Source organism: Ruania suaedae (assembly GCF_021049265.1).
Taxonomy (GTDB): domain Bacteria; phylum Actinomycetota; class Actinomycetes; order Actinomycetales; family Beutenbergiaceae; genus Ruania; species Ruania suaedae.
In genome coordinates, this window is the sequence record NZ_CP088018.1 from 1308897 (window position 1) to 1365796 (window position 56900).

General features: G+C 71.9%; 56 protein-coding genes and 1 pseudogene (2 of these 57 cut by a window edge). 51 read left to right on the forward strand and 6 right to left on the reverse strand.

What is annotated here, in order from left to right:
- The 26 genes and pseudogenes from LQF12_RS05985 to dprA form a co-directional block, all read left to right on the forward strand.
- Window positions 1–22 carry the final stretch of a hypothetical protein gene (locus LQF12_RS05985; RefSeq protein ID WP_231055063.1) on the forward strand. 221 nt of this gene lie to the left of the window's left edge, so only the last 22 of its 243 coding nucleotides appear in the window; its start codon lies beyond the left edge, outside the window; the stop codon is at window positions 20–22.
- Window positions 23–46: 24 nt separating this feature from the next.
- The gene (smc, locus tag LQF12_RS05990; RefSeq protein WP_231055064.1) at window positions 47–3625 is read left to right on the forward strand and encodes a chromosome segregation protein SMC; all 3579 of its coding nucleotides are present in this window, start codon (window positions 47–49) and stop codon (window positions 3623–3625) included.
- Between the two features lie 106 nt (window positions 3626–3731).
- A complete protein-coding gene (locus LQF12_RS05995; RefSeq protein WP_231055065.1) occupies window positions 3732–4010 on the forward strand; it encodes a hypothetical protein in 279 nt (92 codons plus the stop codon).
- Between the two features lie 46 nt (window positions 4011–4056).
- Window positions 4057–5244: a signal recognition particle-docking protein FtsY gene (gene ftsY, locus LQF12_RS06000; protein WP_435531220.1), complete on the forward strand. Its 1188-nt coding sequence runs from the start codon at window positions 4057–4059 to the stop codon at window positions 5242–5244.
- A 207-nt stretch (window positions 5245–5451) separates the two neighbouring features.
- The gene (locus LQF12_RS06005) at window positions 5452–6669 is read left to right on the forward strand and encodes an ammonium transporter (protein ID WP_435531221.1); all 1218 of its coding nucleotides are present in this window, start codon (window positions 5452–5454) and stop codon (window positions 6667–6669) included.
- On the forward strand, window positions 6666–7004 hold the full coding sequence (locus LQF12_RS06010) for a P-II family nitrogen regulator (RefSeq protein ID WP_231055067.1): 339 nt from the start codon (window positions 6666–6668) through the stop codon (window positions 7002–7004). Before LQF12_RS06005 ends, LQF12_RS06010 begins: the two co-directional genes overlap by 4 nt.
- Window positions 7005–7009: 5 nt before the next feature.
- A complete protein-coding gene (locus LQF12_RS06015) occupies window positions 7010–8770 on the forward strand; it encodes a [protein-PII] uridylyltransferase (RefSeq protein WP_231055068.1) in 1761 nt (586 codons plus the stop codon).
- A 63-nt stretch (window positions 8771–8833) separates the two neighbouring features.
- The gene (gene ffh / locus LQF12_RS06020) at window positions 8834–10426 is read left to right on the forward strand and encodes a signal recognition particle protein (protein WP_231055069.1); all 1593 of its coding nucleotides are present in this window, start codon (window positions 8834–8836) and stop codon (window positions 10424–10426) included.
- A 14-nt stretch (window positions 10427–10440) separates the two neighbouring features.
- The gene (locus LQF12_RS06025; protein WP_231055070.1) at window positions 10441–11535 is read left to right on the forward strand and encodes an amidohydrolase family protein; all 1095 of its coding nucleotides are present in this window, start codon (window positions 10441–10443) and stop codon (window positions 11533–11535) included.
- An 87-nt stretch (window positions 11536–11622) separates the two neighbouring features.
- On the forward strand, window positions 11623–12003 hold the full coding sequence (locus LQF12_RS06030) for a GntR family transcriptional regulator (RefSeq protein ID WP_231055071.1): 381 nt from the start codon (window positions 11623–11625) through the stop codon (window positions 12001–12003).
- Window positions 12000–12878, forward strand: coding sequence for an ATP-binding cassette domain-containing protein (locus tag LQF12_RS06035; protein WP_231055072.1), 879 nt, complete (start codon window positions 12000–12002; stop codon window positions 12876–12878). Before LQF12_RS06030 ends, LQF12_RS06035 begins: the two co-directional genes overlap by 4 nt.
- Entirely contained in the window at window positions 12875–13558 is a 684-nt protein-coding gene (locus LQF12_RS06040) for a hypothetical protein (RefSeq protein ID WP_231055073.1), read from the forward strand. The genes LQF12_RS06035 and LQF12_RS06040 overlap by 4 nt, the downstream gene beginning before the upstream one ends.
- A 10-nt stretch (window positions 13559–13568) precedes the next feature.
- A complete protein-coding gene (locus LQF12_RS06045) occupies window positions 13569–14504 on the forward strand; it encodes an ABC transporter ATP-binding protein (RefSeq protein ID WP_231055074.1) in 936 nt (311 codons plus the stop codon).
- On the forward strand, window positions 14501–15292 hold the full coding sequence (locus tag LQF12_RS06050; RefSeq protein WP_231055075.1) for an ABC transporter permease: 792 nt from the start codon (window positions 14501–14503) through the stop codon (window positions 15290–15292). The genes LQF12_RS06045 and LQF12_RS06050 overlap by 4 nt, the downstream gene beginning before the upstream one ends.
- Window positions 15293–15488: 196 nt before the next feature.
- Window positions 15489–16007, forward strand: a complete 519-nt coding sequence (gene rpsP, locus LQF12_RS06055) for a 30S ribosomal protein S16 (RefSeq protein ID WP_231055534.1) — start codon at window positions 15489–15491, stop codon at window positions 16005–16007.
- A 2-nt stretch (window positions 16008–16009) separates the two neighbouring features.
- Window positions 16010–16249, forward strand: a complete 240-nt coding sequence (locus LQF12_RS06060; RefSeq protein ID WP_231055076.1) for an RNA-binding protein — start codon at window positions 16010–16012, stop codon at window positions 16247–16249.
- Between the two features lie 118 nt (window positions 16250–16367).
- Entirely contained in the window at window positions 16368–16940 is a 573-nt protein-coding gene (gene rimM, locus LQF12_RS06065) for a ribosome maturation factor RimM (RefSeq protein WP_231055077.1), read from the forward strand.
- Window positions 16937–17710 (forward strand): annotated as a pseudogene (trmD, locus tag LQF12_RS06070) (tRNA (guanosine(37)-N1)-methyltransferase TrmD); the annotation flags it as partial. The gene rimM and the pseudogene trmD, both read left to right, overlap by 4 nt.
- Window positions 17708–18199, forward strand: a complete 492-nt coding sequence (locus LQF12_RS06075; RefSeq protein WP_290370752.1) for a GNAT family N-acetyltransferase — start codon at window positions 17708–17710, stop codon at window positions 18197–18199. The pseudogene trmD and the gene LQF12_RS06075, both read left to right, overlap by 3 nt.
- A gap of 183 nt (window positions 18200–18382) precedes the next feature.
- Window positions 18383–18739 carry a 50S ribosomal protein L19 gene (gene rplS / locus LQF12_RS06080; RefSeq protein ID WP_231055078.1) on the forward strand — a complete coding sequence of 119 codons (357 nt, stop codon included), beginning with the start codon at window positions 18383–18385 and terminating at the stop codon, window positions 18737–18739.
- Window positions 18740–18806: 67 nt separating this feature from the next.
- Window positions 18807–19598 carry a signal peptidase I gene (lepB, locus tag LQF12_RS06085; RefSeq protein WP_231055079.1) on the forward strand — a complete coding sequence of 264 codons (792 nt, stop codon included), beginning with the start codon at window positions 18807–18809 and terminating at the stop codon, window positions 19596–19598.
- On the forward strand, window positions 19595–20338 hold the full coding sequence (rnhB, locus tag LQF12_RS06090; protein WP_231055080.1) for a ribonuclease HII: 744 nt from the start codon (window positions 19595–19597) through the stop codon (window positions 20336–20338). Before lepB ends, rnhB begins: the two co-directional genes overlap by 4 nt.
- Before the next feature lie 7 nt (window positions 20339–20345).
- Window positions 20346–20651, forward strand: a complete 306-nt coding sequence (locus LQF12_RS06095) for a DUF2469 domain-containing protein (protein WP_231055081.1) — start codon at window positions 20346–20348, stop codon at window positions 20649–20651.
- An 80-nt stretch (window positions 20652–20731) separates the two neighbouring features.
- Complete coding sequence (locus tag LQF12_RS06100) at window positions 20732–21097, forward strand: YraN family protein (RefSeq protein WP_231055082.1); 366 nt, start codon at window positions 20732–20734, stop codon at window positions 21095–21097.
- Window positions 21097–22635 (forward strand): YifB family Mg chelatase-like AAA ATPase, encoded by a 1539-nt coding sequence (locus LQF12_RS06105; RefSeq protein ID WP_231055083.1) that lies wholly within the window; start codon window positions 21097–21099, stop codon window positions 22633–22635. The genes LQF12_RS06100 and LQF12_RS06105 overlap by 1 nt, the downstream gene beginning before the upstream one ends.
- Window positions 22628–23785 (forward strand): DNA-processing protein DprA, encoded by a 1158-nt coding sequence (gene dprA / locus LQF12_RS06110; RefSeq protein WP_231055084.1) that lies wholly within the window; start codon window positions 22628–22630, stop codon window positions 23783–23785. Before LQF12_RS06105 ends, dprA begins: the two co-directional genes overlap by 8 nt.
- A gap of 5 nt (window positions 23786–23790) precedes the next feature.
- Here dprA and LQF12_RS06115 read toward each other — a convergent pair whose 3' ends face one another.
- Genes LQF12_RS06115 through LQF12_RS06125 form a run of 3 tightly spaced genes read right to left on the reverse strand, consistent with a single transcriptional unit; the run spans window position 23791 to window position 27012 of the window.
- A complete protein-coding gene (locus LQF12_RS06115) occupies window positions 23791–24708 on the reverse strand; it encodes a carbohydrate ABC transporter permease (protein WP_435531222.1) in 918 nt (305 codons plus the stop codon).
- Window positions 24708–25652 carry a carbohydrate ABC transporter permease gene (locus LQF12_RS06120; protein ID WP_435531223.1) on the reverse strand — a complete coding sequence of 315 codons (945 nt, stop codon included), beginning with the start codon at window positions 25650–25652 and terminating at the stop codon, window positions 24708–24710. The genes LQF12_RS06115 and LQF12_RS06120 overlap by 1 nt, the downstream gene beginning before the upstream one ends.
- Before the next feature lie 13 nt (window positions 25653–25665).
- Entirely contained in the window at window positions 25666–27012 is a 1347-nt protein-coding gene (locus LQF12_RS06125) for an extracellular solute-binding protein (protein WP_231055085.1), read from the reverse strand.
- A 175-nt stretch (window positions 27013–27187) separates the two neighbouring features.
- On the opposite strand from LQF12_RS06125, the gene LQF12_RS06130 reads away from it, so the two are divergent.
- The gene (locus tag LQF12_RS06130) at window positions 27188–28150 is read left to right on the forward strand and encodes a tyrosine-type recombinase/integrase (RefSeq protein ID WP_231055086.1); all 963 of its coding nucleotides are present in this window, start codon (window positions 27188–27190) and stop codon (window positions 28148–28150) included.
- 4 nt (window positions 28151–28154) lie between these two features.
- Here LQF12_RS06130 and LQF12_RS06135 read toward each other — a convergent pair whose 3' ends face one another.
- A complete protein-coding gene (locus tag LQF12_RS06135; protein WP_231055087.1) occupies window positions 28155–28709 on the reverse strand; it encodes a M23 family metallopeptidase in 555 nt (184 codons plus the stop codon).
- Between the two features lie 345 nt (window positions 28710–29054).
- Here LQF12_RS06135 and rpsB point away from each other — a divergent pair, with 345 nt between their 5' ends.
- From rpsB to LQF12_RS06190, 11 genes are all read left to right on the forward strand, one after another.
- Window positions 29055–30128 carry a 30S ribosomal protein S2 gene (gene rpsB, locus LQF12_RS06140; RefSeq protein WP_231055088.1) on the forward strand — a complete coding sequence of 358 codons (1074 nt, stop codon included), beginning with the start codon at window positions 29055–29057 and terminating at the stop codon, window positions 30126–30128.
- Window positions 30129–30160: 32 nt separating this feature from the next.
- Window positions 30161–31000: a translation elongation factor Ts gene (tsf, locus tag LQF12_RS06145; protein WP_231055089.1), complete on the forward strand. Its 840-nt coding sequence runs from the start codon at window positions 30161–30163 to the stop codon at window positions 30998–31000.
- A 136-nt stretch (window positions 31001–31136) separates the two neighbouring features.
- Window positions 31137–31907 (forward strand): UMP kinase, encoded by a 771-nt coding sequence (pyrH, locus tag LQF12_RS06150; protein ID WP_231055090.1) that lies wholly within the window; start codon window positions 31137–31139, stop codon window positions 31905–31907.
- Window positions 31904–32461: a ribosome recycling factor gene (gene frr, locus LQF12_RS06155; RefSeq protein ID WP_231055091.1), complete on the forward strand. Its 558-nt coding sequence runs from the start codon at window positions 31904–31906 to the stop codon at window positions 32459–32461. Before pyrH ends, frr begins: the two co-directional genes overlap by 4 nt.
- A 6-nt stretch (window positions 32462–32467) precedes the next feature.
- Window positions 32468–33532: a phosphatidate cytidylyltransferase gene (locus LQF12_RS06160; RefSeq protein ID WP_354004702.1), complete on the forward strand. Its 1065-nt coding sequence runs from the start codon at window positions 32468–32470 to the stop codon at window positions 33530–33532.
- Between the two features lie 58 nt (window positions 33533–33590).
- Window positions 33591–34748, forward strand: coding sequence for a dual-specificity RNA methyltransferase RlmN (gene rlmN, locus LQF12_RS06165; RefSeq protein ID WP_231055092.1), 1158 nt, complete (start codon window positions 33591–33593; stop codon window positions 34746–34748).
- A gap of 40 nt (window positions 34749–34788) precedes the next feature.
- Window positions 34789–35337: a DivIVA domain-containing protein gene (locus LQF12_RS06170; protein WP_231055093.1), complete on the forward strand. Its 549-nt coding sequence runs from the start codon at window positions 34789–34791 to the stop codon at window positions 35335–35337.
- Between the two features lie 20 nt (window positions 35338–35357).
- Entirely contained in the window at window positions 35358–36530 is a 1173-nt protein-coding gene (gene dxr / locus LQF12_RS06175; RefSeq protein WP_231055094.1) for a 1-deoxy-D-xylulose-5-phosphate reductoisomerase, read from the forward strand.
- A 39-nt stretch (window positions 36531–36569) separates the two neighbouring features.
- Complete coding sequence (locus LQF12_RS06180) at window positions 36570–37916, forward strand: M50 family metallopeptidase (protein ID WP_231055095.1); 1347 nt, start codon at window positions 36570–36572, stop codon at window positions 37914–37916.
- Window positions 37917–38019: 103 nt separating this feature from the next.
- On the forward strand, window positions 38020–39159 hold the full coding sequence (gene ispG, locus LQF12_RS06185) for a flavodoxin-dependent (E)-4-hydroxy-3-methylbut-2-enyl-diphosphate synthase (RefSeq protein WP_231055539.1): 1140 nt from the start codon (window positions 38020–38022) through the stop codon (window positions 39157–39159).
- A gap of 14 nt (window positions 39160–39173) precedes the next feature.
- Window positions 39174–40076 (forward strand): GNAT family N-acetyltransferase, encoded by a 903-nt coding sequence (locus LQF12_RS06190; protein ID WP_231055096.1) that lies wholly within the window; start codon window positions 39174–39176, stop codon window positions 40074–40076.
- A 19-nt stretch (window positions 40077–40095) separates the two neighbouring features.
- On the opposite strand, the gene LQF12_RS06195 is transcribed toward LQF12_RS06190, so the two are convergent.
- The gene (locus LQF12_RS06195) at window positions 40096–40980 is read right to left on the reverse strand and encodes an Fpg/Nei family DNA glycosylase (RefSeq protein ID WP_231055097.1); all 885 of its coding nucleotides are present in this window, start codon (window positions 40978–40980) and stop codon (window positions 40096–40098) included.
- Between the two features lie 84 nt (window positions 40981–41064).
- Here LQF12_RS06195 and LQF12_RS06200 point away from each other — a divergent pair, with 84 nt between their 5' ends.
- Window positions 41065–42867, forward strand: a complete 1803-nt coding sequence (locus tag LQF12_RS06200; protein ID WP_231055098.1) for a proline--tRNA ligase — start codon at window positions 41065–41067, stop codon at window positions 42865–42867.
- Here LQF12_RS06200 and LQF12_RS06205 read toward each other — a convergent pair.
- On the reverse strand, window positions 42864–43763 hold the full coding sequence (locus tag LQF12_RS06205; RefSeq protein ID WP_231055099.1) for a hypothetical protein: 900 nt from the start codon (window positions 43761–43763) through the stop codon (window positions 42864–42866). The genes LQF12_RS06200 and LQF12_RS06205 overlap by 4 nt on opposite strands.
- A 177-nt stretch (window positions 43764–43940) precedes the next feature.
- On the opposite strand from LQF12_RS06205, the gene rimP reads away from it, so the two are divergent.
- From rimP to dapB, 12 genes are all read left to right on the forward strand, one after another.
- Window positions 43941–44435, forward strand: a complete 495-nt coding sequence (gene rimP / locus LQF12_RS06210) for a ribosome maturation factor RimP (protein ID WP_231055100.1) — start codon at window positions 43941–43943, stop codon at window positions 44433–44435.
- Window positions 44436–44446: 11 nt separating this feature from the next.
- The gene (nusA, locus tag LQF12_RS06215) at window positions 44447–45526 is read left to right on the forward strand and encodes a transcription termination factor NusA (RefSeq protein WP_231055101.1); all 1080 of its coding nucleotides are present in this window, start codon (window positions 44447–44449) and stop codon (window positions 45524–45526) included.
- A gap of 91 nt (window positions 45527–45617) precedes the next feature.
- Window positions 45618–45932, forward strand: coding sequence for a YlxR family protein (locus tag LQF12_RS06220; protein ID WP_231055102.1), 315 nt, complete (start codon window positions 45618–45620; stop codon window positions 45930–45932).
- A gap of 93 nt (window positions 45933–46025) precedes the next feature.
- Window positions 46026–48887: a translation initiation factor IF-2 gene (gene infB / locus LQF12_RS06225; protein WP_231055103.1), complete on the forward strand. Its 2862-nt coding sequence runs from the start codon at window positions 46026–46028 to the stop codon at window positions 48885–48887.
- 107 nt (window positions 48888–48994) lie between these two features.
- Entirely contained in the window at window positions 48995–49477 is a 483-nt protein-coding gene (rbfA, locus tag LQF12_RS06230) for a 30S ribosome-binding factor RbfA (protein ID WP_231055104.1), read from the forward strand.
- The gene (gene truB / locus LQF12_RS06235; protein ID WP_231055105.1) at window positions 49474–50370 is read left to right on the forward strand and encodes a tRNA pseudouridine(55) synthase TruB; all 897 of its coding nucleotides are present in this window, start codon (window positions 49474–49476) and stop codon (window positions 50368–50370) included. Before rbfA ends, truB begins: the two co-directional genes overlap by 4 nt.
- Before the next feature lie 51 nt (window positions 50371–50421).
- A complete protein-coding gene (locus LQF12_RS06240; protein ID WP_231055106.1) occupies window positions 50422–51372 on the forward strand; it encodes an aldo/keto reductase in 951 nt (316 codons plus the stop codon).
- Window positions 51373–51420: 48 nt separating this feature from the next.
- Window positions 51421–52413: a bifunctional riboflavin kinase/FAD synthetase gene (locus LQF12_RS06245; RefSeq protein WP_231055107.1), complete on the forward strand. Its 993-nt coding sequence runs from the start codon at window positions 51421–51423 to the stop codon at window positions 52411–52413.
- Between the two features lie 93 nt (window positions 52414–52506).
- Entirely contained in the window at window positions 52507–52776 is a 270-nt protein-coding gene (rpsO, locus tag LQF12_RS06250) for a 30S ribosomal protein S15 (protein WP_231055108.1), read from the forward strand.
- Between the two features lie 188 nt (window positions 52777–52964).
- Window positions 52965–55217 (forward strand): polyribonucleotide nucleotidyltransferase, encoded by a 2253-nt coding sequence (locus tag LQF12_RS06255; RefSeq protein WP_231055109.1) that lies wholly within the window; start codon window positions 52965–52967, stop codon window positions 55215–55217.
- Window positions 55218–55233: 16 nt separating this feature from the next.
- Window positions 55234–56610, forward strand: coding sequence for a M16 family metallopeptidase (locus LQF12_RS06260; RefSeq protein WP_231055110.1), 1377 nt, complete (start codon window positions 55234–55236; stop codon window positions 56608–56610).
- Window positions 56607–56900, forward strand: the start of a protein-coding gene (gene dapB / locus LQF12_RS06265) for a 4-hydroxy-tetrahydrodipicolinate reductase (protein WP_231055111.1). The gene runs 483 nt beyond the window's last position; 294 of the gene's 777 nt are visible here — the first part of the coding sequence; it begins with the start codon at window positions 56607–56609; its stop codon lies beyond the right edge, outside the window. The genes LQF12_RS06260 and dapB overlap by 4 nt, the downstream gene beginning before the upstream one ends.

Consider the following 56900-nt stretch of genomic DNA (forward strand, 5'->3'; position numbering starts at 1 on the left):
GCCCGCCGACGACGAGGACTGAGCAGGCACCCTCTAGGCTGTCGGCGTGCACCTGAAGACGCTGACGCTGCGAGGATTCAAGTCCTTCGCGTCTGCGACGACGCTCTCCCTCGAGCCCGGTATCACCTGTGTGGTGGGGCCCAACGGGTCCGGGAAGTCCAACGTGGTCGACGCCCTCGCCTGGGTGATGGGCGAGCAGGGGGCGAAATCGTTGCGCGGCGGGGCCATGGCCGATGTCATCTTCGCCGGGACGTCCTCGCGGCCGCCGCTGGGCCGGGCCGAGGTCTCGCTGACCATCGACAACGCCGACGGCGCCCTCCCGATCGAGTACAGCGAGGTCACCATCTCGCGCACCCTGTTCCAGGGCGGGGGCTCCGAGTACGCGATCAACGGCAACGCGTGCCGGCTGCTCGACATCCAGGATCTGCTCTCCGACTCCGGTCTGGGCCGGGAGATGCACGTGATCGTCGGGCAGGGGCGCCTGGACGCGGTCCTGCAGGCCACCGCGGAGGAGCGGCGCGGGTTCATCGAGGAGGCCGCCGGTGTGCTCAAGCACCGCAAGCGCAAGGACAAGGCGCTGCGCAAGCTCGAGGCGATGGCGGCGAACCTGGCACGGGTCAGCGATCTCACCGGCGAGATCCGCCGTCAGCTCGGCCCTCTCGCCAAGCAGGCCGACGTCGCCCGGCGCGCCCAGGTGGTCCAGGTGGACCTGCGCGATGCCCGGGCCAGGCTGCTCGCCGACGACCTCGTGCAGCTGACCTCCTCCCTCGCCCAGGAGATCGAGGACGAGACGGCGTTGCGCCAGGAGCGGGACGCCGTCGAGAAGGCGCAGCAGGACGCGCGTGCGGAACTGACACGACTGGAGGGCGAGGCCGCAGCCGCGGCGCCCGCCCTGAGCGAGGCGACCGAGATGTGGTACCGGCTCTCCTCGCTGCGCGAGCGCCTGCGCGGCACCGAGACCCTGGCCGCCGAGCGGTGCCGCCTCCTCGGAGCACCGGTGGCCGCCGAGGAGAACCGGCGTGACCCCGACGACCTCGAGGCCCAGGCCGCGCGGGCACGGGAGGCCGAGGCCGAGCTCGCCACCGAGGCGCAGCAAGCGCGGGAGGCGCTGGAGGCGGCGGTCGGCGAGCGCTCGCGCGCCGAGCAGCGTTCCGCCGAGGCCGAGAAGGCGCTGGCCGCCGTGCACCGGGGCGTCGCCGACCGGCGTGAGGGACTTGCGCGCCTGACCGGTCAGGTGGCGGCCACCCGCGGGAAGGTCGAGGCCGCCGAGGCCGAGCTGGAGCGGCTGCGCCACGACCTCGCCGCAGCGACCGAGCGCGCGCGCGCAGCCGGGCAGGAGTTCGCCGCGCTCGAACAGCAGGCCGTGGGTCAGGCCGAGGGTGAGGAAGACCTCGATGCCGCCCATGAGCGCGCGGTCGAGGCGCTTGAGCGGGCGCAGGAGGACGTCCGCGCGCTCACCGAGTCCGAGCGGGAGGCGGACGGTGCGCGCGCCACCGCGACGGCACGCCGCGATGCGCTCGCTCTCTCCCTCACCCGCAAGGACGCCACCGCCACGGTGCTCGAGGCGGACGGACTCATCGGGGTGCTCGGGCCGGTGGCCGAGCTGCTCACCGTGGAACCGGGATACGAGGCGGCCGTCACCGCGGCGCTCGGACCGCTCGCCGACGCGGCTGCGCTGGACTCGGTCGACGCCGCCGTCGACGCCCTGCGGCACGTCCGCGCCGAGGACGCCGGCCAGGCCAGACTGCTGCTCGCGCGGTCGCACGAGTCCGAGAGCGCATCCGAGCCGGCCCCGGAACCGAGCCCGGCGCCGCCGGCCGGCCGGTGGGCCGTCGAGGTGGTCCGCGGAGCCGAGTCGATCCGCGGCGCCCTGGCGCTGCTGCTGCGCGACGTCGTGGTGGTCGAGGATCTGGCGAGTGCGCGCCGGGTCTGCGCCGAGTCCGGCCGGCTCGTGGCCGTCACCCTCGACGGCGACGTGATCGGCCCTGCGCACGCCCGGGGCGGCAGCACCGCCGGACCCAGCGTGCTGGAGCTGCACGCCGCCCGGGAGGAGGCCGAGAAGCAGATCGCCGCGGCCGCCGCGCAGACCGAGCAGGCGCGGTTCGCGCTGGGCCCGGCGCGCGAGGCCGTCGCCTCCGCCCAGGCCGAGGTGGACCGTACCCTGACGGCGCTGCACGACTCCGATGCCGAGCTGGCGGCCGTAGCCGAGCGACTCGGTCAGCACGGGTCGGCCATGCGCGCGGCCAACGCCGAGGCCGAGCGGATCGCGCCGGCGATCGAGAAGGCCGAGCACGCCCGCACCGAGCACGCCGAGGCGCTCGCCGAGATCGCCGACCGGCTCGCCCGGGCCCAGCAGGAACCGGTCGAGAGCGAGAACGAGCTGGCCGCGGCGACCGAGGAGCGCGATCGGTGGTCCGAGGCCGCCACCACGGCCCGCGCCCAGGAGACCGATGCGCGGCTGGTGCTGCGCACGGTCGAGGAGCGCGTCCGGGCCCTGAGCGGGCGCGCGGAGTCCTTGGAGCGGGCCGCGAAGGCGGAGCGAGAGGCGCGCGAGGCCGCCGAGCGCCGCGCCCGCCGCCGCGCGGCGCAGGCGGAGGTGGCAGCCACCGTCCGGGAGGGTGCCACCCGGGCCCTGGCCGCGATCGAGCATTCGCTGCAGCTCGCGGCCGGACGTCGTCAGGGCGCCGAGGACGAACGCGCCCGCCGGGACGAGGCGCTGACCGAGGTGCGTGGCCGCCTCGACGAACTCTCCGCCCGCCACTCCCGGCTCACCGACGTGGTCCACCGGGACGAGGTCGCGCGCGCGGAACAGAAACTGCGTATCGATCAGCTCGAGCAGCGCGCCGTGGACGAGCTGGGCCTCGATCCCGAGGTGCTGGTCGCGGAGTACGGCCCCGACCAGCTCGTCCCACCGGTGCCCGCGCCGGGGCAGGAGGCCGCCGAGGAGCCCAGGCCGTACGTGCGGGCCGAGCAGGAGAAGCGGCTGCGAGCCGCCGAACGGGCGCTCACGCTGCTCGGCAAGGTGAACCCGCTGGCACTGGAGGAGCACGCGGCGCTGGAGGAGCGCCACAAGTTCCTCACCGACCAGTTGGCCGACCTGAAGAAGTCCCGAGCCGACCTGCTCGACATCGTCGCCCAGATCGACGCCCGGGTCGAGGAGGTCTTCACCTCCGCCTACGCCGACACCGCCGCCCAGTTCGAGCAGGTCTTCTCCCGACTCTTCCCCGGCGGCGAGGGTCGACTGGTCCTCACCGAACCCGGCGACATGCTGACCACCGGCATCGAGGTCGAGGCCCGGCCGCCCGGTAAGAAGGTGAAGCGGCTCTCGCTGCTCTCCGGCGGCGAACGATCGCTGACCGCTGTGGCGCTGCTGGTCGCGATCTTCAAGGCGCGGCCGAGTCCGTTCTACGTCATGGACGAGGTGGAGGCGGCGCTCGACGACGTCAACCTCGGCCGGTTGCTGGAGATCTTCCGCGAGCTGCGCTCGGACTCCCAGCTCATCGTGGTCACGCACCAGAAGCGTACGATGGAGATCGCGGACGCGCTCTACGGCGTCACGATGCGAGGCGACGGCGTCACCACCCTCATCAGCCAGCGCCTCGCCGAGCGTGAGGACGCCGGCTGAGCACCAGAGGCTGAGTCCTGACGGCTGTGTCCGAGGTCACCGGCCGGCACCGGCGCGACGCGGCGCGTCGCACAGCCGCGGCGCCGAACCGGCGCATACTCGCCCTGTGACCGGAGTGCTGCTCGTCCTGTTCGCCGCCATCAGTGCCGCGTTCGTCCTGTTGATCGCCCTGCTCCTACGCCGGCTCCCGGAGGAGGGCCTGCGCGTGTGGCTGCGCGAGTCGGTCGCCGGCCTCCGCCGCGAGACCGGGGCCTCCGCGCCCGCAGACCTCGATCGCGGCCGCGACCTCCTGGTCGCGGATCTGATGGCGATGGCCGAGGACGGCGAGGCCTACCACCGTCCGGTCGATCTCGGCTCGGTGGTCAAGCAGCGCTCGCCCAGCTGAGCATCCGGATTCGCACCATCGCTGCGGTGTGAGCGAGACTGGGCCGGTGGAGATCTTGGGTGATATCTGGCTGTATCTGGTTCTCGGCGTCCTGGTCGTCGTCGGCGGTGGCCTCGGGCTGCTACGCGGGCGCTCGGGCCGCCGCGCCGAGGGGACGCCGGAGGAGAGGACGCAGCAGCGGCCCGACTCCGACGTCGATTCCGACTCCGGCACCGCCACCCAGGCGCCGCCCGTCGGCACCGGTGACGCGCCGACGACGACGGCCACCGTCGAGCCGGCCCCGGCACTCGAGCGCCCTGAGCCGGTCGCCGGCCGGATGGTCAGGCTGCGCGAACGCCTGGCCCGTTCGGGCGGGCTCGGCAGCACGCTGCTCTCGCTGCTCTCCCGTGGTGACCTCGATGAGTCCGACTGGGAGGAGATCGAGGAGACGCTCCTGCTCGCCGACCTCGGCTCGGGCCCGACCGATGAACTGATGACGGCGCTACGCACCCGCGTCAAGGTGCTCGGCACCACCGACCCCGACCAGGTGCGCGCCCTGTTGCGGGAGGAGTTGCTCGCCCTGGTCGACCCCGGTATGGATCGCCGGCTGGCCGTCAGTCCGGTCACCGGCGATGACGGCCGGCCGCACCCGGCCACGGTGCTGGTGGTCGGCGTCAACGGCACCGGCAAGACCACCACGGTGGGCAAGCTGGCCCGTGTGCTGGTGGCCGAGGACAAGGACGTCCTGCTCGGTGCGGCCGACACCTTCCGGGCCGCCGCCGCCGAGCAGTTGGGCACCTGGGGCGAACGCGTCGGGGTCGGTGTCGTGCGCGCCGACCGGGAGGGTGCCGATCCCGCGTCGGTGGCCTTCGACGCCGTCAAGGCGGGCCGCGAGGCGGGCGTCGACACCGTGCTGGTCGACACGGCCGGGCGGTTGCAGAACAAGGCGGGCCTGATGGATGAGCTGGGCAAGATCCGCCGTGTCATCTCCCGCCACGCCCCGGTCAGTGAGGTGCTGCTCGTGCTCGATGCCACCACCGGTCAGAACGGGATGCGGCAGGCCCAGGTCTTCTCCGAGGCGGTGGACGTCACCGGCATCGTGCTGACCAAGCTCGACGGCACCGCCAAGGGGGGGATCGTCGTCGCCGTCCAGCGCGAGCTCGGGGTGCCGGTGAAGTTCGTCGGACTGGGGGAGGGGCCGGACGACCTCGCCCCGTTCGACCCGGCCGGGTTCGTGGACGCGCTGCTCTCCTGACGACGAGGCGCGTCCCAGCACCCGAGACATCCCCGGCGGTGAAACACGGTGTTCACATGAACGGGCGATCGGTCACCGTGCCGTAACACCAGCGGGTCACCCGGGAAACACCCGCCCTGCAGAGTCATCTCCCGAGACCGGCCGCCCGAGCCGGTGCTGGGAGAGATCTGCATGGAACCCTTTATCGACACGGGTATCACCGCCTGGATGCTGGTATCAGCCTCCCTGGTGCTGCTGATGACACCCGGTCTCGCCTTGTTCTACGGCGGGATGACCCGAGCCAAGTCCATCCTGAACATGATGATGATGTGCTTCGGGGCGATCGCCCTGATCGGCGTCATCTACCCCCTCTGGGGCTGGTCGATGTCCTACGGCGCCTCGATCGGCGGGATCGTCGGCAACCCCTTCGACCAGTTCGGACTGGGTGGCTCCTTCGACCCGATCGCCGTCCTGAACGAGGAGACCGGCGCGTCGATGCCCACGATGGTCGACGTCGGCTTCCAGGCGACCTTCGCCATCATCACCGTCGCCCTGATCGCCGGGGCGATCGCCGACCGCGTGAAGTTCTCCACCTGGATGGTCTTCGCGGGCCTGTGGACCACCATCGCCTTCTTCCCGATGGCCCACATGGTCTGGAGCGGTGGTTTCCTCTCCGACGACGGCCCCTTCGCCGGCATCGCCGCCCCCGTCGACTTCGCGGGGGGCACGGTCGTGCACATCAACGCCGGTGTCGCCGGCCTGGTCCTGGCCCTGATCGTCGGCAAGCGCAAGGGCTTCGGCACCGAGGCGCTCAAGCCCCACAACATGCCGCTGGTGATGCTGGGTGCCGCCCTGCTCTGGTTCGGCTGGTTCGGCTTCAACGCCGGATCCGCCTACGGCGCCGACGAGGTGGCGGGTCTGGCCTGGGTCAACACCACCACCGCGGCCGCAGCGGCCGTGCTGGGCTGGCTGCTCGTGGAGAAGATCAAGTACGGCAAGGCCACCTCACTCGGGGCCGCCTCGGGCATCGTGGCCGGTCTGGTGGCCATCACCCCGGCCGCGGGTGCGCTGACCCCCGTCACCTCGATCGCCCTGGGCGCCGTCGCGGGCGTGCTGTGTGCCCTGGCCGTGGGACTCAAGCACAAGCTCGGCTACGACGACTCCCTCGACGTGGTCGGGGTGCACCTGGTCGGTGGCCTGGTCGGCACCGTGCTGATCGGCTTCCTGGCCACCGACGGTGGTCTGTTCTTCGGCGACGGCGTCAACCTGCTCGTCGTGCAGGTCCTGATCGCGTTGGTCGCCGTGCTCTTCTCTGGCATCGTCACCCTGGTGATCGGCCTGATCCTCAAGGCCGCCATGGGATGGCGCGTCGCCGAGGAGGACGAGGTGCGCGGGATCGACCTGGCCGAGCACGCTGAGACCGCCTACGAGGGGATCAACTCATGAAGCTCATCACCGCAGTGATCCAGCCCCACAAGCTGGACGAGGTCAAGGCGGCCCTGTCCGCCGCCGGAGTCCGGGGCCTGACCGTCAGCGAGGCCTCCGGGTACGGACGCCAGAAGGGCCACACCGAGGTCTACCGCGGTGCGGAGTACACGGTGGACCTGGTCCCCAAGGTCCGGGTGGAGGTGCTCGTCGACGACGCTGATGCCGCCAACCTGGCGCAGGTCGTGGTCGGCGCGGCACAGTCCGGCAAGATCGGCGACGGGAAGGTCTGGATCTCGCCGGTGGAGGACGTCATCCGCGTCCGCACCGGTGCCAACGGTCCCGACGCGCTCTGACCGCGATGTCACTTCCGTCCCACGACGGGCGCCCGGAGGCCCCGCAGCCGTTGCTGCGGGGCCTCCGGTCCGCTCGCCTCGAGGTCCCGCCCGGCGGCGGCCATGCCTACCGGGAGCGGCTGGCGGTCCTGACCGACGCGGCGCTCGCCCAGCTGTGGCTGGAGGCGACCTCGAGCACCGGGATCGACCCGTCCTCCGGGATCGCCCTGACCGCCGTCGGGTCCCATGGCCGCCGCGACGCCGGACCGGCCAGCGATCTGGACCTCATGCTCGTCCACGACGGCCGGACGCACTCCCACGACGCGGTCGCCGCGCTCGCCGAGAGCCTGTGGTACCCGATCTGGGACAGCGGGATCGACCTCGACCACTCGGTCCGCACCCTGGCCGAGTGCCGGCATGTGGCCTCCGCCGACCTGCCGGCCGCCGTCGGACTGCTGGACGTGCGCTGCGTCGCCGGTGACATGGCGGTGCTCCATCATGCGCGCTCGGCCGTGCTGGCTGACTGGCGCTCCTCCGCCCGCCGCCGCCTGCCGGAGCTGACGGGCTCGACCGCTGAGCGGGGTGAACGCCATGGCGAGCTCGCCTACCTCATCGAGCCGGACCTGAAGGAGGCCCGTGGAGGGCTGCGCGACGCCGTCGTCCTGCGGGCCCTGGCGGCCACATGGCTCACCGACCGTCCGCACGGGGGAGTGGACCGGGCCTACGAGCACCTCCTCGACGTGCGGGACGCCCTGGCGCGGGTGACCGGCAGGCCGGTCAACCGGCTGCTGCGGGTCTACGCCGACGACGTCGCGCACCTGCTGGGCCACGAGCACCCCGACGATCTGCTGGCCGCCATCGCTCAGTCCGGCCGGGTCATCTCCTACGCGCTCGACACGACCGTGCGGCACGCGCGGCAGGCCCTGCGCAAGCCCTCGCTGAGCCTGCGGCCCACCGTCGTCCGGGGCCGGCGCCGGCCCCCGCGGTTGCGCCCGGTGGCCCCGGGCCTCGTCGAGCACGACGGCGAGCTCGTCCTGGGCATCGATGCGCGCCCCCAGATCGATGCCGAGCTGCCGCTGCGGGCGGCGGCGACGGCGGCGCGCAGCAAGCTGCCGCTCTCACCGGTGACGATCACCTCGCTGCAGCAGGCACCCGCGCTGGCGACACCGTGGCCGGAGTCCACCCGTGAGCACCTGCTGGCCCTGCTGGGCTCAGGGGAGGCCCAGGTCCCGCTCTGGGAGGCGCTGGACCTCGCCGGGCTGGTCACCCGCTGGTTCCCGGAGTGGGCGGCCGTACGCAACCGGCCCCAGCGCAGCCCCGTGCACGTGTACACGGTGGACCGCCACCTGGTGCAGACGGCCGCCAACGTGCGCGTCGCCGCGACCGCAACCGGCCGGGACGTGCTGCTCTGGGCGGCGATCTTCCACGACATCGGCAAGGTCGCCGGAGCCGACGACCACAGCCTCGCCGGGGCGCACATCGTGGCGGGCCTGCTCGAGCGGATCGGGGTGCCAGAGCCCCACCGTGCCGACGTGGTGACCCTGGTACGCCATCACCTGCTGCTGGCGGAGACCGCGACCAGCCAGGACGTCGACGAGCCCCGTGTGGCCCAGGACGTGGCCCGGGCCCTCGCGTGGCGCGGCAAGATGGTCGAACTGCTGCGGATCCTGACCGAGGCCGACGCCCGGGCAGCCGGCCCCAAGGCGTGGACCGCATGGCGCGCACAGCTCGTGGATACCCTGACGGCGAACGTGCTCCGCGCTTGCGCCGAGGGCCCACGAGACTGACCCCGGGCTCGCGCGGGATATCCTGCGCACAGTCAGTACTGCACCCGCCCGAAGGAATCCCACGTGTTCGCCAGCCTCTCCGACCGGCTCTCCGCCACGTTCAAGTCGCTCCGCGGCAAGGGACGGCTCTCCGAGGCGGATATCTCCACCACCGTCGCGGAGATCCGCCGGGCGCTGCTGGACGCCGATGTGGCCGTGCCGGCGGTGCGTTCGTTCACCGCCGCTGTGCGCGAACGCGCGGGATCGGCCGAGGTCTCCCAGTCCCTCAACCCCGCGCAGCAGATCGTCAAGATCGTCCACGAGCAGCTCATCGAGATCCTCGGCGGCGATGCCCGCGAGCTGACCTTCGCCAAGCGGCCGCCGACAGTGATCATGCTGGCGGGTCTGCAGGGTGCCGGGAAGACGACCCTGGCCGGAAAGCTCGGCGCCTGGCTGAAGGAGCAGGGGCACACGCCCCTGCTGGTCGCCTCGGACCTGCAGCGGCCCAACGCCGTCAATCAGCTCGAGGTGGTCGGTGAGCGTGCCGGCGTGCACGTGTGGGCCCCCGAGCGGGGCAACGGCTTCGGCGACCCGGTCCAGGTGGCGCGCTCTGGTCTCGAGCACGCGCGGGAGAAGTTCTACGACGTGGTCGTCGTCGACACGGCCGGCCGGCTCGGTGTCGACGCGGAGATGATGCAGCAGGCCGCGGACATCCGCGACGCCGTCAGCCCCGACGAGACCCTGTTCGTCCTGGACGCGATGATCGGTCAGGACGCCGTCACCACAGCGCAGGCGTTCGCCGACGGTGTCGGCTTCACCGGTGTGGTGCTCTCCAAGCTCGACGGCGACGCGCGCGGTGGCGCGGCCCTGTCGGTGCGGACCGTGACCGGGGCTCCGGTGCTGTTCGCCTCCACCGGTGAGAAGCTCGGTGACTTCGAGCGGTTCCACCCCGACCGGATGGCCTCCCGCATCCTCGACATGGGTGACATGCTCACCCTGATCGAGCAGGCCGAGAAGGCTTTCGACGCCGAGCAGGCCGAGGACCTGGCGAACAAGATCTCCGGTGACGGGGACTTCACGCTCCAGGACTTCCTGCAGCAGATGCAGCAGCTGAAGAAGCTCGGCCCGATGAAGAAGATGCTCGAGATGCTGCCCGGGATGGGGCAGATGCGCGAGCAGCTGGAGAACTTCGACGAGTCCGAGGTCACCCGCATCGAGGCCATGGTGCAGTCGATGACCCCGGCTGAGCGGTCCAACCCGAAGATCATCAACGGCTCGCGACGCTCGCGGATCGCCAAGGGTTCGGGCACGACCGTGAGTGAGATCAACGGGCTGCTGGAGCGTTTCGAGCAGGCCAAGACGATGATGCGCTCGATGGCGGCAAGCGGCGGCCGCGGCATGCCCGGGATGCCTGGTGGGATGCCGGGCATGGGCGGTCTGCCCGGCGGCGGCAAGAAGTCCAAGGGCAAGATGGCGCCCCCGCCGAAGCGGAAGAAGGGTAAGTCCGGCAACCCGGCCAAGCGCGCCCAGCAGGAGCGCGAGCTGGCTCAGCGCACGTCCAAGCCCGCGCCGAGCGGGTCCTCGTTCGGCGTCGGCGGGACGGGCGCGTCCGCCGACGACGTCGACCCCTCGTCACTGGATCTGCCGCCCGGCTTCGACAAGTTCCTGCGCCGCTGAATCTGCTCGAGCCCGTGGAGGAGACCTGGCGCCTGACCGGTCCGGTCCTCGCCGGCCGGGACACCGGGCCGTCGACGGCCCGATGGTGGGTGCACCGGGGCCGGATCACGTCCACCGACCCGGGGCCGGCTCAGGACCTGGGCGGGTGGGTCCTGCCCGGCCTGGTGGACGTGCACTGCCACATCGGCCTCGGCCCGGACGGCCCCGTCGACCCCACGACCGCCCGGGAGCAGGCGGCGAGTGATCTGCGGGCCGGCACGACCCTGGTCCGCGACGCCGGCTCCCCGGCCGACACCCGCTGGCTCGACGACGAGCCGCTCGCCCCCAGGATCATCCGTGCCGGCCGGCACCTCGCCCGGCCCAAGCGCTACCTGCGCCACTACGCCAGGGAGCTGGACGCCGTCGAGGAGCTCCCGGAGGCCATGGCCGAGGAGGCGGAGCGTGGCGACGGCTGGGTGAAGCTGGTGGGGGACTGGATCGACCGGGCCGCCGGTGCCGAGGCCGATCTCGCGCCGCTCTGGCCGGCCGAGCAGCTGCGCCTGGGCGTCGCGGCGGCCCACGCCGCCGGCGCGCGGGTGACGGTGCACACCTTCGCCACCGAGTCCGTGGACGACCTCCTCGACGCCGGCGTCGACTGCATCGAGCACGGCACCGGGATGACCGCCGCGCAGATCGAGCGGGCCGCGGCAGCCGGGGTCCCGGTGGTCCCGACCATGCTCCAGGTGGACAACTTCGCGGCCATCGCGGTGCAGGGGGAGGCGAAGTATCCGCGCTTCGCCGCCCGGATGCGAGCGATGCACGCCCGCCGCCACCAGCAGGTCCGTACCCTCCACGCGGCTGGGGTGCGGCTGCTGCTCGGCACCGACGCCGGCGGCGCGATCGGGCACGGCCGGATCGCGGAGGAGGCTGCCGCACTCGTGGCGGCTGGTATTCCCGCCGTCGACGTGATCGCCGCCGCCACCTGGTCGGCTCGGGAGTTCCTCGGCGCACCGGGACTCAGCGAGGGCGCACCGGCCGACCTCGTGGTCTACCCCACCGATCCGCGGGAGGACATCGGCGTGCTCGCGCGGCCCGCCGCGGTGGTGCGCGCCGGGCGGCGTATCCGCTGACCCCACGCCCGCGGTGCGGGCGACCTTGACACGCTGTCGGTTCTCTGGTTCATTAGTCGAGTAATGAACCAGAGAACGGGGGTCGGCATGTTCGACGGACGCGATCCGATCTACCTGCAGATCGCCGACCAGATCCGCGGCGACATCCTCGCCGGACGCCTTCGGGACGGAGACCAGGTGATGTCCACCACCCAGTACGCCCAGACCTATCGGATCAACCCGGCCACCGCGGCCAAGGCATTCTCCGAGCTCGTCGAGGACGGGGTGCTCCACAAGCAGCGAGGCGTCGGCATGTTCGTCGTCGACGGGGCCAGGGAGCGGATGCGCAAGGAGCGCCGGGAGGCGTTCTTCGCCGATCGCCTCGACCCCGTGCTGGAGGAGGCCCGGCACCTGGGCCTGACCACCCACGACCTCGTCCGCCACCTCACCGACCACAGCGATCGTCCGACCGAAGGGCAGCCATCATGACCGGCTTCTCCGTCTCCGTCCGCAACCTGAGCATGCGGTACGGACGCACCCATGCCCTCACCGGCGCCACCTTCGATCTCGAGGCCGGCGGCATCTACGGCCTGCTGGGGCGCAACGGCTCGGGCAAGACCACGCTGCTGTCCGCCCTCGCCTCGCTCCGGCCCCCCGCCTCCGGCGAGGTCCTGATCGAGGGGGAGGACCCGTTCGAGAACGAGCGCGTGATGGCCGGCGTCTGCCTCGTCCGCGAGGCGGGCGACGTCAGCCCCGACATCAAGGTCCGCGCCAACCTCGACTACTTCGCCCGCACCTGGCCCACCTGGGATGCCGACTACGCCCAGAGCCTGGTCGACCTGTTCGATCTGGATCGCGGGAAGGCGCCACGACAGCTCTCCCGCGGGCAGCAGTCCGCCCTGGGGGCGGTGGTCGGACTCGCCAGCCGGGCACCGCTGACGATGTTCGACGAGGTCCATCTCGGGATGGACGCGCCCACGCGGTACGCGTTCTACGACACCCTCCTGGCCGACGTCATCGAGCACCCGCGCACGATCGTCATCTCCAGCCACCTGATCAGCGAGGTGGAGAAGCTCTTCGGTGGCGTCGTGATCCTGGACCGGGGCACGGTGCTGCTCGCCGAGGATGCCGAGCGGGTGCGCGCCCGCGGGGTCACCATCACCGGCGATCGGGAGGCGGTCGACGCCGTCACCACCTCGCTGACCGTCCTGGCCACCCGCGAGCTGGGTCGCGTGCGCGAGGCCACCGTCTACGGCGATCTCGACGCCGACACCCTGAACGCTGCCCGGGCGGCCGACCTGACCGTCGGCGGCGTGGGCCTGCAGGACCTCTTCGTCCACCTCACCCGGAAGGAATCCTCGTGACCGAGACCCAAGCCCGTCGGGCCCCGCAATGGCTCCGTGTGGCCGGGCACATGTCGCGCGGCCTCGTGCCGAACACTCTGTGGTTCTGGGGCCTCTGCCTCGTCCTGGGGGCGGCGGCGATCTGGATTCTCCAGCGTTTCGCCGACGGACCGCCCTTCTCCATCATGTCGCTGCTGCGCTACGGACTCATCTGGTATCCGTTCTCCGCCGCCCTGATCCTCATCACCTTGATGCTGGGGATCCACGTCGCTGCGGGTCAGACGCGACGCTCCTTCCTCATCGCCTCCCTGCTCTCCTGGGCCGGGTACGCGATCGTCAACGGCCTGGTGCTGGCCGTGGTGACGGCGATCGAGCGACAGGTCTACGACGACTTCGGGTGGGCGCACCGCTCGACCAGCGAAGGAGACCTCCCGGCTCTGGTGCCGAGTCTGGGCATCTACCCGCTGATCGTGATCGCGGGTGCGGTGTCCGGGATGCTCGTCGGCCTCGCCTACTACCGGTTCGGCCCGTGGATCACGCTGGCGCTGCCGCTCACCAGCGCCCCCGCCGTGATGGCGACCGCCCTGGCGACCTCGCCGGTCCCGCTGGCGGGCATCGCCGTGGCCACGGTTCTCGCTGCGGTCGCGGTCGTCCTGCTGGGGCGGCGGGCGCCCATCCGGACCACCACGGCCTGGGCCTGAGGAGGGCAGCATGGACGAGAACATCATCGAGATCGCGGGCCTGCACAAGAGCTACGGAACCACCCGCGCGGTGGCCGACGTCAGCCTGACGGTGCGCCGAGGCGAGATTTTCGGCATCCTCGGCCCCAACGGTGCGGGCAAGACCACCACGGTGGAGCTGCTCGCCGGCCTCCGGCAGGCCGACGGCGGATCCATCCGGGTCCTCGGCGTCGACAGTCAGCTGCACCCGGAGCAGGTCCGGGAGCGTCTTGGGATCCAGCTCCAGGCCTCTCGGTTGCCGGCGAAGATCCGCGTCGCCGAGGCGCTCGGGCTGTACGCGTCCTTCTACGCGGATCCGGCCGACCCGGCCGATCTGATGGCCCGGCTCGGGCTGACCGCCAAGGCGAACACCGCGTTCGCGGATCTCTCGGGCGGTCAGCAGCAACGTCTGTCCATCGCGCTTGCCCTCGTCGGCAATCCCGAGGTGGCGGTGCTGGACGAGCTCACCACCGGGCTGGACCCGCAGGCCCGGCGCGACACCTGGGCGCTGATCGAGCAGGTGCGCGAGCGCGGCGTGAGCATCGTGCTCGTCACGCACTTCATGGACGAGGCGGAGCGCCTGGCCGATCGGCTGGCCATCATCGACGAGGGCCGGGTGGTCGCCCAGGGAAGCCCAGCGGAGCTGGTGGCGGCCGGCGAGGGCGAACGCGCCTTCCGGATGCGGCTGCCCGCGGACGTCGCCGTGCCTGTGCTGCTCGAGGAGCTCACGGCCCTGCCTGCTGTCCGCACGGTGGCCCAGGTGGCCGAGGAGATCGAGGTGACCGGTAGCCGCCGGGCATTGCCCGCCGTCGTCCTCCACCTCGCCGAGCGCGACATCGTCCCGGACGAGATCCGGACCCTGACCCGCACGCTCGAGGACGTGTTCGTCGAGCTGACCCGGGTCCACCCCGAAGGAGTGCGCGCATGAGCATCTCGGCACCGGCCACGAACCGTCGTCCGATCCCGCGCGGGTTCGGGCACCTGCTGGGTACCGAGGCCCGGCTGTTCGCCCGCGACCGCGGCTCGGTCTTCTTCACCCTCGCCTTCCCCGCGCTGGTGATGCTCGGGGTCGGACTCGCGATCCCCGGGATGAACACCCCGATCGCCGAGCCCGGCCCGCTGCAGGGCTACCGGACGATCGTCGTCCTGGTGCCGGCTGTCCTGGCCACCGCGATGGCGACCCCGGCGCTCACAGCGGTGCCCGTCTTCCTCGCGAACTACCGGGAGCAGGGTATCCTCACCCGGCTCTCCACCACGCCGATGCCGGCGGCGGGGGTGCTGGTGGTGCATCTGATCATCGGCGTGAGCGCGTTCGTCGTCGCGGCGGTGCTCGCCCTGACCCTGGCGGCGGTGGTCTTCGGCCTCCCGATGCCGCTGTCGACCGTGGTGACGGCGCTCGGTGTGGTGCTCGGCGCCGTGGCGACCTTCGCCGTCGGGCTCGTGCTGGCCGCACGGGTGGGCAAGGGCAGCACCGCGCAGGGGCTGGGCATGCTGCTGTACTTCCCGATGCTGTTCTTCGCCGGCCTCTGGACACCCGGCCCGATCATGCCCGACGGCGTCGCTGCCGTGGCCGCGTGGACCCCGCTCGGTGCGGCGAGCCAGGCGATCGAGGCAGGCTGGTTCACCACCGACACCCCCTGGCAGCAGCTCGCCGTCCTGGCCGCGTACGCCGCCGCAGCGACGGTTCTGGCCGCCCGGCTCTTCCGCTGGCGCTGAGAGCCGACGGTCGTGTCGCAGGGCACATGCGGACCATGTAGTGCGCGGGCCGCGGCATCTGGCAGAATGATCCGCTGTACTCGTAGGTGCCCGGCCCTCTCACCGGACAGCCCGCGTGTCCCGAGTTCCGCAGACCGCCTGCCCCACGGGTCGGTCGACGTGCTCACCACCAGACGAACCAGGAGTGACCACCACAGTGGCCGTCAAGATCCGACTCAAGCGCCTCGGCAAGATCCGGGCGCCGTACTACCGTGTTGTCGTGGCCGATTCGCGCAAGAAGCGCGACGGACGCGTCATCGAGGAGATCGGCAAGTACCACCCGACCGAGCACCCCTCGCTCATCGACATCGACGGCGAGCGCGCCCAGTACTGGCTCGGAGTCGGCGCCCAGCCGACCGAGCAGGTCCTCGCGCTGCTCAAGGTGACCGGCGACTGGCAGACCGCCAAGGGCCTGCCGGGCGGCGAAGGCACCCTGCAGACGAAGGCGGCCTCGGCCGAGGACACCGCCGAGGCTGTCAAGGCCGCCGAGGCGGACGCCGAGCTGCGCAAGGCCAAGGCCGCCGAGGCCAAGGCTGCTGCGACCAAGGCTGCCGAGGCCGAGAAGGCTGCGGAGTCCGAGCCGTCCGAGCAGGCAGAGCAGTCCGACGCAGCGCCGTCGGAGGCTCCCGCCGAGGACGCGCCGGCCGACACCGACACCGACAAGGCTGACGCCTGATCATGCTCGCTGATGCGCTCGAACACCTCGTCCGCGGCATCGTGGACAATCCGGACGACGTCCGCGTCACCTCCAAGTCGCTCCGCCGCGGCGAGCTGCTCGAGGTGCGGGTCAATCCGGGCGACCTCGGTCGCGTGATCGGGCGCTCCGGCCGCACCGCCGGCGCCCTGCGGACCGTCGTCGGGGCTCTGTCCACCGACGGACCGGTCCGGGTGGACGTCGTGGACGTGGACCGCCGGTGACCGTGGCCTCAGGCCCGTTCGCGCCCCCGTGGCGTGAGCGGGCCTGAGGCATGTCCGCCCAGGCCGTCGGCGCCACCGCCCCGGACGCCCGTGCGGCGCTGCCCACCACCATGGAGAGATGGCTGACCCCGTGAGCACCGGCAATGATTCAGGCACCGACGCAGGCACCGATCCCGGCCCCCGCCTCCTGCGCGTGGCCACCGTGGGCGCGCCTCACGGTCTGCGCGGTGAGGTGCGCGTCATCGCCCGTACCGACGATCCCGACTCCCGCCTGGGCATGGGCAGCGAGCTGATCACCGATCCGGTCCATCACGGCCCCGTGCGGGTGGCGGCCTTCCGCCGGCAGCAGCAGCACCTCCACCTGAGGTTCGAGGGCATCGACGACAGGACTGCCGCCGAGGGCCTGCGCGGGGTCGAGCTGTACGCGGAGCCCGGCGGCGTCGAGGACGAGGCCTGGTACCCCTTCCAGCTCCAGGGATTGCGTGCGGTGCGCCCCGACGGCAGCGAGCTGGGCGTGATCGCCGGCATCGAGCACTCGCCGGCGCACGATCTGCTCGTCCTGGCCGAGCCACGAGGAGCCCGCACCCTCGTGCCGTTCGTCGCGCAGATCGTCCCCGAAGTGGACGTCGCCGGCGGCCGGATCGTCATCGACCCCCCGCCGGGGCTGCTCGCGGGTGAGGAGGAGCGATGAACGGGCGGATCGACATCGTCTCGATCTTCCCGGGCTACCTCGCCCCGCTGGAGCTCTCCCTCGTGGGACGGGCGCGGGCGGACGGTCTGCTGGACGTCGGCGTGCACGACCTGCGGCAGTGGACCTCCGACCGTCATCGCACGGTGGACGACACGCCTTTCGGCGGCGGTGCGGGCATGGTGATGCGACCCGACGTCTGGGGTACGGCGCTGGACGAGGTGCTGCGGACCGGTGCCGACTCGCGCACCGTGCTGGTGCCCACACCGGCGGGGGAGCGGTTCACCCAGACGATGGCCGAGGAGCTGGCGCTGCTGGTGTGCGCGGGTGGTCAGGTGGCCATCGCCTGCGGGCGCTACGAGGGCATCGACGCCCGGGTCGCCGAGCACTATGCCCAGCACGGGGACGCCACCGTGCGGGAGGTCTCCATCGGTGACTACGTGCTCAACGGCGGCGAGGTCGCGGCGCTGGTCATCACCGAGGCGGTGGCCCGGCTGCTGCCCGGGGTGATCGGCAACCCGCAGTCGCTGGTGGAGGAGTCCCACGGCTCCGCCGGGTTGCTCGAGTACCCGGTCTACACCAAGCCGGCCTCGTGGCGCGGCCTCGAGGTGCCCGACGTGCTGCTCTCCGGGGACCACGGGCGCATCGCCACCTGGCGCCGGGCGCGAGCCGTCGAACGGACCGCACGACGGCGTCCGGACCTCCTCGCCCGTCACGCCCCGCCGCGCGCGAGGCTTGCCACGGGGGTCGACGCCGACGCGATCGCCGACGTGGCCGCGCAGACCTTCCCGCTCGCGTGCCCGGCTCACCTGGCCGCCGCCGACGCCGACGCCTTCGTCGCCGATCACCTCGACGCCGCCACCTTCCGCCGCCACGTGCGCGCGCGGGACCGGGACGTGCTCGTGGTCGAGGTCGCCGGCGCGATCGTCGGCTACTCGATGCTCGTGTACGGGCGCCCGGCCGCCGAGGATGTCCTCGCCGCGGTCTCCGAGCAGGCCGGCGCCGAACTGAGCAAGTGCTACGTCCTGCCCGAGCACCACGGCACGCCCGCGGCGGTCGAGCTCATGAGCGCAACGCTGCAGGCGGCCGGGCGGCGCGGTGTCGGCGCGGTGTGGCTCGGCGTGAACCAGGGCAACGAGCGCGCGCAGCGGTTCTACCGCAAGCACGGCTTCGCGCGGGCCGGAGTACGTCAGTTCCTCGTCGGGGCCAGCCGGGAGTCGGACTACGTGATGGAGCGCACGTTGACCGGTGCTGCGGGCTGAGGAGTTTCTCCTGCCCCTCGTGCTGTGGCACACTGGGGCCGTCGCGCGTGGGCTCGCGGGGGTTCTGCCACAGGGGAGCCACCGGTCTTCTGCCCACTGAGCGCGCCCCCATCAGACTCGGCGGCCCAGAGCCGCCCGGACGAGCGCGGGTGACCTGTGGCAGTCGCGGAGAGGCACACGATCATGAACACCCTGGACGCCGTCGACGCCGCATCGCTGCGCAGCGACATCCCCCAGTTCCGCGCCGGTGACACCCTCAAGGTGCACGTCAAGGTCGTGGAGGGCAACCGCTCCCGTATCCAGGTCTTCCAGGGCGTGGTGATCGGCCGTTCCGGAGCCGGTGTGCGCGAGACCTTCACCATCCGGAAGGTCTCCTTCGGCGTCGGCGTGGAGCGCACGTTCCCGCTGCACTCCCCGACGATCGACCACATCGAGGTCGCCAGCCGCGGCGTGGTGCGCCGCGCCAAGCTGTACTACCTGCGTGACCGCCACGGCAAGGCCGCCCGGATCCGCGAGCGTCGCGAGACCCCCTCCTCCTGACCTTCGACCGGGCACCGATGTGCCCAAGGTTCGCGGGGGAGGCCCCGCTCGAGGAGAACGGCGGAAGATGGCGAGCGAGCACGGCTCCGAGGATTCGCGCGAGCGGGACGAGGGGGACGAGCAGGCGGAGGCGTCCACACCCGATTCCGGCGAGGACTCCCCGTCGTCGCAGCGCGAGCGGTCGCGCCGGCGCCGCCATCACCCGGTGGTGGCCTTCCTGCGGGAGACCGTCGTGGTGCTCGTCGCGGCGCTGGTGCTCTCCGTGGTCATCAAGACCTTCCTGGCGCAGGCGTTCTACATCCCGAGCGAGTCGATGGAGCACACCCTCGAGATCGGGGACCGGCTCGTCGTCAACAAGCTCACGCCCGGGCCGTTCGACCTCGAGCGCGGTGACGTGGTGGTCTTCCTCGATCCGGGCGGGTGGCTGGCCTCGGCGCCGCCGGAGGACCCGCACGCCCTCGAGCAGGTCCTGACCTGGGTCGGGGTCCTGCCCCAGCACGCCGACGAGCACGTCATCAAGCGGGTGGTCGGTCTGCCCGGTGATCACGTGGTCTGCTGCTCCGAGGAGGGGCAGATCGTCGTCAACGGCCAGCCGATCGACGAACCCTACGTGGCCGACGGCGCCGCCCCCAGCGATGTCGAGTTCGACGTGGTCGTACCCGCCGGCCACCTGTACGTGCTCGGCGACAACCGGCCCCGCTCGAAGGACTCCCGTTTCAACGGCGGGTCCGTCGGCGGCGGGTTCGTGCCGGTGCGTAACGTGGTGGGTACTGCCTTCGTCATCACCTGGCCCTTGGATCGCATCACATGGCTGACCGACCCCGACGAGACGTTCGCCGACGTACCCGACCCCTCGTGAGCACGCGGCCACCCGGGCGTGAGCTGGAGCGGGAACTGCTCGCGCAGACACCGCTGGTGGCGGGCATGGACGAGGTCGGCCGCGGGGCACTGGCCGGACCGGTCTCGGTCGGTGTCGCGGTCGTGGATGTCACCACCGGCCGCATCCCGTCCGGCCTGCGCGACTCCAAGCTGCTGGCCGTGCCGGTGCGCGAGCGACTGGTGAGACCGATCCGGCGCTGGGCCGTGGCCTGCGCGGTCGGGCACGCGAGCCCGGAGGAGATCGACCGCGTCGGGATCATCGCCGCACTCCGCCTGGCTGGGTCTCGAGCGCTGGTCCGGTTGGCCGCCGATGGCGTCGAGCCCGGTGCGATCATCCTGGACGGCTCCCACGACTGGCTCACCACGCCGGCCCACCTGCCGCCTCCCGAGCGCGCCACGCCGCCGGTGCGCACGCAGGTCAAGGCCGATCTGCGCTGCGCCGCCGTGGCTGCGGCGAGCGTGCTGGCGAAGGTCGAGAGAGACGCGATGCTCGTGGCCGCGCACGCCGAGTACCCGGACTACGGCTGGGCCGCGAACAAGGGCTACTCGGCGCCGGAGCATCTCCGGGCGCTGGGCCGGGTAGGTGCCTGCGACTGGCACCGGCGCAGCTGGTCGCTGCCCACCGGGCCTCGCCCTGTCGCCGCACCCCTGCCGCTGGAGCTGCCGGACCTCGCCGGCGACCACCCGCCGGGAGCGCCGGATCCGGCGGAGAGTGCATGATGGTCCTGTGAGCAGCGAAGACCTGGAGAACTACGAGACCGACATGGAGCTCGCGCTCTACCGCGAGTACCGGGACGTCGTCGGGCTCTTCTCCTATGTCGTGGAGACGGAGCGGCGCTTCTACCTGGCCAACCATGTCGATCTGCAGGTGCGCTCGGCAGGCGGGGAGGTGTTCTTCGAGCTCACACTCGGCGACGCCTGGGTCTGGGACGTGTATCGCTCCGCCCGGTTCGTGAAGTCCGTGCGCGTCGTGACGTTCAAGGACGTCAACGTGGAGGAGCTGGCGAAGCAGGACCTCGAGCTGCCCGGCTGAGGCCCGCGGTCGCTGCGTCCACAACCCCGCGCCCGGCCCCCGACGCCGCAGGCCGTTCAGGATCACCCTGACGGCAGGAGGTGGTCGCGATGGCGACGAAGGACGAGATCGGACGCGCGGGTGAACAGCTGGCTGCGCAGTGGCTGGCACGCGAAGGTATGGAGGTGCTCGACCGCAACTGGCGCTGCCGGTTCGGTGAGATCGATCTGGTGGCCAGGGACGGCGAGGATCTCGTCGTCGTCGAGGTCAAGACCCGCCGCACCCTGACGTTCGGCCATCCGGCCGAAGCCGTCACGACGGCGAAACTGACGCGCCTGCGCCGCCTCGCCGCGCACTGGGTGGCCGATCACGAGGTCCACGCGGCCGGGCTGCGCGTCGACGTCCTGGCGATCTGGTGCCCGGCGGGCGCGCCCGTGCGGGTCCAGCACCTGCGCGGTGTGGGCTGATGGCGATCGGGATCACCACCTCGGTCGCGCTCGTCGGGCTGACGGGACACCTGGTCGAGGTGGAATCGATGCTCACCCCCGGGCTGCCGCACGTGCAGGTGATCGGCCTGCCGGACACGTCGGTGGCCGAGTCGCGCGAACGTGTCCGCGCCGCGGTGGTCGCCAGCGCCCTGACGTGGCCCATGAGCCGGCTGGTGATCAGCCTGCGGCCGGCCTCGCTGCCCAAGACCGGCTCCGTGCACGATCTGGCCGTGGCGGTCGCCGCGCTGGTCTCCGCGGGCCAGATCCCGGCGGGGCGGGTGCGTGAGCGTGTGCACCTGGGCGAACTCGGTCTGGACGGCCGTGTCCATCCCGTCTCGGGGATCCTGCCTGCGGTGGCGGCGGCGGTCGCCCACGGCCGGCCCGAGGTGGTGGTCCCGGCCGCGAACGCGGACGAGGCGCGCCTGGTGCCGGGTGCCCGGGTGAGTGCGGTGGCTCATCTCGCCGAGCTCGCGACGGTCTACGGGGCCGCCGGCGCGGTCGTGCCCGCCGGACTCCCCGCGCCACCGGTCGCCATCGCGGCGCCGCGTGCGCACCCACCGGACCTGGCCGATGTGATCGGTCAGGCGGAGGCCCGGCACGCGCTGGAGGTCGCCGCCGCGGGTGGGCACCACCTGCTGATGGTCGGGCCACCAGGAGCGGGGAAGACCATGCTCGCCGCACGCCTACCCGGGTTGCTGCCCGACCTCACCGAGGCCGAGGCGGTCGAGGTGACCTCGGTGCACTCGGTCTGCGGCACCTTCGATCCGGCCCAGGGGCTGATGCGGCGCCCGCCCTTCGAGGACCCGCACCACACCGCGACCCAGGCCGCCCTCGTCGGGGGTGGTAGCGGCATCCCGCACCCCGGCGCTGCCTCCCGGGCCCATCGCGGCGTCCTCTTCCTCGACGAGGCGCCGGAGTTCAGCCAGCGTGTGCTGGAGAGCCTGCGGCAACCGCTCGAGCAGGGCCGCCTGGTCATCTCCCGGGCCCGCGGTGCGGGACGGTTCCCGGCTCGCTTCCAGCTCGTGCTGGCCGCCAACCCGTGCCCGTGCGGCCGCGCGGTCGGCCGGGCCGAGCAGTGCACCTGCAGCCCGATCGCCCAGCGACGGTACGCCTCGCGACTGTCCGGTCCGCTGCTGGACCGGATCGACATCCAGGTCGAGGTCGCCGCCGTCACCCGCGCCGATCTGCTGTCCGCCGAGGCGGGGGAGAGCAGTGCCGTCGTCGCAGCCCGAGTCCGGGACGCGCGCCGGCGGCAGGCGGCCCGGTGGTGCGCTCAGGGCTGGTCGACCAACGCTGAGGTGCCCGGGCGGGTGCTGCGGGAGCGGACCAGGGCGGCGGATCGCCGCGCGCTGGTGACGGTCGAGCGAGCCCTCGACCGAGGTGCGCTCACGCTGCGTGGCCTGGACCGCATCGTCCGCGTGGGGTGGACGCTGGCCGATCTCGCCGGCCGCGACCACCCGGGGCCCGACGACATCGGCAGGGCGCTGTCGTTGCGGATGCGAGGTCGCCATGCCTGAGCACCGGATCACGACGGACCTGATGGCGCGGGCGGCCTGGAGCCGGATCACCGAGCCGCGCGACCGTGCGGCCGGGGTGCTGGTCGCCGCCCACGGCCCGGTCGAGGCGCTGCGATGGCTCGAGGCCGCCTCGGGCGGACTCCAGGCAGCGTTCGCCGAGGTGAGCGGGCTCGACCCCGAGATCACGCCGGCCTCGTGGCGCCGGGCGGTGGCACGGTGGGCGCCGCGGCTGCGTGATCTGGATCCCCGGCGCGAGCTGGCGATCATCGACCGGCTCGGTGGCGGCGTGCTGGTCCCGGGTGACCCGCACTGGCCCGGCGTCCTGGCCGACCTCGGTCCGGAGGCACCGCACTGTCTGTGGGTCCGGGGCGACGCCTCGCTGCTGACGAGCAGATCCGTCGCGCTCGTGGGGTCCCGGGCGAGCAGCCCCTACGGCGAGCACGTCAGCGCCGATCTGGTGGCCGGCCTGGTGGACGCCGGGCTGGTCATCGTCTCCGGGGGAGCGTTCGGGATCGACGCGGCCGCCCACCGGGCCACGCTGGCGGTCAGAGGGCGAGCGATGGCGGTGATGGCCGGTGGGCTGGACCGCTTCTACCCTGCCGCGAACGCCGAGATGCTGGCGCGAGTGGCTCGTGAGGGTCTCGTCCTCAGCGAGGCTCCGCCCGGGACCTCACCCATGCGCCAGCGGTTCCTCTCGCGCAACCGGCTCATCGCCGCCCTCGCGGGTGCGACGGTGGTCGTCGAGGCGTCATGGCGCTCCGGTGCGTTGAGTACCGCGCACCACGCCTTCACGATCGGCCGGCCGGTGGCGGCCGTGCCGGGCCCGGTGACCTCGGCCTCCTCGGCCGGGTGCCACCGGTTGTTGCGCGAGGGGGCCGAGTGCGTGACGGCCGCGGCGGAGGTGCTCCAGCTGCTCGCCGCCCCGGGTGAGGTCCCCGAGCTGCGCCCCGCCGTACCGGCCGGCCTGCTCGACGATCTCGACCAGGAGCAGGCCCAGGTCCTCGATGCCCTCCCCGCACGGTCCGCCGCCGATGTCCAGGCGCTGGTCCGCGCCAGCGGGGTGGCCGAGGCACAGGTCCGGTCGGCGCTGGGGTATCTCGAGCTGGCAGGGCGGGTGCGCCGCGACGGTCCCCGATGGCGCCGCGGATGATCGCCTCACGTGCCGGCGATGCCGGTCGTGGAGATCGACTTGATGATCTGACGCTGGAAGAACACGAACAGCACGATCAGCGGCAGTGCGGCGAGGACCGCCTGCGCCATGTTCGCTGCGTACTGGATGCCATAGGCACTGATCACCGTCTGCAACCCGACCGGCAGCGTCATCAGCTCGGACCGATTGATCACGATGAACGGCCAGAGGAAGTTGTTCCACGCGCCGATGAACACGAAGATCGAGACCGCCCCGAGGATCGGCCGCGAGAGAGGGAGGACGATCTGCAGGAGGATCCGCAGCCGGCTCGCCCCGTCCACGAGCGCAGCCTCTTCCAGCGCGCGGGGGATCTGATCGAAGAACTTCTTCAGGATGAACACCATGGGCGCCGCGATCACCTGCGGAAGGATGACCCCCCAGTAGGTGTCGACCATGTTGAACAGCAGCATCTGCTGGAACAGCGGCACGATGAGGATCTGCGCCGGGATCAGGATCGAGGCGATGATGACCGCGAGCAGGGCCTTGCTGCCCACGAAGTTGAACCGGGAGAGCGCGTAGCCCGCCAACGCCGAGATGACGACGGTGATGATGGTGACCGCCGAGGCGGTCAGCAGCGAGTTCCATGCCCAGCGGGGCACGAGCCCGGCGCTGAGGGTGGTGGTGTAGGCATCGAGCACCCAGCCGCTCTCAGGCAGGATCGTGATCGGTGAGGCTGCCGCCTCGCCCTCGGTCTTGAAGGACGTGATCACGGCCCAGACCACCGGGATCAGCCAGAGGAGCGCCAGCAGCGCGAGCACCACCAGGGCCACGATGCGCCCGGGGGTCATCGGTCGTCGCCGCCGCGGGGCCTTCATCGTGGGCCGGCTGGCCGAGCGCTCATCGGCTCGTGCGGAGCGGGGAGTCGGTGCGGTCGTGGTCGTCATCACTTCACCCTCCGTCGGGTGATCGCCACCGTGTAGACCACGGAGATGGCGATGATCGAGAAGAAGAATATGTAGCTGATCGCCGAGGCGTAGCCCAGGCGGTATCCGGTGAATCCGACCTCATAGACGTACTGCAGGATCGGCCGGGTGGCTCCGGCGGGCCCGCCCCCGGTCATCTGGTAGATCTGGTCGAAGATCTTCAGTGACGCCAGGATCTGCAGGACCACCACCAGCACCGTCGTCGGCGCCAGCTGCGGCAACGTGATGGAGATGAACTTGCGCCACGTGCCTGCGCCGTCCAGTGCCGCCGCCTCGTAGAGCTGGTCCGGGATCGACTGCAGCGCTGCCAGATACAGCAGGAAGTTGAACCCGATCGTCCACCACACCGTGGCGATCACGACGGAGTGCATCGCCCAGTTCTCGTCCGTGAGCCACTGGATGGGTTCCAGCCCCGCCCAGCCGAGCGCCGTGTTCAGCAGTCCGAGCTGGGGGTTGAACAGCCACGTCCAGAACAGGGAGATCACGGTGGAGGCCAGGAGGTAGGGCAGGAAGAAGCTCAACCGCCAGAACCATTGCCCGGGGAGCCCGGTGTTGACGAGGACGGCCAGCAGCAGGGCGAGGACCACGAGCGGGACAGCCGAGAGCACGGTGAACCAGACGGTGTTGGCCAGGGAGGACCACACCTCGGGGTCGGCGAAGGCTTCGACGTAGTTCTCCACGCCCACCCACCCGGTGTTGGCGCCGGTGAGCGTGCGACCGGTGAAGCTCATGTACAGGCCGGAGACCGTGGGCCAGACCAGGAACATGAGGAAGAAGAACAGGAACGGGCTGCAGTAGAGCCAGCCGCGCACGTTCTCGGAGCGCCGGCGCAGGCGCAGGCCTTCTCGCGCCTCGGTCTGCATCGACGACGCCGGAGGGCGGCGCCGGGTAGGGGCGGTTGTCATATCGCGGACCTCCTCAGACCGGGCTCGGCTTGGACAGCAGCGAGTTGATGCGCTCGACGAATCCGTTCCACCCCACGAGGGGATCCTCGGTGCGCATGAACACGTTCTGGATGTACTCGCCGAAGTACTTGTGGAAGTCGCCTCCGGATCCGGAGAACCAGGCCGGCGGGTCGTACACGAGCACGTCCGTGGCGTCGGCGTAGTGCGACTGGGGCACGAGGTTGCCGTACTCGGCGCTCTCCACCACAGGGGTGTAGGCGGGGATGTGGCCGGCGTCGGCCCACACGAGTGAACCCTGCAGGGTCTCGGCGACGAACTGGTGCGCCCAGCGCCGCCGCTCCTCGTCGGGATTGTCCTGGTGCGGCAGGATGAACGAGTGTGAGTCGGCGTAGGCGCTGGGCTGTCCGAAGACGGCCGGGATGACCTTCATGTCGAAGGGCAGCCCTGCCGCGCGGTAGTTGCCGGTCTCCCAGACCCCGCCGAAGAACATCCCGGCACCGCCGGTGACGAACTCCGAGATCGCGGTGCCGCCGTCGTGGCTGGCATTGCCGATCTCGCCGTCGATGAGCGAGAGGATCCACTCCAGGGTGTCGATCGCCGTCGCCTCGTCGTACTGCATGGTGCCACCGACCGGGAGCTCCACCGTCGCACCCGTCTGGGTGTAGTAGGTGTAGAACATGCGCCACATGTTCGAGCCGTCGTTGAGGTAGCCGAAGGCCAGACCGTGGCCGTCGCCGGAAACCGCGCCGAGCTCGCGGGCGAGCTCACGGAACTCCTCGGGTTCGCTCACCTCCACCAGCTGGCCGTCCGAGTCGAGCGCGCCGGCGGCCTCCGCGATCTCGGTGTTGTAGTAGAGGACGAACGGATGGGAGTCGAGCGCGATGGCGGTCAGCTCGCCCTCGAACACGTTCTTCTCCCAGATCAGGTCGGGGAAGTCCTCCTGGGTCACGCCCAGCTCCGCCAGGAGGTCCGCGTCCCAGGTGTCGACCAGCCCGCCGGGCGCGTAGCCGGGCACCCGGGCCGCGTGCATGATCGCGACGTCGGGGGCACGGCCGCCGGCGGAAGCCATGGCGAGCTTGGTGTAGTACGGCGACCCCCACGCGAGCACCGTCTGGGTGACCTCGACGTCCTCGTGCTCGGCGTTGAACTCCTCGACCAGGCTGCCCATGGTCACCCCGTCCGGGCCGGAGAGTAGGTGCCAGTACGCCAGTGGCAGGGTCCCGCTCGCAGCGGAGGTGGCGCAGGAGCTCAGCGCCCCGGCCGTGGCGAGCCCGGCGGCGCCGGTGAGCAGCGAGCGGCGGGTGAGCGAGGGTGCCGCCCTCGATCCGGTCGGCAGACGGGTGGTGACAGGTGGTGACATCAGGTCCACGTCCTCGTGGTCGACGATCAGTGCAATCCGGCGATACGCCCGTGACGGCCTGTGATGCACGTCACTTGCCGACCACCGTACTCCAAAGTGCATCGATGTAAAGGGGGCACGACACGGACGCCCCCGGCTCCCCGCCGGACCGGCGGTCTCGTGGCAGGCTGTCCTGGTGGCGACACGGACCGGACGCGACGGCGATGGGCCACTGCTGGCCGACTTCGCGGTGTTCCTGTCCGCGCAGCGGGGACACTCGGCGCACACCGTGCGCGCGTACCTCGCCGATGTCGAGTCGCTGCTGGCCGCCCTGCCGCGGCGTTCGGGCGTGGAGCCTGCGACCTCCCACCTTTCCGACCTGACCCAGCTGGACCTGAGCGCGCTGCGCGGCTGGCTGGCGGAGCAGTCCGCGCGCGGGATGGCGCGGGCCACTCTCGCCCGCCGGGCTGCCGCTGCGCGCACCTTCACCGCCTGGGCGCACCGAACCGGGCACCTGCGCATCGACCCCGGGCTGCGGCTGCAGGCGCCCCGTCCGGACTCGACCATCCCGGACGTGCTGGCGATCGAGGAGGCTGCTGCCGTCCTCGACCAGGCCCGCGCCACCGCCACCGCCGACGACGGGCCGGCCGACCCGGTGGCCGTGCGGGACTGGTGTGCGCTGGAGCTGTTGTACGCCACCGGGGTGCGCGTCTCGGAGCTGGTGGGGCTCGACGTCGGCGATGTCGACCTGCGCGAGCGGCTGGTGCGCGTCCTGGGCAAGGGCGGGAAGGAGCGCATGGTGCCCTTCGGGGGACCCGCCGCGCGCGCACTGGAGGCATGGCTGCCGGTGCGCCGGAGCTGGCCCGCGCGCAGCGGAGAGGCCGAGCGAGCACTGCTGCGGGGCCGGCGCGGTGGCCGGCTCGGGGTCAGGCAGGTCCGGGACATGGTGCATCGCAGTACCGCACTGGCGGGCGTGCGCGATCTCGCCCCCCACGGCCTGCGGCACTCGACGGCGACTCACCTGCTCTCCGGAGGCTCCGACCTGCGCTCGGTGCAGGAGGTGCTCGGTCACGCGTCGCTGACCACGACCCAGCGCTACACCCACGTGTCCGCGGAGCGACTGCGTTCGGCGTTCTCGCAGGCCCACCCCCGCGCCTGAGCCGCTACCGGCCGAGCGGATACAGCCGGATCTGCACGCGCGTACCGAACAGGTGCAGCGGATCCAGGTAGGTGCCGGCGGCGTTGCGCACCCCCCAGTGCAGGCAGCCTTCGCAGTGTCCGCCCGAGGCGAGGGATCCGATCCGTTCGCCCGCCGCGACGGCGTCCCCGACCTCGACCTGTGGCCGGACCGGCTCGTAGGAGGTGCGCAGGCCGCCTGCGTGCTCGACCACCACCAGCGGCCGATCGACGACGATGCCGGCGAAGGTGATCCGCCCCGCGCCCGCCGTGTGGACGGCAGTGCCCGGCGCCGCGGGCAGGTCCACGCCACGGTGGCCCGCTGCCCACGGCGCCGGTGGGCGCTCGAAGCCGCGGGTGAGGCCGGCCGCAGGATCCGGTGGCGGCGGCTGCAGCGGCCACTCCCACCGGGGCGTGGCTGAGGTCCCCTCGGCTGCGGGCGAGGCCGGCGTGGCCGGCGCCGCCGTGGCGACTGCGGCGATGATCAGCAGCAGCACCAGCGTCAACGGCACGAGGAGGATGAGCGGTCGGCGGGTCGGCATGCCCACCATCCCAGCGGTCTCCCCGCGTGCGCATCGGGCACCCGGGGAAGGGCTGTGGAGGGCCGGTCCGCGGCAGCGCTGCTGTGGACGGCAATGGCGCGGGATCGGGTACCATGGGACCCGCAGGCGGTGCGCCCTCGGGCAAACCGCCTGACATCGCGCGCTCACTCACCGGCCCTGCCGGGGACCGCGGTGCGAGGTCCGGAGAGATCCGGTGCCCGCGGCCGTGAGCACCAGGAGGACCAGTGCCGCCGAACCGGTGGCTGCTGGACGAACAACCAAGATCGTGCCCGGTCCGCCGGGCACCCGACGCGCAGGCTTGCCCTGCGCCAGGAAGGACGAGCCATGGCCGTCGTCACCATGCGCCAGCTCCTCGAGAGCGGCGTCCACTTCGGGCACCAGACCCGTCGCTGGAACCCCAAGATGAAGCGTTTCATCTTCACCGAGCGCAACGGCATCTACATCATCGACCTGCAGCAGTCCCTGCAGGACATCGACCGTGCGTACGAGTTCGTGAAGGAGACCGTCGCCCACGGCGGCACGATCCTGTTCGTCGGGACGAAGAAGCAGGCCCAGGAGGCCGTCGCCGAGCAGGCCACCCGGGTCGGGATGCCCTACGTCAACCAGCGTTGGCTGGGTGGCATGCTCACCAACTTCGGCACCGTCAGCAAGCGCCTGTCCCGTCTCAAGGAGCTCGAGGAGGTCGACTTCGACGACGTCGCCTCGAGCGCTTTCACGAAGAAGGAGCTGCTGATGCAGCGCCGTGAGCGGGACAAGCTCTCGCGCACCCTCGGCGGGATCCGCGACATGGCCAAGCTGCCGTCCGCGGTCTGGATCGTGGACACGAAGAAGGAGCACCTCGCCGTTGCCGAGGCGCGCAAGCTCAACATCCCGATCGTGGCCATCCTCGACACCAACTGCGACCCCGACGAGGTCGACTACCCGATTCCGGGCAACGACGACGCCATCCGCGCCGTCACGCTGCTCACCCGGGTGATCGCCGACGGCGCCGCCGAGGGCCTCGTGGCTCGCCACGGTGGCGGCAGCGCCGCCACGACGCCGGACGCGGAGCCGCTCGCCGAGTGGGAGCGTGAGCTCCTCGCCACGGACGACTCGAACGCCCAGACGCCGGCGGCCGGCACCACGAGCGGTGACGCCCCGGCCTCGGCCGCGGCGACCGACGTCGCCGAGCCGGAGAGCCCGGCGGCGCAGGCGCAGGCCGAGAGCGCGGCACAGTCGACCCCCGTGGTCGAGGCTCCCGAGGAGGCTGCGGCCGAGACTCCTGCGCCGGAGGCCGTGGAGGTCCCGGCCGCCGAGGCTGTCGAGGTCCCGGCCGACGAGCCTGCCGTGGTCCCCACCGCTGAGACCGCCGATGCGCCCGCCACCGACGAGCCCGCCGGCGACAACGCCCAGGGCTGAGACGACCGAGAAGATCTCAGAGAGGATCATTCATGGCGAACTACACCGCCGCTGACATCAAGACCCTCCGTGAGCGCACCGGCGCCGGAATGCTCGATGTGAAGAAGGCACTGGACGAGGCGGACGGCGACCTGGACAAGGCGCAGGAGGTCATCCGGGTCAAGGGGCTCAAGGGCGTGAGCAAGCGCGAGGGCCGCTCGGCCTCGGACGGTCTCGTGGCCACCACGATCGTCGACGTGGCCGACGGCCAGGTGGGCGTCCTGGTCGAGGTGAACTCCGAGACCGACTTCGTCGCCAAGAACGACGTCTTCGTCACCCTCGCCGACCGGGTCGTCTCGGTCGCGGTCGAGTCCGGAGCGACCGACGTCGAGCAGCTGCTCGCCGCGGACGTCGACGGGCGCCCGCTGTCCGCGGTCGTCGACGACACGGCCGCCACCCTCGGCGAGAAGGTCGTGGTCCGGCGGATGGCTCGCGTGAGCGGGCCGAAGGTCACCGAGTACCTGCACCGCACCAACAAGGATCTGCCTCCGCAGGTCGGCGTGCTGGTCGCCTCCGACGAGGCCGGGGCCCAGGTGGCCCGGGACGTGGCGATGCACATCGCGGCGTTCTCGCCCACCGTCCTGAGCCGTGACGACGTCCCGGCCGACAAGGTCGCCGACGAGCGTCGCATCGCCGAGGAGACCGCGCGGAACGAGGGCAAGCCGGAGCAGGCGCTTCCCAAGATCATCGAGGGACGCCTGAACGGCTTCTTCAAGGAGGTCGCTCTCCTCGACCAGCCCTTCGCGAAGGACCCGAAGAAGACGGTCGGCCAGATCGTCAGCGAGGCGGGCGGCACGCTCTCCGGCTTCGCGCGCTTCCGCGTCGGATCCTGACAGCAGCTGCGCACTGGTGTGGCCCCGGCCCGGACAGGGTCGGGGCCACACCCATGTCCGCCAGCCTCGACGTACCATCACCCCTGAGGCCGGACCTGACCGGCTCTCGACCCGGACCTTCGGAGGAGACAGCTCGATGAGTACCACCACCCACCCCCGGCGCGTCCTTCTCAAGCTCTCCGGGGAGGTGTTCGGCGGCGGGTCGGTCGGTCTGGACCCGGCCGTGGTCGCCGCCGTGGCGACGGAGATCGCCGTGGCGGCCCGCGCCGGTGTCCAGGTGGCCATCGTGGTAGGCGGAGGCAACTTCTTCCGCGGCGCCGAGCTCTCGCAGAGCGGGATGGATCGCGCGCGTGCGGACTACATGGGGATGCTCGGCACCGTGATGAACTGCCTGGCGCTGCAGGACTTCCTCGAGAAGGCCGGGGTGACCACGCGCGTGCAGACCGCGATCACCATGGGCCAGGTCGCGGAGCCGTACATCCCGCTGCGCGCGATCCGGCACCTGGAGAAGGGGCGGGTGGTGATCTTCGGCGCCGGCGCCGGCATGCCGTACTTCTCCACCGACACCGTCGCGATCCAGCGAGCGCTGGAGACGCACTGCGATGAGGTGCTCGTCGGCAAGAACGGTGTGGACGGGGTCTACACCGCCGACCCTCGCCTCGACGCCGGGGCCGTCCGCATCGATGAGCTCACCTTCGAGCAGGCGATCCAGCAGGACCTGCGTGTGGTCGACTCGACAGCGCTGGCCCTGTGCCGGGACAACCGGCTCACCATGCGCGTGTTCGGGATGAACCAGCCCGGCAACGTCGCAGGGGCGCTCAAGGGTGAGAAGATCGGAACCATCGTGACGTCCGCCCCGCGGCCCACCGAGGCACCGCAGACCCAGCACAGCAAGGAGCAAGCGTGATCGACGAGACCCTCCTCGAGGCCGAGGAGAAGATGGACAAGGCTGTCGAGGTCGCCCGCGAGGACCTCGGTGGCATCCGCACCGGCCGGGCGAACGCCGGGATGTTCAGCAAGCTCGAGGTCGACTACTACGGCGCTCCCACGCCGCTGCAGCAGCTCGCCTCGATCACCATCCCGGAGGCGCGGACCGTGCTCATCGGCCCCTACGACAAGAGCGCGATGAGCGCCGTCGAGAAGGCACTGCGCGAGTCCGACCTCGGCGTCAACCCCAGCAACGACGGCAACGTCATCCGGGTCGTGCTGCCGCAGCTGACCGAGGAGCGGCGACGTGACTACGTCAAGCTCGCCAAGACCAAGGGCGAGGAAGCGCGTGTCTCGGTGCGCAACGTGCGCCGTCGGGCGAAGGAGGAGCTGGACCGGATCGCCAAGGACGGCGAGGCCGGCGAGGACGAGGTCAACCGCGCCCAGGTCGAGCTCGACGCGCTGACCAGGAAGCACACCGAGCTGGTCGATGCCCTGCTGGCCGGCAAGGAGAAGGAACTGCTCGAGGTCTGAGGAGGGATGACCGAGCCCGAGAACGACCGCGACCTGCCGGCGAGCGAACCTCCGGCACGCACCCGCCGCGCCCAGCGGCGCGCGGAGCGCTCGGCGCAGCTGGAGGTCGAGCTGGCGGCAGCCACCTCGGTCCGTCGCAGCCGGCGCACCGCCGACACCGGGCAGATGCCGCTGGGCAGCGTCGCCCTGCCGGCCGCGCGTGCCGCCGAGCCGGAACCTCGGGCGCTCCTCGCCGAACCCGGGACGGACGGCACACGCCCCTCGCGGGCCGGCCGCAACCTGCCGGTGGCGATCGGAGTCGGGGTGGGGTTGGCCGCGATCCTGCTGCTCTCGCTCTTCCTGCGCAAGGAGGTCTTCCTCGGGCTGGCGGTGCTGGCGTGCGGGACGGCGCTGTGGGAGCTCGACCGCGCCCTGCGCACCCGGGACGTGCGCCTGCCGCTGCTGCCGCTGTTCGTCGGGACCGTCGGCATGCTCGTCACCGCGTACACGGCAGGGATCGAGGCATTGCTGGTCGCGTTCCTGCTCACCTCCGGTGGTGTCTTCGTCTGGCGCGTGCTCGACGGCGGCGGCGTCGTGGCGCTGCGCGAGGCGACCACGGGCATCTTCGCGGCGGCCTACATCCCGTTCCTCGCGGGGTTCCTCACGATCATGCTCTCCGCCGACGACGGTCCGTGGCGCGTGGTGCTGGTCATCGCGCTGGTGGTTGCCAACGATGTCGGTGGCTACGCCGCGGGTGTGCTCTTCGGCCGCCATCCGATGGCACCCACGGTGAGTCCGAAGAAGTCGTGGGAGGGGGCTGCCGGATCGCTCGTGCTCGCGGTCGCCGCCGGGATGGCGCTGAGTGTGCTGGCGCTCGACCTCCCGTGGTGGGCAGGGGTGATCCTCGGCGTCGGGGCCGTCGCCGGGGCGACCATGGGCGACCTGGCCGAGTCGCTGCTCAAACGCGACCTCGGGGTGAAGGACATGGGCACGATGCTGCCCGGCCACGGGGGCATCCTGGACCGGGTGGACTCGATCCTGCTCGCCAGTCCGGTCGTCTTCGCACTGCTGCTCGTGCTCGCCCCGACGTGAGCAACCGCACTGACCGCGCCACCGGCGCCGCCGGCAGCCTCTGGGAGGATGGGTCACCATGACGTCCCGCAACCAGGTCCTCCCGCGCCACGAGGGTGGTGCCGGTGACCGGCCGCAGCTGTCCTTCGCCGTCCCGCGCCGCGGCAAGCCGCCGCGCCACCTCGCCGACCTCTCCCTCGAGGAGCGGGCCGGGGTGCTGCGCGAGGCCGGCCAGCCCGCCTACCGCGCCAAGCAGCTGTCCACGCACTACTTCGCGCGGCTGACCCGCGATCCGGAGGCGATGACCGACATCCCGGCGGACCAGCGCTCCGAGCTGGCCGACCTGCTGCTGCCGGACCTGCTGACCGAGCACCGACGGCTCGAGGCTGATGGTGGATCCACCGTCAAGACGCTGTGGAGCCTCTTCGACGGGGTCAAGGTCGAGTCGGTGCTGATGGGGTACACCGGCTCCACCCCCCGTGCCACCCTGTGCGTCTCCAGCCAGGCCGGGTGCGGGATGGCGTGCCCGTTCTGTGCCACCGGGCAGCAGGGGCTGACCCGGAACCTGTCGACGGCCGAGATCATCGAGCAGGTCCGCCGGGCGGCCGTCAGCTGCCGCGACGGTGAGGTCCCCGGCGTCGAGCGCCTCTCCAACGTCGTCTTCATGGGCATGGGGGAGCCGCTGGCGAACTACAAGACCGTGATCGCCGCGGTCCGCCGGATGGTCGAGCCGGCTCCCGAGGGTCTGGGACTGTCGGCCCGCCACATCACCGTCTCCACGGTCGGGCTCGTCCCGGCGATCCGCAAGCTCACCGAGGTGGGCATCCCGGTCACGCTCGCGCTCTCCTTGCACGCCCCCGACGACGACCTGCGCTCACAGCTGGTGCCGATCAACACCCGGTGGTCCGTCGGTGAGTCCCTGGACGCCGCCAAGGCCTACTTCGACGCCACCGGCCGCCGGGTCAGCATCGAGTACGCACTCATCAAGGACATGAACGACCACGCCTGGCGCGCGGACCTGCTGGCCACCGAGCTGCTGAAGCGTGGCCGCGGCTGGGTGCACGTCAACCCGATCCCGCTCAACCCGACGCCGGGTTCGATCTGGACGGCGAGCGAGAAGCATGTCGAGGACGAGTTCGTGGCACGCTTGCGCTCGGCAGGCATCCCGACCACGGTCCGGGACACCCGCGGCAGCGACATCGACGGCGCGTGCGGTCAGCTGGCCGCCCAGGACTGAGCGCCGGGACCGACGGCCTTCGGCAGAGAGGACATATGCGATGGAGGGTCTGTTCCCGACGGTCAAGGGGTGGTCCACCGGGTACGACCAGGACGAGGTGGAGGACTTCTTCGCCGACGCCAGAGCCTCCTACGAGGGCGCCGAGGGCGGGGACGTCTGCGCGCAGGACGTGCGCCAGGTGGCGTTCGATCTCGTCCGCGGCGGTTTCGAGCCCGCTGCCGTCGACGCGGCCCTGGACCGGCTCGAGGGCGCCTTCGTCCAGCGCGAGCGCGCCGACTTCATCGCCTCCCGGGGCCAGGAGGCCTGGATGGAACAGGTCGCCGACCGGGCCACCACCCTCTACCCCCGGCTGGTCCGTCCCGCGGGTGAGCGGTTCGCACCGCCGGAGCGGGGCCGGGGATACTCCGCCGCCGCGGTGGACGCCGTGATGGACCGGCTGGTCGCCTACTTCGACTCCGGCCATGTGCTCACCGCCGCCGAACTGCGCCACGTCACCTTCCCGCGCGCGAGCCGTTCCCGCTCCTACGCCGAGGGGCCGGTCGACGCCTTCCTCGACCGCGCCGTGGACGTCCTGCTGGCGGTCGAGTGAACGCGGGCGGACCGCCGGCGGTGCGGACGGTCACCCTCCTCGGGTCCACCGGTTCCATCGGCACCCAGGCGATCGAGATCATCCGGGCCCGGCCCGAGCTGTTCCGGGTGCGGGCGCTGGCGGCGGGTGGCCGGGACGTGGCGCTGCTGGCGCGGCAGGCGGTCGAGCTTGCGGTCGAGCGCGTCGTCGTGGCCGACGAGAGCCGGTTGCCGATGCTGCGGGAGGCCCTGGACGAGGCGAGGTCGGCGGCGGGTGCCGCCGGGCCGCCGCCGGAGGTGGCGGCCGGTGAGCCGGCGGTGACCGAGCTCGCCGGCGAGCCCGTGGATGTGGTCCTGAACGGGATCACCGGCAGCATCGGCCTGCGCCCGACCCTGGCGGCGCTGGCGGCGGGCTCGACCCTCGCGCTGGCCAACAAGGAGTCGCTGATCATCGGCGGTCCGCTGGTGCAGCGCGCCGCCGCACCCGGGCAGATCGTGCCGGTCGACTCCGAGCACAGCGCGATCGCGCAGTGCCTGCGTGGCGGTCGAGAGGCGGAAGTGCGCCGCCTCGTGCTGACGGCCAGCGGTGGCCCGTTCCGCGGGCGCAGCCGGGCCGAGCTGGAGCACGTCACGCCGCAGCAGGCGCTGCGCCATCCCAACTTCGCCATGGGCACCGTGATCACGACCAACTCGGCGACGCTGGTCAACAAGGGCCTGGAGGTCATCGAGGCACACCTGCTGTTCGGCGTGCCCTTCGACGCCATCGACGTCGTCGTCCACCCGCAGCAGCAGATCCACTCCATGGTCGAGTTCCACGACGGTTCGACGATCGCGCAGATGGGCCCGCCCCGGATGCTCGTGCCGATCGCGCTCGGGCTGTCCTGGCCCGACCGGCTCCACGACGTCGACACCCCCTGCGACTGGTCGAAGGCGAGCACGTGGGAGTTCGCACCGCTCGACGAGGACGCGTTCCCGGCCGTGCGGCTCGCCCAGCAGGTGGGACGTGCGGGCGGCACCTCGCCGGCCGTCTACAACGCGGCGAACGAGGAAGCGGTGGCGGCCTTCCACGCGGGGCGGCTCACCTTCGGCGGCATCGTCGATCTGGTCGCCCGGGTGGTGGATGAGCACGGCGGCGGCCCGGCCGGACAGGTCGAGGACGTGCTCGCCGCCGACTCCTGGGCGCGCGAGCGCGCGCGGGAGTTCCTGCCGGGCTGAGCGGCTCTCACCACCAGGTACGCGCCGTACCCTGATCCCATGGACTTCTGGTGGGGCGTTCTCGTCATCGCGTTCGGGCTGATCGTCTCGATCGCGCTGCACGAGATCGGGCACCTGGTGCCGGCCAAGCTGTTCAAGGTGCGCGTGACGCAGTACTTCGTCGGCTTCGGCCGCACGCTGTGGTCGGTGCGCCGCCGGGGCACCGAGTACGGCGTGAAGATGCTCCCGCTCGGGGGGTACGTGCGGATGGTGGGGATGTTCCCGCCGGCGCGCGAGCAGGTCTCCGACGACGCCCGCTACGAGGCGCGACAGCGACGCACCGGGATTCGCGGCCTGGTGAGCGGGATCGTCGAGGAGACCCGCGCGGCCAGCACCGAGGAGATCTCTGCCGAGATCCGGCCGGGGGACGGACGGCTCGCCTTCTATCAGCTCACCATGCCCCGCAAGCTCGTGGTCATGGCCGGTGGCCCGCTGATGAACCTGCTGATCGCGTTCGTGCTGTTCGCCATCGTGCTGACCGGCTTCGGGGTGCCGACGGCGAGCAACCAGCTCGCCTCGGTCTCCTCATGCGTGCTCCCGGCGGACCAGGACCGGGAGTGCACCGACGCCGACCCGGTGGCGCCTGCCGCCGAGGCGGGGCTGCAGACCGGGGACCGGGTGATCTCCTGGGACGGGACACCGGTGGCCGACTGGGAGGACCTGACCGCTGCGATCGAGGCGACCGGCACCCGGACCGTCGAGGTGGTCGTCGACCGCGACGGCGACGAGCGGGCGCTCTCCCTCACCCCGACGCTCGCGCAGCGTCCGGTCCTGGAGAACGGCGCCTATGCCACCGACGCCGACGGCGAGCTGGTGCTGACCGAGCAGCCCTTCGTCGGGGTGGGGGCCGGACAGGAGCTGGTTCCGCAACCGGTCTCGGCAGTGCCGGCGCACGTGGGTCAGGTCTTCACCGGGACGGTCGAGATCGTCCTGACCCTCCCGCAACGCCTCGTCTCGATCGCGCAGTCGACCTTCGGCGGCACCGAGCGCGATCCGGGCGTCATCGGGATCGTCGGTGTCGGCCGCCTCGGCGGCGAGGTCGCGGCGACCGACCTGCTCACCACGCCGGAGCGGGGTGCGGTCATGCTGGAGATCCTCGCCTCGCTGAACATGGCGCTGTTCGTGTTCAACCTCGTCCCCCTGCTGCCCCTCGACGGCGGTCACATCGCCGGCGCGCTCTACGACGCAGCCAGGCGCCGCCTCGCCGCGCTCACCGGGCGGGCCGATCCCGGACCGGCGGACACGGCCAAGCTCATGCCGCTGACCTACGTCGTCGTGGTCGTCCTGGCCGGGATGAGCGTCATGCTCGCGGTCGCCGACATCGTCAACCCGGTGAGGTTCTTCTAGCGCGCCACGGTGGCCGGCGTGGGCCATCTCTCGCCGTCCGGGGGAGCCAACCACCGGATGCGGGTGTGATACTGGTGCCGTGAGTGTTCCGATCAGTCTGGGCATGCCCGCCGTCAAGGAAACCCCTCCGGTGCTGGCACCGCGCCGCAAGACCCGCAAGATCAACGTCGGTGCCGTCGAGGTCGGCGGGGATGCGCCGATCTCGGTGCAGTCGATGACGACGACCCCCACCACCGACATCAACGCCACCCTGCAGCAGATCGCCGAGCTGACCGCCTCCGGGTGCGACATCGTCCGGGTGGCGGTGCCCACGGCCGACGACGCCGAGGCGCTGCCGATCATCGCGAGGAAGTCCCAGATCCCGGTGATCGCCGACATCCACTTCCAGCCGAAGTATGTCTACGCCGCGATCGATGCCGGGTGCGCCGCCGTGCGCGTCAACCCCGGCAACATCCGCAAGTTCGACGACCAGGTCAAGCAGATCGCCAAGGCCGCCTCGGATGCGGGCGTCTCCTTGCGCATCGGCGTCAACGCCGGCTCCCTCGACAAGCGGCTGCTGGCCAAGTACGGCAAGCCCACGGCGGAGGCGCTGGTGGAGTCCGCCGTCTGGGAGGCCTCGCTGTTCGAGGAGCACGACTTCCACGACTTCAAGATCTCCGTCAAGCACAACGACCCGGTCGTCATGGTGCGGGCCTACGAGTTGCTCTCCGAGCGCGGCGACTGGCCGCTGCACCTGGGCGTCACCGAGGCCGGTCCGGCGTTCCAGGGCACCATCAAGTCCGCGACCGCCTTCGGCGCGCTGCTCAGCCAGGGCATCGGCGACACCATCCGCGTCTCCCTGTCGGCGCCGCCGGCCGAGGAGGTCAAGGTCGGTCTGCAGATCCTGCAGTCGTTGAACCTGCGTGAGCGCAAGCTCGAGATCGTCTCCTGCCCCTCCTGCGGTCGCGCGCAGGTCGACGTCTACACCCTCGCCGATGCGGTGACCGCGGGACTGGAGGGGATGACCGTCCCGCTGCGGGTCGCCGTCATGGGCTGCGTGGTGAACGGCCCGGGGGAGGCCCGCGAGGCCGACCTGGGGGTGGCCTCGGGCAATGGCAAGGGGCAGATCTTCGTCAAGGGCGAGGTCATCAAGACCGTGCCGGAGGACCAGATCGTGGAGACCCTGATCGAGGAGGCGAACCGGATCGCCGAGGCGATGGGCGTGGGCGAGGCAGACGGCAACCCGGTCGTCACCGTCAGCTGATCCGATCCGACACCGTGCCCTCCTGGCCCCGGCCCCGCACCGCCCGGGGTGCCCGCGCCCGGACGCCGGAGCTGGTACCCGAGCCGCTGGTGAGCACCGCCCGTGGCGCGGACGTCGCTGAGCTGGTCCGGTTCTGCCGCACCGACCCCGTCGACGCCGCGCTCCTGGCCGAGCACGTGGAGGCGCTTCCCCGGTACGCGTTCACCCGGGAGCAGCTGTTGTACGTGCGCACCACCGAGGGTCTCGGCGGGCTCTGCTGGACCGGCGGGAACGTGGTGCCCTTCCGCCTCGCCGCCCGGGCGGTGCCGGCCGTGGCGGACGCCGTCCGGGCCGGCCGGCGGCGGTACTCCTCGATCGTGGGGCCGGCCGAGGACGTCCTCGCCCTGTGGGAGGAGCTGCGCCCCGGCGGCCCGGCCCCGCGGGAGGTGCGCGAGGAGCAGCCCTCGATGCTGATCGACCACGAGCCGCTCGTGCCCTCGGAGCCGCGGGTGCGGCTGTGTACCCCGGCCGACCTGGACGTGCTCGTACCCGCCTGCGTGGCGATGTTCACCGAGGAGGTCGGCTACTCACCGATGCAGGCGGGCGGTGGCTACGAGCGCCGGGTGCGTGCGCTGGTGGAGGGCGGGCGCTCGTTCGCATGGATCGAGCCGGGCGAGGACGGACCGCAGGTCGTCTTCAAGGCCGAGATCGGCACCGTCGCGCTCGGGGTCGCCCAGGTGCAGGGGGTGTGGGTCCACCCCGACCACCGCGGCCGCGGCTATGCGGCCACGGGCATGGCTGCGGTGATCCGGCAGGTGCGCGCCCGGCTGGCCCCGACGGTCTCCCTCTACGTCAACTCCTACAACACCCGGGCCCTCGCCGCCTACGACGCGGTGGGTATGCGCCGGGTGGGTACCTACGCGACCGTGCTCTTCTGAGGGCAGGTGGTCCGGTGACTCAGCGCAACAGGCGCGACATCCGCCGGTCGGCGAGGATCTTCCCCCCGGTCTGGCAGGACGCGCAGTACTGCAACGACGAGTCCGCGAAGGAGACCTCGCGGACGACGTCCCCGCAGACCGGGCAGGGCTGACCGGCCCGGCCGTGCACGCGCATCCCGGCGCGCTTGGCATCCTTGAGCTGGGCCGCCGGCGTGCCCGCCGCGGCGGCGAGAGCCTCCGCGAGCACGGTGCGGATGGTCGCGTGCAGGTGCCCGATCTCCTCGGCCGGCAACGAGGTGCTGGGTGCGAACGGGCTCAGCCTCGCGGCGTGCAGGATCTCGTCGCTGTAGGCGTTCCCGATCCCGGCCACGATGCTCTGGTCCCGCAGCACGCCCTTGAGCTGGGCACGTCGTCTGCCGAGCAGCTCGGAAAGGACCGCGGGTGTGAAGGCCTCGCCGAGCGGGTCCGGCCCGAGGCTCGCGACCATCGGGATCTGCGCGGCCTCGCGCACCACGTGCACCGCGAGCCGCTTGCGGGTGCCGGCCTCGGTGAGGTCGAAGGCGGAGCCGTCGTCGAGCACCACCCGGACCGCGATCGGCGACTTGGGCGATCGCGGCACCGTGGCGGGAGCCCTCTCCTGCCACCGCAGCCACCCGGCGCGGGCGAGGTGGACGACCAGGGACAGCCCCGCCTGATCGCCGTCGGGGTCGGCACCGGTGCGGACCTCCAGCCACTTGCCGTGCCGGTCCACCCGGTCCACGGCTCGTCCGACCAGCGCCTGCGGGGGCGGGTCGAACGTCTTGAGGGCCTGGATCCCGGGCACGTGGACGGCCGCCACGGTGCGGCCGACCAGCCGCTCGGTGAGAAAGGCGGCCAGTGCGGCCACCTCGGGCATCTCGGGCATGGTCCCAGTGTGGCCCTTCGCCGCCGGAGGTGCCAGGGTGGGCGCGACCGGAGCCGGTGAGCGCCGATGCCCTAGACTCGCGGCGTGCTGATGCGGATGTCGACCCTGTTCCTGCGGACCCTGCGAGAGGACCCGGCCGACGCCGAGGTCGCGAGCCACCGGCTGCTCGTGCGGGCCGGCTACATCCGGCGAGCCGCTCCCGGGATCTACTCGTGGTTGCCGCTCGGGCTGAAGGTCCTGGCCAAGATCGAGGCCGTGGTCCGCGAGGAGATGGACGCGATCGGAGCCCAGGAGGTGCACTTCCCGGCGCTGCTGCCGAAGGAGCCCTACGAGGCGACCGGCCGGTGGACCGACTACGGGCCCAACGTCTTCCGGCTGCGGGACCGCAAGGATGCCGACTACCTGCTGGCCCCGACGCACGAGGAGATGTTCACGCTGCTCGTGCGTGACCTGTACTCCTCCTACAAGGACCTGCCGGCGCTGCTCTACCAGGTACAGACCAAGTACCGGGACGAGGCCAGGCCGCGTGCTGGCCTCATCCGGGGCCGGGAGTTCATCATGAAGGACTCCTACTCCTTCGACCTCGACGACGCGGGCCTGGACGCCTCCTACGCCAAGCACCGCGCGGCCTACCAGCGCATCTTCGACCGGCTCGGCCTCGAGTACGTGATCGTGGCCGCTCAGGCGGGAGCCATGGGCGGGTCGCGTTCGGAGGAGTTCCTGCACCCCTGCGAGATCGGCGAGGACACCTTCGTCCGCTCGGCCGGTGGGTACGCCGCCAACGTCGAGGCCGTCGCCACTCCCGCGCCGCCGGAGCAGGACGCCTCCGGTACCGGCGCCGCCCACGTGGAGGACACCCCCGATACCCCGACGATCGAGTCGCTCGTGCGGGCCGCGAACGAGGTCGTGCCGCGCACCGATCGCGCGTGGACCGCGGCGGACACGCTCAAGAACGTCGTCCTCGCGCTGGTCTCACCCACGGGTGAGCGCGAGCTCCTCGTCATCGGGCTCCCCGGGGACCGGCAGGTCGACCCCAAGCGGCTCGAGGCCGCGGTCTTCCCCCGCGAGGTGGACCAGGCCACCGAGGAGGACGTCGCCACCCGCCCCGAGCTGGTGCCCGGATACATCGGCCCGCAGGTGCTCGGGCCCAACGGCGCCCCCCGGGCCGCCGACGGCACCGGCGGCGCGGTGCGCTACCTGCTCGACCCGCGTGTGGTGCCCGGGACGGCGTGGATCACCGGTGCGAACGAGGCCGGCAAGCACGTCTTCGACCTGGTGGCCGGCCGGGATTTCACCGCCGACGGCGTCATCGACGTCGCCGAGGTCCGTGCGGGTGACCAGGCCCCCGACGGGTCGGGGCCGCTGGAGCTGGCCCGTGGCATCGAGATCGGTCACATCTTCGCCCTCGGCCAGAAGTACGCCAAGGCCCTGGAGCTGTCCGTGCTCGACCAGAACGGCAAGGCCGTGACGGTCACGATGGGCTCCTACGGCCTCGGGGTGACTCGGGTGCTCGCGGCGATCGCCGAGAGCACCAGTGACGACAAGGGACTGGCCTGGCCCGTGCCGGTCGCACCCGCCCACGTGCACGTGCTGGCCACCGGGAAGGACCCGGCCGTCTTCGAGACGGCCGAGCGACTCGCGCGCGAGCTGGACGACGCCGGCGCGGAGGTGCTCTACGACGATCGCCCGAAGGTCTCGGCCGGGGTGAAGTTCGCCGACGCCGAGCTCCTCGGACTGCCGTACGCGCTCGTCGTCGGTCGTGGCCTGGCCGAGGGTGTGGTCGAGGTGCGTCACCGGGCCGGTGGCGAGCGCGAGGAGGTCGCCCCCGACCAGGCGGTGGCGCGTCTGCGCGCACTGCTGACCGAGGCCGGGCTCAGCCTGCGCTAGTCGCCGGTCGGCGTCTGGCCGGTCAGCGCCTCGGTGTGGTCCGGGGGAGCGGTGCGAGCCGCGAGTCGGGCGTGGTCGAGCACGCCGGCACGCTCGCCCGGCTCCGCCGCCGGGACCTGTGCCAACCACCCCGTGACCAGCGCGGCCCGCCAGGTGGCCATGTCCTGTTCCGGATCGTCGACGGCGTAGCTCGCCTCGCGCGGGTCCGATGCCGTGCCGGCCAGGCCGGCGGCGACGGCGATCCGCTCGGACAGGTCCCGGTCGGCGCGCGCCTGCTGCGCCGCCCGCGACCTCTCCTCGCCGCCGCTGCGGGCCGCGAGCGTCTCCCCGGCATATCCCAGGGCGTCGAGGGTGCGGCACAACCCGGCCGCGGCCGCGGTTAGGGTATCCGGGAGGGCGGGCTCGGGTTCGGCGAGGCCGGGGTCGATGCCCAGCAGCCCCGCCACGTGGTCTGCGGCGGCTTCGCGCTGGACCACGATCGCGCTGAGCACCGAGGCGAGGGAGGGGTCCACGGCGGGGTCGGCGACCGCTGCTCGCGCGGTGGTGGCGGACTCCACGAGTGCGCTGACCACCTCGGCAGGGGCTGCGTCGTCGGGAGCGGCCGCTCCGGGCGCCGTGGGGGAGGGGTCCTCCGGCCTCGGGGGTGGCGACCAGACGCCTCCGAGGGCATCGAGCTGGGTCTGTGCTGCGGTGGCGATCTCGGTCATGGCGGGGGCGAGGTCGGCGGGAGCGGTGCCTGCGGCCGCGGTCGCCAGGTCCGCCAGGTGCTCGCTCGCGAGCGCCTGGGCCTGCCGGATCTGCTCGGCCGGGCCCGGGCTGGGCACCGGGTCCGGGGGGACGTCGAGGCGCACCGAGCACCCGGCCATGAGCATCAGCGCCCCCACCAGCAGTGCCACGGCCGGCCGGCCGCGTCGCGATCGGCGGCGGGGAGGCCGCGGCGCAGGCGGGAGCGGCCGGGCAGGTCCGGGCGGCAGGGCAGGGGTGGGTCGCAGCACGCGTTGATCGTGCCATGGTGGGCCCGTACCCTGGTCGAACCACACTGCACCGGCCACAACTTCACAAGGAGTCTGCTGATGAGCCCTTCCCCCGGACCGCATGCGCTCGGCGCGCAGCTGCACGAGCTGCTCAGCCCCGTGGTCTCCGGCGCGGGCCTCTTCCTGGAGGCTGTGAACGTCTCCGGCGCGGCGCGGCGTCGGGTGGTGCGGGTGACGGTGGACCTGCCGGACGGCCCCGGAGGTGTGACGTCGGACTCCCTGGCGGAGGTCTCCCGCGCCGTCTCGCAGCGGCTGGACGAGGCCGAGGACCTGCTGGCCGGGTCCTATCTGCTGGAGGTGACCACGCCCGGCGTCACGCGGCCGCTGACCGATCCCCGTCACTTCCGGCGGGCCGAGGGCCGGCTGGTCACCGTGGCCACCGACACCGGTGAGGTGAGCGGTCGGGTGCTCGGCGCCGACGAGCGCGAGCTCACGCTGGCCACCGCATCGGGTACCGTCTCCCTGCCGCTGTCGGAGGTGGCTCGGGGACGTATCGACGTCGAGCTGAACCGTTCCGACGACGGTCAGGACTGAGAGGACCGGGCATGGACATCGACATGGCGACCCTGCGGCTGATCGAGCGTGAGCGCGACATCCCGCTGGACACCCTGGTGAACGCGATCGAGCAGGCCCTGCTCTCCGCCTACCACCGCACCGACGGAGCGTGGACGAACGCCCGGGTCGAGCTCGACCGCGGAACAGGTCACGTGACCGTGTATGCGCGCGAGGTGCTCGAGACGACGCCGGACGAGGACGCGACCACCGAGGACGCCCCGGGCGAGCGCGAGAGCCACACGCCCGGACCGCGACTGGGGCCCGAGTTCGACGACACCCCGGAGAACTTCGGCCGCATCGCCACCTCGACGGCACGCCAGGTGATCATGCAGCGACTGCGCGATGCCGAGGACGATCAGGTGCTGGGCCAGTTCCGGGGCAAGGAGGGCGACGTCGTCGCCGGGACGATCCAGCAGGGACGCGACCCCCGCACCGTCTTCATCGACATCGGCGGGGTGGAGGCCGTGCTCCCCGCGCACGAGCAGGTGCCGACCGAGACCTATCGTCATGGCGAACGCATCCGCGCCTATGTGCTCGAGGTCACCCGCGGTTTCAAGGGGCCCTCGATCACCGTCTCGCGGACCCACCCCAACCTCGTGCGGCGGCTCTTCGCGCTGGAGGTGCCCGAGGTCGCCGACGGCAGCGTGGAGATCACCGCTCTCGCGCGCGAGAGCGGGCACCGCAGCAAGATGGCCGTCCGTTCGACCGTGGCGGGCCTGGGCCCGAAGGGTGCGTGCATCGGGCCGATGGGCCAGCGTGTGCGTGCGGTGATGGCCGAGCTGCGGGGCGAGAAGATCGACATCATCGACCACAGCGACGATCCGGCCACGTTCGTGGCGAACGCGCTCTCCCCGGCTCGCGTGAGCAGTGTCGAGGTCGTGGATGCGGCCGCCCGGTCGGCGCGTGTGATCGTGCCCGACTACCAGCTCTCGCTCGCGATCGGCAAGGAGGGGCAGAACGCCCGGCTGGCCGCGAGGCTGACGGGGTGGAAGATCGACATCCGGCCGGACACCCAGCCCGACTCACCCGAGGTGGCGCCGGGTGCGACGGCCGTACCGGAGTCGCAGTAGTATACTGAGTTGGTGGGTCACGGCCCCGTCCATCCGTCCGCTGATGCAGCGGCAGGTGCGGTCCCAGGTCCCGGTAAGGGTGAGCGAACGTATGAACCTTCCCCCCGGTCCTGTCCGTACGTGTGTCGGATGCCGAGGACGTGACTCCCGGTCCACCCTGGTCCGCCTGGTCGCGGACTCCTCCACCTCGGCTCCCGCCGTCGTGGTGGATGACAAGGCCAGCGCTCCCGGGAGGGGAGCCTGGGTGCATCCGCACCCCGACTGTCTGGACCGCGCCATCAGCAGGCGAGCGATCGCCCGTGCTCTCCGGATTCCGGTCCGGGCCGACTGTGAGCACGTGGTGGAGTGGTTCGACCAGTACGTCCGACATGAACCGTTGATGATCGAACAAGAGAGCGGGTCTTAAAGCCGATGGGCACCCGATGAGCATCCAGCGATGAGCATGCACCGCTAACGACGGTCCGACCCCTGTCTCGGGACGGACCGAGACAGGAGAGTTGTGGCAAAAGTCCGCGTCCACGAGCTCGCGAAAGAGCTCGGCGTCGACAGTAAGACCGTCCTGGCGAAGTTGAACGAGCTCGGTGAGTTCGTGAAGTCAGCTTCGTCCACCATCGAACCGCCGGTGCAGCGACGCCTGCGCGAGGCCTTCCCCGACACCGGGGACTCCTCGCCGTCGGCACCTGCGAAGAAGGCACGGCCCGCCGGGTCCTCGGCTCCCAAGCCGGGTGGCCCCAAGCCTGCCGCGACGCCTGCCCCGCAGGCCGAGGCCGCTCCGGCCCCGGCCGAGGAGCCCGCGCCTGCTGCACCGCCGGAGGCACAGCGCCCGCAGGCGCCCGAGCCCGAGTCGCCCACCCCGGCCGAGACGGCGGACCGGAAGCCGGCCGCCCCGAAGCCCGGCGAGCGTTCGGCGCCCAAGCCCGGTGGGGCGCGTCCGGGCAACAACCCGTTCGCCACCTCGCAGGGCATGCCCCGTGCGGGTGGCTCCGAGCGCCCACGCGGCGACCGCTCCGGCGGTCCTCGACCGGGCGGTCAGCGTCCCGGTGGGGCGCGTCCGGGCAACAACCCCTTCGCCACCTCGCAGGGCATGCCCCGTCCCGGTGGTTCCGGTGGCGAGCGCGGCGAGCGTCCGGGCCCCCGCCCGGGCGGCACCGCCGGCACCCGCGGCGAGCGTCCGGCTCCCCGCCCCGGTGGCGGTGCCCGGCCCGGTGCGCCGAGCGGCGACGGCGGCTCACGCCCCACGCCGGGCATGATGCCCGGTCGTAGCTCGGTCGGCCGTCCCGGTGCGCCCGCGCGCGGTGGCGGCGGTGGCCGCGGTCGCGGCGGTCCCGGTGGTGGCCCCGGCGGCCCCGGCGGGCCCGGTGGTGGCGGCGGCTTCGGCGGTCGTCCCGGCGGTCGTCCCGGTGGTGGCGGTCGCGGAGGCCGCGGCGGTACGCAGGGTGCGTTCGGTCGCGCCGGCGGTCGTCCGGTCCGAGGCCGGAAGTCGAAGCGGGCCAAGCGCCAGGAGTTCGAGCAGCAGTCGGCACCGTCGATCGGTGGCGTCCAGGTTCCCCGCGGGGACGGCAGCACGATCATCAAGATCCGTGCGGGCGCCTCGCTGGCGGACTTCGCCGACCGGATCGACGCCAACCCGGCGAGTCTGGTGACCGTGCTGTTCCACCTCGGTGAGATGGCCACAGCCACGCAGTCCCTCGACGAGGACACCTTCCAGGCCCTCGGCGCCGAGCTCGGCTACCGGATCGAGATCGTCTCGCCCGAGGACGAGGACCGCGAGCTGCTCGAGTCCTTCGACATCGACCTGGCCGCCGAGGAGGCGGGCGAGTCCGAGGAGGACCTGCAGGCACGCCCGCCGGTCGTCACCGTCATGGGACACGTGGACCACGGAAAGACCCGGCTGCTCGATGCGATCCGTCGCACCGACGTGGTGGCCGGCGAGGCCGGTGGCATCACCCAGCACATCGGTGCCTACCAGGTCCACGCCGAGCACGAGGGCGACGACCGGGCGATCACGTTCATCGACACCCCCGGTCACGAGGCGTTCACCGCCATGCGTGCCCGTGGTGCCGACGTCACCGACATCGCCATCCTGGTGGTGGCCGCGGACGACGGCGTGATGCCGCAGACGGTCGAGGCGCTCAACCACGCCCAGGCCGCCCATGTGCCGGTCGTGGTCGCGGTGAACAAGGTGGACAAGCCGGGCGCCAACCCGGACAAGATCCGCCAGCAGCTCACCGAGTACGAGCTGATCGCCGAGGAGTACGGCGGCGAGACCATGTTCGTGGACGTCTCGGCCACCCAGGGCAGCGGGATCGACAGCCTGCTCGAGGCGGTCCTGCTGACCGCGGACGCGGCGCTGGAGCTGACGGCGAACCCGGACAAGGACGCGCGCGGTGTGGCCATCGAGGCCAACCTCGACAAGGGGCGCGGCGCTGTGGCGACCGTGCTCGTGCAGTCGGGGACCTTGCGGGTCGGCGACGCGATCGTCGCCGGGACCGCTCACGGCCGTGTGCGGGCGATGTTCGACGAGCACGGTCAGACGGTGCAGACCGCCGGCCCGGCCAACCCGGTGCAGGTGCTGGGACTGACGTCGGTGCCACGCGCCGGCGACACCTTCCTGGTGGCTCCGGACGATCGCACGGCCCGGCAGATCGCGGACAAGCGCGAGGCAGCCGAACGTGCGGCCACCCTGGCCAAGCGTCGCAAGCGGATCTCCCTCGAGGAGTTCACCCAGGCGCTCGAGCAGGGCAAGGTCGACCACCTCAACCTCGTCCTCAAGGGCGATGTCTCCGGTGCTGTGGAGGCACTCGAGGACGCGCTGCTCAAGGTCGACGTCGGTGAGGAGGTCGCGCTGCGGATCATCCACCGCGGTGTCGGCGCGATCACGCAGAACGACGTCAACCTGGCGACGGTCGACAACGCCGTCATCATCGGCTTCAACGTGCGGCCCGCCGAGCGGGTCACGCAGATGGCCGATCGCGAAGGTGTGGAGATCAAGTACTACTCCGTCATCTACCAGGCGATCGACGAGGTCGAGGCAGCCCTGAAGGGCATGCTCAAGCCCGAGTACGAAGAGGTCCAGCTCGGCACCGCCGAGGTGCGGCAGGTGTTCCGCTCGTCCAAGGTGGGCAACATCGCCGGCTCGATCGTGCGTTCGGGTCTCATCCGCCGCAACGCCAAGGCCCGGTTGCTGCGCGATGGCGTGGTCATCTCCGACGATCTGTCGATCCAGTCGCTGCGGCGTGAGAAGGACGACGTCACGGAGGTCCGCGAGGGCTTCGAGTGCGGTATCGGACTCGGCGCCAAGGACATCACCGAGGGCGACATCATCGAGACCTTCGAGATGCAGGAGAAGCCCCGTACCTGACGGGCACCGCGTGAGGCCGGGGGCAGTCGAGGACTGCCTCCGGCTCTCGCGCCGCAGGCCCCGGCGAGGCGCCGGGGCCGATACCACCACGTAGAGGACGACCGACCATGGCTGACACCGCACGCGCCCGGAAGCTGGCCGACGCCATCCAGCAGATCGTGGCGACGATGCTCGACACGCGGATCAAGGACCCCCGGCTGGGCTTCGTCACCGTCACCGACGTCCGGGTGACCGGTGACCTGCAGCACGCCACGGTCTTCTACACCGTGCTCGGCTCCGACGAGGACCGGGCCGGGACGGCAGCGGCGCTCGCCTCGGCGAAGGGACTGATCCGCTCCGAGGTCGGTCGTCGGACCGGGGTGCGGCTCACCCCCACCCTGGAGTTCGTCCCCGACGCCATCCCGGAGACGGCGGCGCACCTGGAGGAGGCGCTGCGCGGCGCCGCGGCGCGCGACGCCGAGCTGGCGCGGATCCGCGAGAACGCCCGGTACGCGGGCGAGGCGGACCCGTACCGCACGGCCGACGAGCCCGATGACTCGGACGAGTCCGGCGCCGCTGGCCCCGGCGAGGGGCCCCCGAGCGGCCGATGAGTGACGGCATCGTCCTGATCGACAAGCCGCCGGGCTGGACCAGCCACGATGTGGTCGCCCGGTCACGACGCGTGCTGGGCACCCGCAAGGTGGGCCATGCGGGCACCTTGGACCCGATGGCCACCGGCCTGCTCGTCCTCGGTGTCAACCGGGCCACCCGGCTGCTGACGTATCTGGTGGGTGCCGACAAGGAGTACCTCACCACGATCCGGCTCGGGCAGGACACGCTCACCGACGACGCCGAGGGCGAGGTGACGCGCACATCCGGGATCGGCAGCGAGGGCGGTCGCGACGTCCATGATCGTCTCGAGGCGTCGATCGCGACGCTACGCGGGCCGATCGAGCAGGTCCCGAGCTCGGTCAGTGCCATCAAGGTGGACGGCAAGCGTTCCTACGCCCGCGTGCGCGGCGGGGAGGAGGTCACCCTCGCGGCCCGCCCGGTCACCGTGCACACCTTCGAGGTGCTGGCGATCCACCCCGCGCGGACCGAGGACGGCATCGAGGTGCTCGACGTCGAGGCGCGCGTGGAGTGCACCTCCGGCACCTACGTCCGTGCCCTTGCCCGTGACCTCGGTCGGGCCCTCGGCACCGGCGGGCATCTGCGCGCGCTGCGCCGCACCCGCGTCGGTGACTTCGCCGTCGCCGACGCACAGCCGCTGACTCGCGAGACCGCGCAGCTGCGGATGCTGGACGTGGCCACGGTGCTCCGGGCGGCCTTCCCCGTGCGCGAGCTCACCGACGAGGAGACCCGCGAGCTCCGCTTCGGCCGGCGCCTCGCAGCGACCGGTACCGGTGAGGTGACGGCCGCGCTCGCACCGGACGGCCGGGGGATCGCGCTGGTGCAGGACGACGGCGGCCGGGCGCGTCCGGTCCTCGTGCTCGACCCCGCGTGAGCGCGGTGGCACCCCGGATCGGCACCCGGGTCGGCACAGTAGGCTGAGACGATGCCTAGCGACGACGTGATCTCCGGCCTGCACACCCTCGGGCGGACCGATATCCGCCTCACCCGCCTGACCCTGGGCACCTCCGGCCTGGGTGCGGGTGCTGAGCCGGGAAGCCGGGAGGAGCGCGACGCCGTCGAGCTGGCGACCGCGATGCTGCACGGGCCGGCAGCGGTCCTCGACACCTCCAACGCCTATGCCGGCGGCAACAGCGAGCGCATCCTCGGCCTGGCGCTGCGGGAGTCCGGGATCGCGCCGGGCCGCCAGCTCGTCACCAAGGTCGACGCCGACCCCGAGACGGGGGCCTTCGACCGCGACCGGGTGTTGCGCTCCTACGAGGAGAGCCTGGCCAGGCTCGGCGTGGACCGGGTCAGCCTGCTGCACCTGCACGATCCGTACGGCATCGAGTTCGAGGATGCGATGAGCCCCGACGGGGCAGTGGCCGGCCTGCGTGAGTTGCGCGAGTCCGGAGCCGTGGACGCGATCGGCATCGCAGCGGGCAAGGTCTCCGTGGTCCGGCGCTACGTGGAGAGCGACAGCTTCGACGTGCTGCTCACCCACAACCGGTACACGCTGGTCGAGCGCATCGGCGAGGTCCTGCTCGAGGCGGCGCGTGCGCGCGGGATGGGGGTGTTCAACGCCGCTCCCTTCGGCGGCTCCCTGCTCGCCCGCGGTTCGGCCGCCGGTGGCACCTACGCCTACCGGCCGGCGCCGCCCGAGCTGATCGAGCGGGTACGCCGGCTGGAGGAGCTGTGTGCCGCGCACGGGATCGAGCTGGCGACGGCGGCCCTGCAGTTCTCGCTCCGGTCACCGCAGGTGGATTCCACCGTGGTCGGGATCTCCCGGCCGAGCCGGATCGCCGACCTGGTGCGGCGCAGCGAGGTCGCGGTGCCCGACGCCTTCTGGCGTGAGGTCGACGAGCTCGGCCGGCCGCCGTCGGTCGTGGCGGACTGAGCGCGGACGGCACGACGAGATCGTCGGTAGCGGACGGACGGGAGACGAGTGGAGCGGTGGTTCGGGATCGAGCAGGTCCCTGCTGACATGGTGGCGAGCGTGGTCACCATCGGGAACTTCGACGGTGTCCACCTCGGGCACCGGGCGGTGCTGGCTGAGGTCGTCGACGCCGCCCGCGGCGCTGGCGCGCCGGCTGTGGCCGTCACCTTCGACCCGCACCCCGCCGCCGTGCACCGGCCCGCAGAGGCACCGGAACTGCTCACCGGCCTGACCGATCGGCTCGACCTGATCGCCGAGACCGGGATCGACGCGACGCTGGTGATCGCCTACTCCACCGACTTCGCCGCCCAGACGCCGGAGGAGTTCGTCCGGCGCACGCTGGTGGACACCTTGCGCGTGCGCCGGGTGGTGGTGGGCGAGGACGTGCGCTTCGGCCGTGGCAACTCCGGCGACCGGGGCACGATGGTGGCGCTGGGGGAGCGGCTCGGATTCGGCGTCCAGCTGGTCCGGGACGTCTCCGCCTCGGGGCAGCGCCGCTGGTCCTCGACCTGGGTGCGCGAGCTCCTCGCCGCCGGCGACTGCGCCGGCGCGGCGGCGGTGCTCGGCCGCGCCCACCGGATGCGTGGCGCCGTGGTCCACGGGGAGGCGCGTGGACGCCGGCTGGGGTTCCCGACGGCGAACCTCGCCCCCGACGCGACCGGCACCGTGCCGGCGGACGGAGTCTACGCCGGCTGGTTGTGGCGTGACCCGGCCCGGGTGGTCGGCGATGCGCAGGCCGGGCGCCTGCCGGCGGCGGTCTCCATCGGCACCAATCCCACCTTCGACGGCACCGTGCGCCAGGTCGAGGCGCACGTCCTGGGCCGCCGGGACCTCGATCTCTACGGCGAGGAGGTCGTGGTCGAGTTCGTGCGGCGGCTGCGCCCCACGGTGCGCTACGACGGGATCGAGTCCCTCGTCGAGCAGATGCGTCAGGACGTGATCGAGTCCGCCGATGTGCTGCAGGTCCCACGCCCCGACCTCCTCCCGGCCCTGCCGGGGTGATACCCTGACGGAGCCGTCAGATCGGCCGCGGATGAGTCATGCCCGGGTGGACAAGCCCCGGTGCTCCGCGCAACGAGACACGAAGGAGATCCTGTGCCCCTGGCCCCGGACGTCAAGAAGCAGATCATCACCGACTACGCCACGCACGAGGGCGACACGGGTTCCCCCGAGGTCCAGATCGCGCTGCTCACGCGACGCATCAGCGACCTCACCGAGCACTTCAAAGAGCACAAGCACGACCACCACTCCCGTCGTGGTCTGCTGCTGCTGGTCGGTCAGCGCCGCCGGCTCCTCGGCTACCTGCGTAGCGTCGACATCGGGCGTTACCGCTCGCTGATCGAGCGCCTCGGCATCCGCCGCTGATCGCTGCCGTCCGGCTCGGACCCCTCGGGTCCGGGCCGGTCGCACGTCCGGGCCGTTCGGCCCGGTGAGACAACTGCATCACGACATGCACACCCGGGTTCGCTGGTCCTCGGTAGTGGCTTCCGGACATCGCTCCGTGGGCCTCGATCGATGACCGCCGGGCCCTTCACCACAGAAGGAGGGCACCCATGGAGGGTCCCGAGATCAAGTTCGCCGAAGCCGTCATCGACAACGGCTCGTTCGGCACCCGTACGGTCCGGTTCGAGACCGGACGACTGGCCAAGCAGGCCTCCGGCTCCGCCGTCGCCTACCTCGACGAGGACACGATGGTCCTGTCGACCACGACGGCCGGCAAGCACCCGAAGGACCACTTCGACTTCTTTCCGCTCACCGTGGACGTTGAGGAGCGCCAGTACGCCGCCGGCAAGATCCCCGGCTCGTTCTTCCGCCGTGAGGGCCGCCCCTCGACCGAGGCGATCCTCGCCTGCCGGCTGATCGACCGCCCGCTGCGCCCGCTGTTCGTCAAGGGCCTGCGCAACGAGGTCCAGGTGGTCGAGTCCGTGCTGGCCATCCACCCCGACGACTCGTACGACGTCCTGGCCATCAACGGCGCCTCGATGTCCACCCAGCTCTCCGGGCTGCCCTTCTCCGGGCCCGTCGGCGCCACCCGCATCGCCCTGGTCGACGGCCAGTGGATCGCCTTCCCGCGCTACAGCGAGCTCGAGCGGGCCGTCTTCTCCATGGTCGTGGCCGGCCGTATCGTCACCGCCGAGGACGGCTCGGACGACGTCGCGATCGCGATGATCGAGGCCGAGGCCACCGACAACGCCTGGTCGCTGATCAAGGATCAGGGCGTCGGCGCCCCCACCGAGGACGTCGTGGCCGAGGGCCTGGAGGCAGCGAAGCGCTTCATCCGCGTGCTGGCACAGGCACAGATCGAGCTCGCCGGCCAGGCCGCCAAGGAGGTGCAGGAGTTCCCGCTCTTCCCCGAGTACGCACCCGACGCCTTCGAGGCAGTCGAGGCCGAGGTGGCCACCAAGCTCGCCGAGGCCCTGGCCATCGCCGGCAAGGCCGAGCGCGAGGCCCGTATCGACGAGATCAAGGACGGGATGCTCGGTGCCCTGCAGGACGGTTTCGACGGCCGCGAGAAGGAGCTGTCCGCCGCCTACCGGCAGGTCACCAAGACCCTGATCCGCCAGCGCATCATCACCGACGGGTTCCGTATCGACGGCCGTGGCCTGCGCGACATCCGGCCCCTCTCGGCCGAGGTCGAGGTGCTGCCCCGCGTGCACGGATCGGCACTGTTCGAGCGTGGCGAGACCCAGATCATGGGCGTGACCACCCTGAACATGCTCAAGATGGAGCAGCAGCTGGACACGCTCTCGCCGCAGACGCGCAAGCGCTACATGCACAACTACAACTTCCCGCCCTACTCGACCGGTGAGACCGGTCGCGTCGGGAGCCCGAAGCGCCGCGAGATCGGTCACGGCGCCCTGGCCGAGCGGGCGATGGTGCCGGTGCTGCCCAGCCGGGAGGAGTTCCCCTACGCGATCCGCCAGGTCTCCGAGGCCCTCGGGTCGAACGGCTCCACCTCCATGGGTTCGGTCTGTGCCTCGACGCTGTCGCTGCTCAACGCCGGTGTGCCACTGCGCGCGCCGGTCGCCGGTATCGCGATGGGCCTGGTCTCGGACACGATCGACGGGGAGACCAAGTACGCGGCGCTCACCGACATCCTCGGGGCCGAGGACGCCTTCGGCGACATGGACTTCAAGGTCGCCGGTACCCGCGAGTTCGTCACGGCGATCCAGCTCGACACCAAGCTCGACGGGATCCCGGCGCACGTGCTGGCCAGTGCACTGACCCAGGCCAAGGAAGCGCGCCTGCACATCCTGGACGTCATGGCCGAGGCTATCGACACCCCGGACGAGATGGCGCCGACGGCGCCGCGGGTGATCACCGTGCAGGTCCCGGTCGCCAAGATCGGCGAGGTCATCGGCCCGAAGGGCAAGATGATCAACCAGATCCAGGAGGACACCGGCGCCGACATCTCCATCGAGGATGACGGCACCGTGTTCATCGGGGCCACGGACGGACCCTCGGCCGAGGCCGCGCGGCAGGCGATCAACGCGATCGCGAACCCGCAGATGCCCGAGGTCGGCGAGCGCTTCATCGGCACGGTCGTCAAGATCATGTCCTTCGGTGCCTTCGTCTCCCTCGCCCCCGGCAAGGACGGCCTGCTGCACATCACGCAGATTCGTCGCCTGGTCGGCGGCAAGCGCGTCGAAGCCGTCGAGGACGTCCTCTCGGTCGGTCAGAAGATCGACGTCGAGCTCGCCGAGATCGATGACCGGGGAAAGCTCTCGCTGCACGCGGTCGTCGACGAGGCCGGTTCGGACGAGGCGGCGGTCGAGTCCGAGGACTCCGCTGAGCCCACGAGCTGATCACGGCCTGCCAGGCATGACAGAGCTGATCCTGGGCCCGGCGGGTTCGCCGGGCACGGAGCTCACCGTGGAGACCGACGCGGGCGCCGTGGTGCGCCGGTCGGTCCTCCCCGGCGGCATCCGGGTGCTGACCGAGGCGATGCCCGGTCAGCGCTCGGTCGCCGTCGGCGCCTGGGTGGCCGTCGGCTCGCGCGACGAGACCGACGGCCACCACGGCTCCACCCACTTCCTCGAGCACCTGCTCTTCAAGGGCACCCCCAGCCGGGACGCGATGCAGATCGCCTCGGCATTCGATGCCGTGGGCGGCGAGGCGAACGCCGCCACCGGTAAGGAGCACACCTGCTACTTCGCGCGGGTGCTGGACGCCGATCTGCCGATGGCCGTCGAGGTGATCACGGACATGGTCACCTCCGCGGTGCTCGATGCCGACGAGTTCGCCAGCGAACGCGAGGTCATCCTCGAAGAGATCGCGATGAACGAGGACGACCCGGGCGACGTCGCGCATGAGCGGTTCTCCGCCCAGGTCTTCGGTGACCACGCGCTCGGCCGTCCGATCGGCGGCACCCCGCAGACCATTCGTGCGGTCCCGCGTGAGGCGGTCCTGGAGCACTACCGGCGCACCTACGTCCCCTCCGAGCTGGTGGTCACCGCCGCCGGCAGCGTCGACCACGACGCGCTGTGCGCGCAGGTGCTGGCCGCCGTGCGCAGCGGCGGATGGTCGTTGGACCCCGCGGCCGGACCCGCGCCGCGCCGCCGTGCGGGGGAGATCCCTCCGGCCTCCGGTATCCCGACGACGCCCAGCACCCTGACCGTGCACCGGCGCACCGAGCAGGCGAACGTCCTGCTCGGCGGACTCGGCCTGCCCGCGGGCGATGCGCGGCGCTTCGATCTCGCCGTACTCAACGCCGTACTCGGCGGATCGATGAGCTCGAGACTGTTCCAGGAGGTCCGCGAGAAGCGCGGCCTCGCCTATGCGGTGTACTCCTTCTCCGGTGGCTTCGCCGACGCCGGCATGTTCGGCCTCTACGCCGGCTGTGCCCCCGGGAAGGTCGAGCAGGTCGTCGACCTGCTGGAGGAGCAGTGGCGCCTGCTCGCCACCGAGCCGATCGGCAACGAGGAACTGGCCCGTGGCATCGGCCAGGTGTGCGGGCAGCTGGTCCTCGGCCTCGAGGACAACGGCTCCCGGATGTCCCGGCTCGGCCGGACCGAGATCAGCACCGGTGAGCTGCTCACCGTGACCGAGACCCTGGAGCGCGTCCGGGCGGTGCGGGCCGAGGACGTACGCGCGCTCGCGTCGGACCTGCTCGAGCGACCGAGGCACTTGACCGTCGTCGGGCCGTTCGAGGAGGCCTTCCGCGGCCAAGGACGGCTGGAGACGGAGCGAGCGGCATGACGCAGCAGCATCTGAGTAGTGAGCGGACCGGACCGGTGCGGGTGGCCGTGCTCGGGGCGGCGGGGCGGATGGGTACCGCGGTGTGCGCGGCGGTCGAGGCCGCCGCCGACACCGAGCTCGTGGCGCGCCTGGATGTCGGCGATGACGTCTCCTCCCTGGCCGGCGTGGCCGACGTCGCCGTGGACTTCACGGTGCCCTCGGCGACCGAGGCCAACGTGCACGCCCTCATCGATGCCGGGGTGCACCCGGTCGTGGGCACCACCGGCTGGGACGGGGACGCGATCGCGCGG

What these genes read in the sequence shown, in the direction of transcription:
- LQF12_RS06005 (WP_435531221.1), top strand. Translation starts at nt 5,452, where the DNA reads ATGCTGGTATCAGCCTCCCTGGTGCTGCTGATGACACCCGGTCTCGCC.
- LQF12_RS06010 (WP_231055067.1), top strand. Translation starts at nt 6,666, where the DNA reads ATGAAGCTCATCACCGCAGTGATCCAGCCCCACAAGCTGGACGAGGTC.
- LQF12_RS06015 (WP_231055068.1), top strand. Translation starts at nt 7,010, where the DNA reads ATGTCACTTCCGTCCCACGACGGGCGCCCGGAGGCCCCGCAGCCGTTG.
- LQF12_RS06030 (WP_231055071.1), top strand. Translation starts at nt 11,623, where the DNA reads ATGTTCGACGGACGCGATCCGATCTACCTGCAGATCGCCGACCAGATC.
- LQF12_RS06035 (WP_231055072.1), top strand. Translation starts at nt 12,000, where the DNA reads ATGACCGGCTTCTCCGTCTCCGTCCGCAACCTGAGCATGCGGTACGGA.
- LQF12_RS06045 (WP_231055074.1), top strand. Translation starts at nt 13,569, where the DNA reads ATGGACGAGAACATCATCGAGATCGCGGGCCTGCACAAGAGCTACGGA.
- LQF12_RS06050 (WP_231055075.1), top strand. Translation starts at nt 14,501, where the DNA reads ATGAGCATCTCGGCACCGGCCACGAACCGTCGTCCGATCCCGCGCGGG.
- LQF12_RS06060 (WP_231055076.1), top strand. Translation starts at nt 16,010, where the DNA reads ATGCTCGCTGATGCGCTCGAACACCTCGTCCGCGGCATCGTGGACAAT.
- rimM (WP_231055077.1), top strand. Translation starts at nt 16,368, where the DNA reads ATGGCTGACCCCGTGAGCACCGGCAATGATTCAGGCACCGACGCAGGC.
- rplS (WP_231055078.1), top strand. Translation starts at nt 18,383, where the DNA reads ATGAACACCCTGGACGCCGTCGACGCCGCATCGCTGCGCAGCGACATC.
- lepB (WP_231055079.1), top strand. Translation starts at nt 18,807, where the DNA reads ATGGCGAGCGAGCACGGCTCCGAGGATTCGCGCGAGCGGGACGAGGGG.
- LQF12_RS06105 (WP_231055083.1), top strand. Translation starts at nt 21,097, where the DNA reads ATGGCGATCGGGATCACCACCTCGGTCGCGCTCGTCGGGCTGACGGGA.
- dprA (WP_231055084.1), top strand. Translation starts at nt 22,628, where the DNA reads ATGCCTGAGCACCGGATCACGACGGACCTGATGGCGCGGGCGGCCTGG.
- LQF12_RS06115 (WP_435531222.1), bottom strand. Translation starts at nt 24,708, where the DNA reads ATGACGACCACGACCGCACCGACTCCCCGCTCCGCACGAGCCGATGAG.
- LQF12_RS06120 (WP_435531223.1), bottom strand. Translation starts at nt 25,652, where the DNA reads ATGACAACCGCCCCTACCCGGCGCCGCCCTCCGGCGTCGTCGATGCAG.
- LQF12_RS06125 (WP_231055085.1), bottom strand. Translation starts at nt 27,012, where the DNA reads ATGTCACCACCTGTCACCACCCGTCTGCCGACCGGATCGAGGGCGGCA.
- LQF12_RS06135 (WP_231055087.1), bottom strand. Translation starts at nt 28,709, where the DNA reads ATGCCGACCCGCCGACCGCTCATCCTCCTCGTGCCGTTGACGCTGGTG.
- rpsB (WP_231055088.1), top strand. Translation starts at nt 29,055, where the DNA reads ATGGCCGTCGTCACCATGCGCCAGCTCCTCGAGAGCGGCGTCCACTTC.
- tsf (WP_231055089.1), top strand. Translation starts at nt 30,161, where the DNA reads ATGGCGAACTACACCGCCGCTGACATCAAGACCCTCCGTGAGCGCACC.
- pyrH (WP_231055090.1), top strand. Translation starts at nt 31,137, where the DNA reads ATGAGTACCACCACCCACCCCCGGCGCGTCCTTCTCAAGCTCTCCGGG.
- LQF12_RS06160 (WP_354004702.1), top strand. Translation starts at nt 32,468, where the DNA reads ATGACCGAGCCCGAGAACGACCGCGACCTGCCGGCGAGCGAACCTCCG.
- rlmN (WP_231055092.1), top strand. Translation starts at nt 33,591, where the DNA reads ATGACGTCCCGCAACCAGGTCCTCCCGCGCCACGAGGGTGGTGCCGGT.
- LQF12_RS06170 (WP_231055093.1), top strand. Translation starts at nt 34,789, where the DNA reads ATGGAGGGTCTGTTCCCGACGGTCAAGGGGTGGTCCACCGGGTACGAC.
- LQF12_RS06180 (WP_231055095.1), top strand. Translation starts at nt 36,570, where the DNA reads ATGGACTTCTGGTGGGGCGTTCTCGTCATCGCGTTCGGGCTGATCGTC.
- ispG (WP_231055539.1), top strand. Translation starts at nt 38,020, where the DNA reads ATGCCCGCCGTCAAGGAAACCCCTCCGGTGCTGGCACCGCGCCGCAAG.
- LQF12_RS06195 (WP_231055097.1), bottom strand. Translation starts at nt 40,980, where the DNA reads ATGCCCGAGATGCCCGAGGTGGCCGCACTGGCCGCCTTTCTCACCGAG.
- rimP (WP_231055100.1), top strand. Translation starts at nt 43,941, where the DNA reads ATGAGCCCTTCCCCCGGACCGCATGCGCTCGGCGCGCAGCTGCACGAG.
- nusA (WP_231055101.1), top strand. Translation starts at nt 44,447, where the DNA reads ATGGACATCGACATGGCGACCCTGCGGCTGATCGAGCGTGAGCGCGAC.
- LQF12_RS06220 (WP_231055102.1), top strand. Translation starts at nt 45,618, where the DNA reads ATGAACCTTCCCCCCGGTCCTGTCCGTACGTGTGTCGGATGCCGAGGA.
- rbfA (WP_231055104.1), top strand. Translation starts at nt 48,995, where the DNA reads ATGGCTGACACCGCACGCGCCCGGAAGCTGGCCGACGCCATCCAGCAG.
- truB (WP_231055105.1), top strand. Translation starts at nt 49,474, where the DNA reads ATGAGTGACGGCATCGTCCTGATCGACAAGCCGCCGGGCTGGACCAGC.
- LQF12_RS06240 (WP_231055106.1), top strand. Translation starts at nt 50,422, where the DNA reads ATGCCTAGCGACGACGTGATCTCCGGCCTGCACACCCTCGGGCGGACC.
- LQF12_RS06255 (WP_231055109.1), top strand. Translation starts at nt 52,965, where the DNA reads ATGGAGGGTCCCGAGATCAAGTTCGCCGAAGCCGTCATCGACAACGGC.
- LQF12_RS06260 (WP_231055110.1), top strand. Translation starts at nt 55,234, where the DNA reads ATGACAGAGCTGATCCTGGGCCCGGCGGGTTCGCCGGGCACGGAGCTC.